The following is a 53,194-nucleotide window of genomic DNA, read 5'->3' on the forward strand; positions in this document are numbered from 1 at the left end:
CCCCGCACCGCCGCCCGTGCCCTCGCCCTTGGCAGTGACGGTCGTCGAAGTCCCGCCGCCCCCGGCGCAGCCGCCGCAATTCGCAAAACTCGACATCGGCGGCGACTTCGGGTCCGAGGTGCGGGAGCGGGTTGCCAATTTCCGCGCCCAGCAGCAGCGCTTCCTGAGGGAGCGCGAGGAATATTGCACCACGACCATGGCCAAGGTCCGCGCCGCAATCCGCGACCACAGCGACCTGCCGCGCTCCGGCAAGTAACCGGCACGCCTTAACCTTCCGGACCGACTACTGAACTTCAGCCCCGCGCGCCGGATTTCACCGGCTCGGTCAGGAAGCGGCCACTCGGTCGCGTCAGCGCCGGCTCCTCCATGGCGTCGCCGACCGGCTGCTTGTCTTCCGCCATCGATCGCAAGCTCGCCATCGCCTGGGTCATGCGTTCGGCGAATTTCGCCGCGGCGCCGTCGAGAAACGCCTTGTCCTTCGGCTTCGGCTTGGCGATCCGCAGTTCGAAACGCGACGTCCCGTCCGGGCGTTCCAGAACGGCCCGGGTCATGATGATGCGCGGCGCGCCGGGCACCGGCAGCGTGATGCCGACCGTGAAGTAATCGACCGGGCGCCAGTCGAGTGTTTCCTCGACATTGGTATGGTTGCCGTGGGCGCAATGATTTTTGGTGCCGACACCGCGGCGCCCCTTGCCTGACTCCTCGACGATGTCGTCGGCGTCCCACCATTTCTGCCATTGCCCGGGCACGGTGATGAACTCCCACACCGTCTGCGGGGGCGCGGCGATGTCGAACTCCAGGATCGCGTAGGCGTCGTCGCGCGTCACCTCCATCCGCGTTTGCGCGTCGTCGTGCTGCCAAGCCGCTTCGAGATCGCGCGCCCACAGCGTCACATCGCCGATGATGTCGATGGTCTCGTGATGCGGGATCAGACCCTGCGCCACCGGATCGACGCCCATGGCGCGGATCGCCGCATCGCTGTAGAGCGCGTAGGCGCGGCCGCCGAGCTTCTCGCCGACGCTGTTCTTGAGCAGCCGGTGGACCAGGATGACGTCGCGCCCGGCGAGCTCTTCGCGGCCACCCATCTTCTGCTTCACCATCTCGCCGTGATGGATCACGAACTTGAAATCGAGATCGCCCATCGCGACGCAGGCCTTGCACTCGCAGGTCGAGGCCTGGCGAATGTCGCGCAGCCGACGGCGGAATTTGAAATAGGCGCCCTCGATCGCGTCCTGCAGCAGCGAGCCGTCGATCGTCCCGGTCGCGTAGACGAAGGCGGCATCGCCCTCGAACTTGGCGAGGCGAAACGGCGGGCGCAGCCCCTTCACCACCACGTCCATGAAATCGGCGATGATGTCCTGCGCATGGTCGAGCTCGACCGCCGCGAGGAAGTTGGTATAGCCGGAAATGTCGGCTATCGCGAAATATGCCGCTTCAGCCTTCGGAAGCATGGAGACCTCCCGCGTAATCGTTTCGTGCAATGACGCAGTCTGTCACAGCGCGCCATGCGAGGTCGAGGGCGGTTTAGCTGCCGCCGATCTTCTCCAGCACCGGCAGCAGGTGCTTCAAGAATTCGCCCGGGTTCTCGCTCATCGGGAAATGACCGAGGCCTTTCATGATGGTGGCCTCGGCGCCGGCAATGCTGTTCGCCACCGCCAGCGTCTCCTCCGGCGTGCAGGAATAGTCGTATTCGCCGGACAGCAGAAACAGCGGGCAACGCCCGGTGTCGATCTCGGCTATGCGGGCGCGGATATCGCCGTCGATCTTGTAGAAATAGAGGTCACCCTTGAAGACACCGGGCCCGCCTTGCATGTAGTGCCACAAGGTCTCCCACCTCTCCTTGTCGGGCGCGTCGGGACCGACCAGGCCCGAGACGATGGCGGCCGCGACCTCGCCGCCATGCACGTCCGGCCGGTGCAGGAAATTCAGGTCGTAATAGGGGTCGACATGCGCGCCGGCCTGCAGGCCGATGATGGCGCGGAAGCGCTCGGGATGCTCGAGCGCGAGATGCAGCGCGATCCGGCCGCCGATCGAGCAGCCGATCACGATCGGCTTCTCCAGCTCGAGCGCGTCGATCACGGCGAGGATCATCGCCGTGTATTGCGCCGAGGTGAGCTGGTACTCCTCGTCGTGCCAGCCCTGCGGCGGCGACGACTTGCCGTGCCAGGGCATGTCGAAGGCGATGACGCGATGGTTGCGGGTGACACGCGGATCGTTCATCAGGCCGCGATATTGCCGCCCGTCGGCGCCCGCGGTGTGCAGGCAGAGCAGCGGCGTGCCCTCGCCCGCCTCCTCGACATAGACGCGGTGCGCCCGGCCGGACAGTTCGAGATGCATGTAGCGGCCGATGATCGGCTCGAATTTGGCGCTCATGCGGCGGCTCCCTCGCGGCGCAGCTTGCCGAGCGCTTCCTTGAAGTAACGCAGGTTCGCCATGAAGACCTGCAGCTCGCCCTCGGCCGTCAGCACGCGGCGCTTGATCAGCGCCATCAGGTCATTGGAGCCGGGCGGCGGCCGGGTTTCGCAGAAAAGGTCCCATTCCTCGTCCGAGGTACGCAGCGCGAAAGACGACGACGGCATCACGAACGGGCCCCTCCTCACCGCGACGATGCGGCCCTCATGAATCGCGATCAGCCAGGCGGCCTTGCCGATCTCGAGCAGGAAGGTCGTGGTGAGATAGCGGCCGCGCCGCACCAGGCCGGCGTCGCTATTGACCCGTTCCTGCAGCGCTTCGATCATGTCGGCTCCCCCCGATCGCAGCCCGTCCGCGCTGGCCGCGGCAGGCACCTGTTCTGCCGGCAATGATGGAAGGAATGGCTGGGCCGTCAATCGCCACAGGCGTCGCGCGGCCACGGCGTTTTCGCGCGGGTCGCCACATACAGATTCGGCTGAAACCAGATTCCCTGGAGCCAAACTGCCTAGAGCCAGGACTTGCCTAGAGCCTGGACTTGCCTAAAGCCAGGACCAGACCAGCGCCACGTTGGCGGCGCAGGCCGCGAACAGCACAACCACAAGCGCGAGCTGCACGCGTTCGTAGGGGGGCTGGTGGATCGCTCTCATGGCCCGAAGCATCCGGCGATTCTACCCGGAGAGTCCCGGGGATTCTTTTTTCCGGGATTTACGCCCCGTTAAGGACTCAGGCCCTCCGGCAAAAGGGCCGAAATGACTCATATTTTCAGATGCTTGCCGCAGCTCCGTGCTCACGGTTCCGTGATTGGAACGGCAAGTTCGCCTGAAACCCGAACCGGGTGCTGGCGTTGTCGGTTGTTTGGGGAAACACGAATGCCGTACGCGCTGTTCTATCAAGACGCCAAGCTCAGCAAGGCGTACCCGACCGAGGCCGACGTCTGGAAGCTCGCGAGGAAATCCGGCCTGGTGGTGGATGCCGTATCCGAAGAGGAGAAGTCCAGCCCGCGCCCGGTGCTGGACAATGACTACGAGATCCGTCCGTGCCAGCTCGAGCCGAACGAAGACCCGGTCAAGAACAAGGCCGATGCCGACCGCGAAGCGCGGCTGGAGCCGCGGCTCCATTGAGGGATAGCAGATCGTCCAGCCCGCAAGAGCGGGGCCGGAATGTAGGTGGGGTACGGCCGTCCGGCCCTTAAGGTGTCGCCGTCGCCAGCGACGCCTGTTCGGCGGCGAGCGACACGCAAATCTTTCGCCGATGCAGACCCCGGATCGCGCCCGTCACCTTGAGCACCTTGCCGGCCGTGCAGGACGAATCCTGGACGAACACGACCTCATAAGGCGCAAGCGCCAAGGGTTCGGATTTGAGAATGGTCTGGGCGAGGCACGGCACAGAGACCGCAGAGATGATCAGCCCTAACGCAAGACTACGCATGTTTGTTTGTCCACCAGCCCGGCGATCCCACAATAGCGCATCACGATGAAAGTTCCGTGCAATGCAGGAATTATTTTTTGCATTGCACGATCAGGCGTGAATAGCGGCTGAACAAGCAAACGCCAGGCCAACAAAAATGTCGGGCCAACGAAAAAGGCCGACCCGAAGGCCGGCCTCTCGATCTCGATCGACGACAGCGCGATCAGTAGCGGGAGCCCACCGGGCCACCCCAACCGAAGCGGTAGTTGACCCCGAGCTTGACGGTATGCTCGTCGTTCCGGAAGCTCGCGCCGACAACGTCGGCCGGGCCGCTGGTGAAGGTGGTCTTGCCGAAATTGTAGTACTGATACTCGGCCTTGGCCGACCAGTTCGGGGCGAACATGTATTCGAGGCCCGCACCAACGGTATAGCCGTCCTTGTGGCCGCCGTCGGTGGTGAACGCCGCCGGCACGCCGCCGACCGACGCCGTGATGTTGTTGTTGTCGCGCCAGGCGTAACCGCCCTTGGCGTAGAGCAGCGCCGGACCCCAGGTGTAGCCGAGCCGGCCGGTCACCGAACCGAGCTGGTCGGTGTTGCCGGTCACGACGGTTCCGGCGGGGAATGTCAGGCCATTGTTCGAGGAGCTCGGCAGCCAGGAATACTGCGCTTCCAGACCCATCACCCAGTTCGGCGCGAACTGATAGTCGAAGCCGCCCTGCACGCCACCCATGAAGCGCGCATCGCTGCCCATCAGGTTGGTGCCGTCGGTGAACGCGCCGCCGACATGGCCGCCGATATAGAAACCGGTCCAGTTGTAGACGAGTGCGGGGGCGGTATAGGGCGGCGGTGCCTTGGTATAGGTGCGGGCCGGCATGTCAGCCGCAAACGCCGGGCCCCCAAGGGCGGCCAGCGCGACCGTGCCGAGCAAAAACTTCTTCATCTCTGATCCCCGTGACTAACGCTGCGCTGTTAAGACAAACAACGTGACGCCAATTAGGTTGCTTTGGGGCAATGCCGGACCTGTGATGTTTCCGAGCTGTGACAGGGTCGCAACAACGCCCGTTTGTTCCTTGCCACAGCAGGTTTTTTCACCGGTTAAGCAGCCGCATTTCGGCTGCATGTAAGTCGCAAACGGCTAAAGTGAAGTTCAGTGCTCCCCGAAAAGTGATCGGAGTTCGCTAACGATCCGGTCATGCCTGCGACAGGCCGCCGCGGCCTGACAAGGCGGCATGATCCTCGTCGGCCTAGCGCGACATCTTTTCGAGATCCGGAAACGCGGCGTAGGACGCGCCGGCGCAGACCTCGGCGGCGTTGTCGAGGATGCGGTCAAGCCGGCCGTCGACGAACATGATGCCGCGCTCGCGGGCCGGGCGATAATTGCCGTCGGTTTCCTTCGCGCTGTAGCGCACGCACACCACATAGCGCAGCCGCCCGCCGACCGTACGTTGCGCAGGCTCGGCGATTCCCGCCTCGCGGACTCCGACCGGGTTGTTCAAATAGGTCCGCATGAAGGCCAGGATCTGTTCGCGGTACCGGTCCGGCAACGGCTGGTTGGCCACGCCGCGATCGTCGGTGAATGTGGTCGTCCCGCCGCCATCATCGCTGGTGAGGCAGCCGGCGAGCGGCAGCGAGAGCAGCAGCATTGCCGCCCATTTTGATGAAGTGCGCAAACGACGCTGTTTCATGGGGTCCCCGGTCGCGTCTCATAGACTGCCGGGCGGGGAATTCGCAACTCGGTTGTTCCGGCACGGGCCGGTCTCAACCGAAGCCCAGACGCACTCCGGCCCGTCGCCATTGGGGAAGCAATGGACGGACGGGCCGGTTCTGCATCCAAAGGGAGCAGCGGGGCAATGTGGATCGAACTACGCCCCTCGGATCAGGTTCAGTCGCGCTGATCAGCCGCGCTTGGCCGGCACGACGTGCTTGGTCGCGACCTTGGCATGGACGTGCTTGGCCGCATGCTTCGGCGACTTCACCTTCAGCATGCCCATGTGCTTGTGGTGACGGTGATGGCGATAGTGCTTGTGGTGCATCTTGGCGTTGGCGTTGCGCACCTTCGAGGGCAGCTGCTCGCTCTTGATGACGGGAGCGGCCTTGGTCGTCGGAGCAGTGGTCGCCGGAGCAGTCGTGGTCGCCGGCGCGGGGGTTGCGGTCTTGCCGGTTTCGGCGGCGAGCGCGGGCGCTGCGATCACGGACATGGCGAGCAGCGCGGCGGAAATCGTCTTCAGCATGGTGGTCCTCCTCTTCGGGATCGAGAGGTCTCCGGCCGGATGGTCGGCCTCACCGATCAATGCACGTGACCCTAGGAGCCGCGCACTGAACCCGTTCTGAAGGACCCTGACGGAATTCATTCATGTGAATGACATCTTTGTCATCTTCCCCGCCCCCTCCGACGCGATCGCAGGATCACGCAATCGTGGGACCGGCCGGGAATGTTCCACAGCCTCGGGTGTTCAAGTCATCGGGCCTCGGTGTAGGATTGCCGAGCACGATCACGAACGATCAGGAGCAACCAGGAATGAGCAAGTCGCCGAAGTTTCATTGGAAGTTTTTGGGCCTCGCAGTGCTCTCGATGACGCTCGTCGCCGGGCCGGTCATCTCGGCCTATGCCGCAGGCAGCGACAATCCCTCACCGCCGGCCTCCGACAGCGGCAGCAAGGGCAAGAAGGCGAAGAAGGACAAGAGCTCCGCGATCGACGATCAGAAGTTCCTGGCCGGCTATCGCGCCGCCTACACCACCATCTACGACAAGCACGACTACACCGCCGCGATCGACCAGCTGAAGGCGCTCGGCCAGGACGACCGTGCCGACGTCGCCAACCTGATCGGCTACTCCTATCGCAAGCTCGGCGACTACAAGGTGTCGCAGATCTGGTACGAGCGCGCGCTGAAGGCCGACCCGGCCCATGTGCGCACCTGGCAGTATTACGGCCTCTGGCAGGTCGAACAGGGCAACCGCGACCAGGCACAATACCATCTGAACCGCATCGCCCAGCTCGCCGGCACCAACAGCGACGAATATCGCTCGCTCGCCGCGGCGCTGGAGAAGCCCCCGGGCACCGGCCTGGTTTACTGAGCGAACCAACGATCTTCTTGATCAAGCCGGCGTGGTCACGACGACCGCGCCGGCTTTTTGCTGGCTGCACTTTATCCCGGCTACACGTCTTCACTTCTCCTTCCCCCTGAAAGGGGGAACGTCGGGATGGGGGTCAGCCACAGGCTCCGCTGCAAACGGATAGATCAGATCCCCACCCGCTTTGCTCTGCGAGCAAAGCGACCTCCCCTTTTCAAGGGGAGGTTGGAGCTGCGTAACCCGGATGATGGTTTCGCTGCGCTCTACCCATCCTACAATCTTTTACTACGGCTGCTCGTAAGCTTACCGCGTGGCGGCGATGGCGACCTCGCGCCTGCGGCGGCCGAGAATGGCGAGCATGACAAGCGCGCCGACCGAGCAGGTGAGCGCGAGCTCCAGCACGGCATTGCTGCCGCCCCGCGTCAACAGGCCGGCCAGAATCGGCGGCGATGCCGCCGAGATCAGGTTCAGCGGCAGCGCGATGTGCCGGAGCGGCCCTGGCCCGGCCAAATCCCCAATATTACGGCCAGTTGCGGAGCGTGATTACGGGTAGTGCTCGAGGCGCCGGTCGGGCTTTTGCGGACGGCTTGCCCCGACGGTGTTGCCGGCTGTGGCTTCCCCCGGCTTCGCCGGGCGCGCGGCGCGCTCGATCGGCGGGCCGCTGTCGCCGGTCCTCTTGTTGTTGTTCAGCGCCTGGCCGGTCGTGGTGAGGTTGGCCGCCTGCCCGGCCCCTGCCGGGCCGGCCGAAGGACCCGAGCTCTGCGCCAACACCGTTCCCGACAGCACCAGTGCCGCCATCAGTATTGCCGCGTTGACTGTCATGGAGGGGGCCTTCTGCGCACAAATGATGCACAGCAACGCGCCGCTGCCACGGACGTTCCCCCGGCGCCGTCATTTAAGGTAAATGCGTGGCGAATTCCTGGGGCCCTGCCTGCAGCCGGCAGGAGCACATGCGCGGGTTGGCGGGCCTGCCGGCTGCATCCGGCCGACAGCCCGCCCAGGTGACGCCGACCGTCGCCTCACTTCGCCTTCTGGATCGCCGTGACGGTGTAGCCGCCGTCGCCCTCCTGGGCTTCGAACTTGACCTTGTCGCCGACCTTCACCTGCTTGAGCACGGCGGGATCCTTGACCCGGTAGACCATCGTCATCGGCTCATCCATGCCGAGGCTCTTGGCCGGGCCGTGCTTGAGCGTGATCTTGCCCGCCCCCTCGTCGATCTTCTTGACCTCACCGTTGATGCTCTCGCCCTGTGCGAACGCCCCGCTCCACGGCCCACTCAACGTCAGCACCAGCGTGAGCGCGGTGGCGCGTGCAATCCGGATCATCCCGTTCATCGTCGTTGTCCTTTCTCTTGTCGTTGGTTTCACTTCACGATGACGCGGCCGGTCATCCCGTAGTCGCGGTGATCCGGGATCAGGCAGGAATATTCGAAGGTCCCGGCCTTGGTGAACTTCCAGACGATCTCCGCGCTCTTCTTCGGCGCGAGGCGAACGCCGTTCGGATCGTCATGCTCCATGTGCGGATGCTTCTTCATGACCTCGGCGTGCTTCAGATTCTCCTCGGTGGTCGCCAGCAAGAATTCGTGATCCTCGGTGCCGGCATTCTTGATCACGAAGCGGATCTGCTCGCCGCGCTTGACCTCGATCCGGAACGGCGTGAACTCCATCTCCTTCATCTCGACCTCGACCGTGCGCGACGGCTTGCTCGGGTCGCCGGGCTCGCCGGCCGAATAGGATTCGTGACCGTGTTTGTCGTGACCGCGTGACGGCGCGGCGGTGACCGACAGCGCAACGAGCGCGATGCCGATCGTGGTGAAGTGCTTCATTGGATTCTCCATTCTGAGTTTGTTGCGTGCTCTTCGTTGGATGGCGCGTCGATCCGCTACATCTTCATTCCCTTCATCGATGGCTTGGCTTTTGGCTCGGGCGTGGCCTGCGGCTGCCGCGCGGGCTCGGCGGCCGGCGCGTCGACCTCATAGGCAACGGTGCCGGGCGGATATTGGTAGGGACCGGGATCCGCGTAATCGTCGCGGCCGAGCCCCTCGCGGATCTTCATCACAGTGAACATGCCGCCCATCTCGATCGGGCCGAAGTGTCCGGTGCCGGTCATCATCGGCAGCGTGTTGTCGGGCGCGGGCATCTCCATGTTGCCCATCGCCATCCCGGTCGAACCCATCACCATCGCGTCGGGCGCGAGCTTGCCGACCGCCTTCGCCAGATCCTTTCGCGACACGCCGATGAAGTTTCTGACGTCGTGGCCCATCGCATTCATGGTGTGGTGCGACTTGTGGCAGTGGAACGCCCAGTCGCCCGGATTGTCGGCGAGCATGTCGAACGCCCTGACCGCGCCGACCGGCACGTCGGTCGTGGTCTCCGGATATTGCGCACTCTCCGGCACCCAGCCGCCGTCGGTGCAGGTCACCGCGAAATTGTGCCCATGCACGTGGATCGGATGGTTGGTCATGGTCAGGTTGCCGATCCGCACCCGGATCCGGTCGCCGAGCCGGATCGGCATCGGATCGATGCCCGGATAGACCCGGCTGTTCCAGGTCCACATGTTGAAGTCGGTCATCTCGTTGACCTTCGGCAGATAGGTGCCGGGGTCGATCAGGTAGCTGCTCATGATGAAGACGAAGTCGCGGTCGACGGGGCGAAACGCCGGATCGCGCGGATGCACGATGAACATGCCCATCATGCCCATCGCCATCTGCACCATCTCGTCGGAATGCGGGTGATACATGAAGGTCCCGCTGTGCTTCATCTCGAACTCGTAGACGAAGGTCTTGCCGGGCTTGATGTGCGGCTGGTTGAGACCGCCGACGCCGTCCATGCCCGACGGCACGATCATGCCGTGCCAGTGCACCGTGGTGTGCTCGGGCAGCTTGTTGGTGACAAAGATGCGGACCTTGTCGCCCTCCACCGCCTCGATGGTCGGCCCCGGCGCCTGGCCGTTATAGCCCCAGAGATTGGCCTTCATGCCGTCGGCGAATTCGCGCACCACGGGCTCGGCGACGAGATGGAATTCCTTCCAGTCGCCGTTCATACGCCACGGCAACGACCAGCCGTTGAGCGTCACCACGGGCCGGTAGTCAGGCCCGCTGGTCGGATGCAACGGTGGCTGCATCACCGCCTTGTCCATGGTCGGCGCTTCCGGAATCGCGGCAGCCTGAACGCGGCCGCTGACCGCGCTTGCCGTCACCAGCGCGGCGGTGCCCAGAAATCCACGACGTGAGAACATGTGTTGTCTCCATTCAATGATCGCCGCCGGCCGCTGGCGCAGCCGAAGCGACGGACGATGGGGTCGATGGCGCGCCGGCTGCGCCGCCACCGTTGATCGCGGTTTGCAGATCGGACTGTGCCAGCCAGAAGTCGCGCCTGGCGTCGATCGCCGCGCGCAGCGAGGCGATCCGCTGCCGCGCTTCGGTCAGCAGCGCGAACACGTCGACCTGCATGCTGGAGAAGCGCAGCTGCATCTCCTCGGTGATGATCTGCCGCAGCGGCAGCACCTCGCGCTGGTAGTGGCTCGCGATATCGTACGTGGAGCGGTAGACGCGGTAGGCGTCGCGCGCCTCGGAGCGGACGTTGATCGCCTTCTCGGTGAGGCGGTTCATCGCCTGCCGGTAGGTTTCGGCCGCCTGCCGCACCCGCACCTCGCCGCCGTCGAAGATCGGAATCTGGAACTGGACGTCGAAGCCGCGTTCCCTGAACGCCGGCGCTTCGGGATCGTGGGTGCGCTTGTCGATGCCGGCAACGTCGAGCAGCGTGACGAAGCGCGTCGCCTCGGTGAGATCGAGCGCCTTGGCAAGCGCCACGATCTCCATTCGTGCGATCTGCAGATCGACGCGGTGACCAACCGCGGCGACCTCGATCGACGGCTGTTCCAGCGGCCGCTTCGGCAGCACCGGCAGCTTGCTCGGGATCCGGAAGCCAAGATCGCCGTCCCACAATCCGAGCAGGCGCGCCAGCCGCTCGCGCGCGCTCGCCGCGTTCTGCCGCGCGCCGGCGAGGTCGGCGGTGATCTCGGCGTAAAACACCTGCTCGCGGGCCTGGTCGAGCTTGTTCATCGCGCCGGTCTCGCCGAGTTTTTTGGCGAGTTGCGCGGTCGATTCGGCGGTCGCCTTTGCATCGGTCAGCAGCGCGACCGTCTCGTTCGCGGCGACCGCAGCGACATGGCTGCGCCGCACCTCGGCGGCGAGCCGCAGGGTGGCGAGCGCGGCCTTGAGCTGCGCCTGCCGGAAGCGCTCGCGCGCGATCTCCGAGCGGACCGGCAGGGTCGCCAGCGCAAGGATGTCGCCGACCACCTGACGCTCGACCTCGCTGGCGCCGTTGCCGGTGATGCGGGAGACCGAAAAGGTCGGGTTCGGCGGCAGGCTGTCGGCGACCAGATCGGTCTCCGCCAGCGCCAGCTCGTTATAGGCAGCCTGCAAGCCCCTGTTGTTCAAGAGCGCGACCTGCACGGCGGCATCCGCCGTCAAATTGCGCGCCAGCAGCCGCTTCAACACGGCGTCGACGGTCGCGGCCTCGCCCTCGGTACGAACGAAGGCGACGTCCTTGCCGATCGCCTTCTCCGTCACATCGGAGACGACGCCCATGCCGGTGTCGGGCGAGAACGACGCGCACCCCGCGAGCGCGGATGTCAGCAGCAGGATCGGCGCGATGGCCAGATATCGCATGGCGCCCTCCTACCGGTCCGATTTGGTTTGCGGCGTCACGCCGTCGTTGCGCTCGCGCCACGGCCGCGGTGTCGCTGGACGCAGGCTGCTATAGGGCGCGATCGTCGAGCGATAGCCGACGCCGGCCGTGTGCGCCGACGGATTTGCCGGGTCGCCGGCGGCAGCGACCGGCCGGCCGTCGGCCATGCAGCCGGCGAGCGGCGTGGCCGCGAGGATGGCGGCGGCCATCCGCGATAAAAGTAATTGCGCGCGCCGATCACGCCTGTTGGCCACGGCGGCGAGCCTCGCCCCGAGATGCGAAAACATGGATCTGTCCCGATCGTCAGATGAATAACAGGCATGCGCGCGCGAGCGCGCGGCGCAGCCACGATGTCAGCTGAGGATCAGGCGATGGGGGGACGATAGAGCCGCGCCGGCGCCTCGCTGCGCAGGCTCTGGAAGGCCTCGGTGAGACGGGTCGCGATCGGGTGCAACGGTCCGGCGAACAACGGAAGATCGGCCGGCAGCGCCGACACACACATCAAGGCGCAGCACGGCCCCGGCGAAGTCTTGCCGTCGTGGCTGTGCTTTGCAGGCGGTTCGGCGGCATCGGCAGCGTGATGCATCTGCATGCCGCCATGGTCGTGGCCAGCATGATCGTGCGCGGCGCCATCGGCATGCACCATCGCGGCATCATGCACGTGCATCGCCACGGATGGCCGGACCTCATCGGTCAGGCATGGAAACGGCGCTCCAAACGCGAGCGCGAAGGATGGCGCGAGCACGCAGAACAGATAGGCCAGGATGATGGAACATCCCGCCCGCATCCGCCCTGATCTCGTCAATCGCACCAACACCCGCTTCGCGTCTCCAACCATCGGCAAGCTAACCGCAAATCAGCCCGCCGCAAACCGCGACCCGCTATATACCCCCGCAGGGTATCATTCAATCCGGTTTCACTCCACGAAGCGAAGTCATGGAGCCGTCACAACTGCGCCTGCTTGCGCACCGCGACCGCAGCGATCTCCCGCTCCGATACCGCCGCGCGAAGCCCAAATCCCTTCACGATGGCGAAGATCGCGGGAATCACGATCAGCGTCAGCAAGGTCGACGAGATCATGCCACCGATCATCGGCACCGCGATGCGCTGCATGATCTCGGAACCGGTGCCGGTGCTCCACATGATCGGCAACAGCCCGGCCATGATGGCCACCACCGTCATCATCTTCGGCCTGACCCGCTCGACCGCGCCCTCAATGATCGCGCGATTGAGATCGTCACGATCGACCGCGCGTCCCTCGGCCGCGCGACGCGCCGTGATCTCGGCCAGCGCGTGGTTGAGATAGATCAGCATCACGACGCCGGTCTCGGCGGCGACACCGGCCAGCGCGATGAAGCCGACCGCGACTGCAACCGACAGGTTGAAGCCGAGCGCCCACATCAGCCAGAGCCCGCCGACCAGCGCGAACGGCAGCGACAGCATCACGATCATGGTCTCCGCCACCGAGCGGAAATTGAGGTAGAGCAGCAGGAAGATGATCAGAAGCGTCACCGGCACCACGATCCTGAGCCGCGCGGTGGCGCGTTCGAGATACTCGTACTGCCCGCTCCAGACCACATAGGTGCCCGGCGGAAACTGCACGCCGGCCTGCACCGCGCGCTGCGCATCCGCGACATAACCGCCGAGATCGCGATCGCGGATGTCGACATAGATGTAGGTCGCGAGTTGCCCGTTCTCGGTCCTGATCGTGGTCGGTCCGCGCGCCGGCGTGATATCGGCGACCTCGCCGAGCGGCACCGCGCCGCCGGCCGGCATCGGCACCAGGATGTCGCTCGCGATCGCGCTCGGATTGTCGCGCAGGTCGCGCGGATAGCGCATGTTGACGGTGAAGCGCTGGCGCCCCTCCACCGTCGTCGTGACGCTCTGGCCGCCGAGCGCGGTCGCGATCGTGTCCTGCACGTCCTGCACCGCGATGCCGTAGCGCGACAGCGCCTCGCGGTTCGGCGTGATCTCGAGATAGTAGCCGCCGAGGCTGCGCTCGGCATAGGCCGACGAGGTGCCGGGCACGCCCTTCACGACCTGCTCGACCTGACGCGCGAGCTTGTCGATCACGGCGAGATCGGGGCCGATCACCTTGACGCCGACCGGCGTCCGGATCCCGGTCGACAGCATGTCGATCCGTGCCTTGATCGGCATGGTCCAGGCGTTCGAGACGCCGGGAAATTGCAACGCCTTGTCCATCTCGGCGATCAGGCCGTCGAGCGTGAGGCCTTTGCGCCATTGCTCCTTCGGCTTGAGGTTGACGACGGTCTCGAACATCTCCGACGGCGCCGGATCGGTCGCGGTGGCAGCGCGGCCGGCCTTGCCGTAGACCGAGACGACTTCCGGAAAGCTCCGGATGATGCGGTCCTGCATCTGCAGCAGTTCGGCGGCCTTGGTCACCGAAATCCCCGGCAGCGTGGTCGGCATATAGAGCAGCGTGCCCTCGTTGAGGTCGGGCATGAACTCGGTGCCGAGCTGCCGCGCCGGCCAGACCGTGACGGCGATCGCTGCGAGCGCCAGCAGGATCACCAGCGTCTTGGCCCACAGCACGCCGTTGATGACCGGACGGTAGATCCAGATCAGGAAGCGGTTGATCGGATTCTTGTGCTCGGGAACGATCCGGCCGCGGACAAAGATCACCATCAGTGCCGGCACCAGCGTCACCGACAGCAGCGCCGCCGCCGCCATCGCGAACGTCTTGGTGAAGGCGAGCGGCGCGAACAGCCGGCCCTCCTGTGATTCCAGCGTGAAGATCGGCATGAACGACACGGTGATGATGAGCAGGCTGAAGAACAGCGCCGGTCCGACCTCGGCCGCGGCCTCGATCAGGATCGCGACCCGCGACCGGCCGGGCGCGGCGCGCTCCAGATGCTTGTGCGCATTCTCGATCATCACGATCGCCGCATCGATCATGGCACCGATCGCGATCGCGATGCCGCCGAGGCTCATGATGTTGGAGCCGATCCCGAGCAGCTTCATCGCGCCGAACGCCATCAGCACGCCGACCGGGAGCATCAGGATCGCCACCAGCGCGCTGCGGACATGCAGCAGGAACACGATGCAGACCAGCGCGACCACGACGCTCTCCTCGAACAGCGTGCGCTTCAACGTGTCGATCGCCGCATAGATCAGGTTGGAGCGGTCATAGACCGGCACGATCTCGACCGATTGCGGCAGGCCGGTCGCGATCTCCTTGAAGCGCTTCTTGACGTTCTCGATCACATCGAGCGCATTGACCCCGAAGCGTTGCAGCACGATGCCGCTGGCCACCTCGCCCTCGCCGTTCAGTTCAGTGATGCCGCGCCGCTCGTCGGGGCCGAGCTCGACGCGCGCGACGTCGCGCAGCAGCACCGGCGTGCCGTTGTCGGTCTTCAGCACGACGTTGCCGAGATCGTTGATGTCCTTCAAATAGCCCTTGCCGCGAATGACATATTCGAACTCGGAGAGCTCGACGGTGCGGCCACCGACATCGGCATTGCTGGCGCGGATCGCATCGCGCATCCGCTGCATGGTGATGCCGCGGTCGCGCATCCGCTGCGGATCGAGGATCACGTTGTATTGTTTGACGAAGCCGCCGACGCTCGCGACCTCCGCGACGCCTTCCGCCCGCGCCAGCGCGAACTTCAGATTCCAGTCCTGGATGGTGCGGGTGTCGGCGAGGTTCAGCTGCTTCGACATCACGGCATATTGGTAGACCCAGCCGACGCCGGTCGCGTCGGGACCGATCGTCGGCGACACGCCGGCCGGCAGCCGTGACGCCGCCCCGTTGAGGAATTCGAGCACGCGCGAGCGCGCCCAGTAGATGTCCGTGCCGTCCTCGAAGATGACGTAGACGAAGGAGACGCCGAAGAACGAGAAGCCGCGCACGACCTTCGACTTCGGCACCGTCAGCATCGCCGTGGTCAGGGGATAGGTGACCTGGTCCTCGATCACCTGCGGCGCCTGGCCGGGATACTCGGTGTAGACGATGACCTGGGTGTCGGAGAGATCGGGAATCGCATCGAGCGGCAGGTGCAGGAGCGCATAGAGGCCGGCCGCCGCCGCGAAACCGGTGCCGAACAGCACCAGCAGCAGGTTGCGCGCCGACCAGGCGATGACACGGGCGATCATGGCTTGCCTCCATCCGTCATCCCGCCCTCGCCCGCCGCCTGCTTGGTGCCGGCCTCGGCAAAGCCCTTGATCGCGGCCTTCAAATTGCTTTCGGCATCGATCAGGAAGGTCGCCGACGTGACCACCGCATCGCCCTCCGCGATCCCGTCGCGGATCTCGACATAGCCCTCGCCGCGCCGCCCGAGCTTGACCTCGCGCGGCTCGAACCGGCCGTTGCCGCGGTCAAGCAGCACGGTCTGCCGGCTCCCGGTGTCGAGGATCGCATTGTCGGCCACGGTCAGCACCGGCGCCGGACTGCCGGTGTCGATCTCGGCGTCGACATACATGTCCGGCAGCAGCGCGAGATCGGCATTCTGCAATTCAATCCGCACCCGCGCGGTGCGGGTGTCCTTGTTGACCTGCGGATAGATCACGCTGATCTGGCCCGCGAAGGTCCGCCCCGGATAGCTGCGCGCGCGCACCATGACCTGCTGCCCGACCACCATGCTGCCGAGATCGCGCTCGGCGACATCGACCAGCGCCCACACGACAGAGACATCGGCGATCCGGAACAGCACGTCGCCGGGCTGGGCGCGCATTCCCTCGATCGCGGCACGCTGCAGCACGATGCCGTCGCGCGGCGACAGCCACTGGATCGCGAGCGGAACCGTGCGGCTTTTCTCCATCTCGGCGATGACAGGCTCGGGAACGTCGAGATTGGTCAGCCGCTGCTTGGAGCCGCGTCCATAGGGCTCGATATTCGCGGTCGTCTTCGACGTGATGGTCGCGACATATTCGGCTGCGGCGGACGATATCGCCGGGCTGTAGATTTCCATCAGCGGCTGCCCCTTCGTCACCCGGCTGCCGGTCGTGACGTCGGCGATCTTCTGCACGTAGCTCTCGGCCCGCATCGCGATCACGGAGACGCGCCGCTCGTCGAGCTGGATCGTGCCGGGTGCACGCACCAGCGTGCGGATCCGGCGCAGCTGTGCCGCTTCGGACTTGACGCCGGTGCGCTGGATTTTTCCGGGCGACAGCGTGACCATCCCGTCGTCGCTGTCCTCGCCGTCGTAAACCGCGATGTAATCCATCCCCATGGAATCCTTCTTCGGCACCGGCGAGGTGTCGGGAAGGCCCATTGGGTTGCGATAGTATCTGACCTTGCGCTCGCCCTTGGCGGCAGGCGCAGCCATGTCGGCGGAGCGCTCGGGCTCGCCGGTACCGGCATCGGTGTCCGCCGCAACAGGCAGATAGTCGCGCCCATCCGCCGTCTTCTTCGGCGTCGCCGAGTAGAACGGCTTGCCGTCGGGATCGCGGTAATAGATCGGCGCAGCGCCGTCCGCCGCATGGGCGGCGGAGACGATGGCAGCGATCGGCGGTCGCGGCAGGCCGCGAGCGGTCCATGCGACGCCTGCCGCTGCGGCGATCGCAGCGGCAGCGCCGGCCCAGATCAGGCGGCTCATTTCTCGGCCGTGACGACGAGCTTGTTTTCGACCGAGCCGGTCTCGCCCTGCACCTTCGCGTCGAGCGACAGCTGCCAGCGGCCGGCCATGCCGAAGGTCGCCTTGAACCGGTAGGTGCCGGGCTCGGTGCCCGGCATCGGCGTCACCTTGGTGGCCATCTCCTGCATGCCGTCGGGCGCCATGTCGAGCCGGGTCGAGAAGATGACCGCGTCGGGCACGGCTTTTCCGGTGGTCCTGTCGACCAGCCGCACCGTGACGACCCGGTCGGCCCCGGCCTTCACCGTCGGCTGGACGAGCTGGAATTCGTAGTTCTTGATTTCGGCGCGAGCGGGTGTGCCTACAAAAGCAACGCCGATCAGCGCAGCCGCAGCGGCGCGCGCGAAGTGAAACGTCTTCATGATTTGATCCTCGATTGGGTCTGATGCACCGCGTCAGCGGCGTGCGACGACACGCGCGCCATCGGCGCACGCGTCAGCGATCAGGCGCTTGCGCGCCTGTCAGACGAGAGTTCGAGGTGGATGATCCGGAGGTTTGGCGCCGAGATCGTCGAGCAAGCGATCGTCACGCGCGGCGAACCTGCTGAGCTGCGGATCGCGCTTGACCAGCGACGCCGTGCCGGCAGGAACCGGCAGCGGAATGCTCAGCATGCAGAGCGCGAGGAACGGACAGTCTTCGCAACCCTTGCTCTTGGTCTGCTCCGGACAGCACGGCATGTCGGCCATCGCCTGCCCGGACATGGCCTGCTCGTCCGGCATTGCCTGCATCGCGGTGGCCGAGACATCCGGAATCATCCGGGCAAATGTCGGCGCCACGGGCGCGAGCAACAGCGCGGCCGCGACGAGCAACAGAATCCAGAGATTGGCGAGCCGCCTCAGATGCATGCCCGACTTGTCGCACGGATCAGCGGAACCTGCAAATCCGTGCGACTTCACGATCGCGCCAGCGCCGCCTCACGCCTGCTTCAACACCGCCGGATCGACCGGCATCCTTCGCAGCCGTTTGCCGGTCGCCGCGAAGATCGCGTTGCTGATCGCAGGCACGATGCCCGACGTTCCGGTCTCGCCCATGCCGCCGGGCGGCTCGGTGCTCGGCACGATATGGACCTCGATGGCCGGGGCCTGGTCGATGCGCAGCATCTGGTAGCTGTCGAAATTGCTCTGCTCGACACGGCCATCCTTCAGCGTGATCTCGCCGTAGAGCGCGGCGGTGACGCCGAAATTGATCCCACTCTGCAGCTGCGCCTGCACCGTGTCGGGATTCACGACAGTGCCGCAGTCCATCGCGCAGACGACGCGGTGGACGCGGACCGAGCCGTCCTTGGCCACCTCGACCTCGGCAATCTGCGCGAGGTAGCTGCCGAACACGAATTGCAGCGACACGCCGCGGCCGCGCCCGGCCGGCAGCTTGCCGCCCCAGCCGGCCTTGGCCGCCGCCAGCTCGAGTGCCGCCTTGGCGCGCGGCGACCTGCCGAGCAGCGCCTTGCGATAATCGAGCGGGTCCTGCTTCGCGGCCGCCGCCACCTCGTCGATCATGCTTTCGGTGACGAACACGTTGTGCGAGGGCCCGACGCTGCGCCAGAACGCGGTCGGAATGCCGGGCGGCTCGACCCGGACATATTCGACGTGGAAGTTCGGAATGTCGTAGACGAGATCGATCGCGCCCTCCGTGGTGTCGGGGTCGAGGCCGTTGCGGAACGCCGGCGGCGCCCATCGCGCAATCACCGACGAGCCGGCGAAGCGATTGTTCCAGGCGACCGGCTTGCCTGTAGCATCGAGACCGACCGCGATCCGGTCGCACCAGTACGGCCGGTACATGTCGTGCTGGATGTCCTCCTCGCGGGTCCACACCAGCTTGACCGGCGCATCGACCTGCTTGGCGATCTGCACCGCGCGAATGACGCCATCGACCTCGAGCCTGCGGCCGAAGCCGCCGCCGAGCAGATGATTGTGCACCACCACCTTCTCCGGCGGCAGGTCCAGCATCTTGGCGGCCACCGCCTGCACGCGCGAGAGCGCCTGGTTGCCGACCCAGATCTCGCAGCCGTCGGCGCGCACATGCACGGTGCAGTTCATCGGCTCCATCGTGGCATGGGCGAGGAACGGCAGCTGATAGCTCGCCTCGAGTTTGGTCGCGGCGCCCGCCAGCGCCTTGTCGGCGTCGCCGATATTCTGCGCGACCGCGCCCGGCTTCGTGGTGGCGGCTTCGAGCTCGCGCGCGATATCAGAGGTGGCGAGCTTGGCGTGCGGCCCGTCGTCCCATTCGATCGTGAGCGCGGCGAGACCTTTCTTGGCGGCTCCCATGTGATCGGCGATCACGGCGACGGCGTCGTCGAGCTTCACGATCTGGCGCACGCCGTTGACGGCCTTCGCCGCCGCATCGTCCACGCGCTTGACCTTGCCGCCGAACACCGGCGACTGCGCCAGCGTCGCGATCCTCACGCCGGGCGGCCGCGCATCGATGCCGTAGACCGCCGTGCCGTTGATCTTGGACGGCGTATCGAGCCGCTTGGCCGGCGTGCCGATCAGCTTGAATTCGGCCGGGCTCTTTAGCGTCACCTTCTCCGGCACCGGCATCTGCGCTGCGTCAGTCGCCAGTTCGCCGTAGCCGAGCTTGCGTCCGGAGGCCGTGTGATGCACCTCGCCGTTCTCGGCGCGGCAGGTGGCCGGATCGACGTTCCAGCGCTTCGCCGCGGCCGCGATTAGCATCGCCTTCGCGGTGGCGCCGGCTTTCCGCATCGGCTGCCAGGCACCGCGCATCGCATTCGAATTGCCGGTGGCCTGCACGCCGAGCAGCGGATTGGCATAGAGCTTGTCGCTCGGCGGCGCATGCTCGAGCTGCACCTGCTTCAGGCCGATCTCGAGCTCTTCGGCGATCAGCATCGGGATCGAGGTATAGGTGCCCTGCCCCATCTCGACATAGGGCATGGTCAGCACGACCTTGCCGTCGCCGCCAATCCGGATGAAAGCATTCGGCGCGAAGTCACCAGCCGCCGCGGCCTCGCTTTCGCGGCCCGCGAACGGCAGGCTCACGCTCAACATCAGTCCGCCGCCCGCGATCGCACTGGCGCGGAGGAAGTTGCGCCGCGACAGTTCGGCGGCGCGCTCAGTCAGATTGTCCATCAGCGTCATGGCTCAACCTCCCGACTGCGCGGCTTGCTTGATGGCTTCGCGAATGCGCACATAGGTGCCGCAGCGGCAGATGTTGCCCGACATCGCGTCGTCGATGTCAGCATCGGTCGGCTTCGGCTTGCTCGCGAGCAAGGCGGACGCGGACATGATCTGGCCAGACTGGCAGTAGCCGCATTGCGGCACCTCGTGCGCGAGCCAGGCGTCCTGGATCTTCTTGCCCGCCGTCGTCGCGCCGACCGCCTCGATGGTCGTGATCTTGGAGTCGCCGATGCTGTCGATCGTGGTGATGCAGGAGCGCACCGCGGTGTCGTCGAGATGCACCGTACAGGCGCCGCACAGCGCCATGCCGCAGCCGAACTTGGTGCCGGTCATGCCGAGCACGTCGCGCAGCACCCACAGCAGCGGCGTATCGCCGTCGGCATCGACCTGATGACTGGTCCCATTGATCGTGATCTGGAAAGGCATCCTGACACTCCTGTCCTGGTTCGAGGCCCCGCGCGGGATCGCGTCCCCCGGGCGAATTCGGCGGTATTTCAAAGCAATCGAATGCATCATCGCGCCGATTACTCACTCGTGGTAATAAATAGAAATCTTACAGGCTATAAGCGGCGCCTTGGTCCGCAGTGAAATGACTATTGGTTTATAATCATGGATCGACTGACCAGCATGTCCGTGTTCGCCCGCGTCGCCGATCTCGGCTCTTTCACCGCGGCGGCCAAGGAGCTGCGGATGTCACCGACCATGATCGGCAAGCATATCCGTTTTCTCGAGGATCGGCTCGGCTCGCAATTGATCAACCGGTCGACCCGGCGACAGGGCCTCACCGAACTCGGCCGCAGCTATCTCGACCACTGCAAGCAGCTGCTGGAACAGGCCGAGGCCGGCGACGCGCTGGTCGAGGAGGCCTTGAGCGCACCGCGCGGCAAGCTCCGCGTCGCGACCTCGGTCGCGTTCGGATCGTACAGCCTGGCGCCGGCGCTGGTGCGCTTCATGAAACGATATCCGGACGTCTCGGTCGACCTCATCCTCAGCGACCGGATGGTCGATCTGCTCGAAGAAGGACTCGACGCCGCGATCCGGGTCGGCACGCTGACCGACTCCACCATGATGTCGCGCTCGCTGTCGCCCTATACCGGCGTGGTGTGCGCCGCGCCGAGCTATCTCGCCGAACGCGGCACACCGACCCATCCAGGCGATCTCGCCGTCCACGAATGCCTGCGCTATCCCGGCTGGGCGGACCGGCAGCGCTGGACGTTCTTCGGACCGGAAGGCGAAGTGCATGTCGAGGTCGCAAGCCGCCTGTTTATCAACAGCGCATTCGGCATCCGTTATGCAGCGCTGGCCGGCGCCGGCATCGTGCTGATGCGCGACGAGCTGCTGGCCGACGATATCGCCGCGGGCCGGCTGCAGGTCCTGCTGCCGAACTACACGACGCAGGCCCGCGCGCGCCAGATCCTGTGGCCGAAGAACCGCAAGATGACGCCGAAGCTCCGCGCGCTGATCGATTTCATCGTGGAGACGTATGGGTAATCATGTCGCGGGAACGCGCATGCATGGTTCATGATGCCGCAACAAGTTCGCTGTCGTCCCGGGCAAGCGAAGCGCGACCCGGAACCCATAACCACAATTGTTCGTTGCTGCACAATGCTGGGGCCACAACTCGCCTCAACAACGGAAGCCTGTGGTTATGGGTCCCTGCTTTCGCAGGGACGACACCGTTATTGCGGCAATCGAAGCAATCCTGTTGCTGCGCCCCTCACTTCACCAGCGCCTCGACCTCCTTGCGGAAGGCCTGGCGCGAGCCGTCGCGGGAGTAGAACATGTGGCCGCCGGGATAGACCACGAGCCTGGTGCGGCTCGGGCCTGCGAAGGCCGGCAGCTGGTCGAGGATGATCTTGGAGGCGAAATACGGCGTCGCGAGATCGAACAGGCCGTGGCCGATCAAGAGCTTCAGCTTGGGGTCGAGCGCCAGCGCCTGGCGCAGCTGGCTCACCGACTCCGGCGGACTGATGCCGTGGCCGAATTCCCACGCCTTGTTCACGCTTTCGCTGAGCAGATGATAGGAGCCGTCCGGCCGCCAGTTCAGTCTGCGCGTGGTGAGATCGACGGCAGCGCTGGTCAGCGGCGCCATCAGCGGATCGCCGGACGGATCGTTGAAGCGGAAGTAGCTGGAATCCGGATAGGGATCGAAGCCTTCGATGGAGGCGTCGTAGCGGCCGGTCACCTTGCCGTTCTTGCGATCGAACTCGCGGCGGAATTCGCCGATGTCGAACCGTCCGGCGAGCCTGCGGCTGACCGCCTGATCGATACCGGTCAGGCTCGCCACCTTGTCGGCGAGCCGCGCGGTGGCCTCGGTGTCGGCCTGCCCCTTGACGAGGTCGAGCAGGAAATCGCCGCGCGCATAGTTCTCCACATCGGCAAGATCCTCGCGCGTCACCGGCCCCTTGGCCTGCCGCGCCACCGCCGTCATGGTCGGCAGGCTCGCGACATATTGCAGGATGCTGGAGCCGGTATAGTCGCGGAAATCGAGCACCGGCGAGATCAGGATCAGGCCGCGCGGGCCGACGCCCTGCTGCATTTGCAGATTGCGCACCACCTTGGGACCGCGGATGCCGCCATAGCTTTCGCCGGCGACATATTTCGGCGAGGTCAGCCGGTCGTATTTCTCCAGCCAGCGGCGGATCACCAGCGCGACCGAATTGGCGTCGCCGTCGACCGTGAAGAAGCGCTTGCGCGCATCCTCCGAGGTGGTGACGAAGCGGCTGTAGCCGGTGCCGACCGGATCGATGAAGACGAGATCGGTGAAATCGAGCCAAGTGTCGGCGTTCGGCTGTAGCTCGGGCGTTGCCGACGACACCGCGCCGTCGAACGGCAGCCGCCACGGCCCGACATTGCCGAATTGCAGCCAGGCCGACGCGGAGCCCGGTCCGCCGTTGAACAGGAACGTCACCGGACGGCTCGCCTTCTCGGCACCGTCGAGTTGATAGGAGGTGTAGGCGATGTCGGCGAGCGGCTCGCCCTTGTCGTCGAACACGCGGATCGAGCCTGCGGTCGCGCTGAAGTTCAGCGTACGATCGGGCAGCGCGACCGACTGCTTGGTCGTGGAGTCCGGCGGCAGGCGGTGCTGCTCGGCGGTCGATGCGCTGGCCGCGGCGCTGGCGCCGGAGCCCGCCTCGCCGCGCCCTGCCCGCCCCTTCTGGCCGCTTGGGTTCTGACCGCCCGGAGCCTGCGCACTCGGCGACGGCGATGGCTGCGGGGCCTCGTCCTCGGCCCGCGCCACGGTTGCGAGGCAGGCCACCAGCAACGCCGCGGCGAGCCGTGTCGCAAAACTGTTAGCCATGCCGTTCACTCCCTGCACCCTTGTTTACGCAATCCACCGGCAAACTGCGCTAGCCTGGCGGCACCGGCAAGGCACGCGGTCCGGTCCCGGACCATCTCGACAAGGCCGCCCGGGATGTATAGACGAGCGCGGCGTGTTCCGTGCCAAACGAGTTCGTGAGCGATGGCTAGCTCCAAGCGGTATGACAAGATCGCCTTCGTCGCCAGCGTCAGCGCGGAAGCGCAGACGGCGCTCGTTGAGCTGACCTCGATGTACGGCAACCATCCACCCGCCGATGCCGACGTCGTGGTCGCGCTCGGCGGCGACGGATTGATGCTGCAGACGCTGCACGCCAACATGCGCAGCAACAAGCCGATTTATGGCATGCACCGCGGCACCGTCGGCTTCCTGATGAACGAATTTTCGACGCACGATCTGCGCACGCGGCTGGCGGCTGCGCGGGAGTCGCTGATCAATCCGCTGCTGATGCGCGCGACCGACATCCACGGCGCCGTGCACCTGCATCACGCCATCAACGAGGTCGCGCTGTTCCGGCAGACCTACCAGGTCGCCAAGCTGCGCATCCTGATCGACGAGCATGAGCGGATGCCCGAGCTGATGGCCGACGGCATCCTGGTGGCGACGCCGGCCGGCTCGACCGCCTACAACCTCTCGGCCCAGGGCCCGATCCTGCCGATCAACGCGGCGCTGCTGGCGCTGACCCCGATCAGCGCGTTCCGGCCGCGGCGCTGGCGCGGCGCGCTGCTGCCGAATTCCGCCTTCGTGGTGATCGAGGTGATCGAGGGCGAGAAGCGCCCGGTCGCCGCGGTCGCCGACCATGACGAGGTCCGCGACGTCCGCCGGGTCGAGATCCTCTCCGACAAGACGATCGCGATGCGGATGCTGTTCGACCCCGGCCACTCGCTGGAAGAGCGCATCCTGCGCGAGCAGTTCGGCTACTGACGCCGGCGCGCCCCGCCCTGCTCCTCCTTGCCCGGCAACCAATCATTAACCCCGGGCGGGATATGGTTAACGTCGGGTAATACCGCGTTTGGCCCGGTATGCCCCTTCGGGACCGGACCATGTATCGGATCGATTTCAACAAGCTGCGATTCTTGATTTGCGACGACAATCCGCACATGCGCCGCATCCTGCGCACGCTGCTGCATTCGTTCGGCGCGCGCGAGGTGTATGAGGCCGAAGACGGCGCCACCGCGCTCGAGATGTACACCCACTATGTGCCCGACATCGTCATCACCGACTGGTCGATGCCGATCTTCGATGGGCTCGAGCTTGCGCAGATGATCCGGCAGCCGGAGTCCAAAGGCAATCCCTACGCGCCGATCATCATGCTGACCGGCCATTCCGAGAAGCGCCGCGTCACGGTGGCGCGCGATGCCGGCGTCACCGAATTCCTGGCCAAGCCGATCTCGGCCAAGGGCCTCTACCAGCGGATCATGAACGTGGTCGCCAATCCGCGCCCGTTCATCAAGACCAAGACCTATTTCGGTCCCGACCGGCGCCGCAACACCACCAACACCTATATCGGCCCCGAACGCCGCGGCAGCGGCGAGGTCGAGATCCTGCAGCAGCCGTCGCTGCTCGAGAAGGCGCGCTCCGCCATTTAGGAACCGTCATGGCCAAGGACAATTTCAAGGACAAACCGGGCAGCATCGAGGTCAAGAGCTTCGGCACGCATCACGTGATCACGCAGCCCAATCCGCTGCGCAAGGTGCTGCTGCGCGTGCCCGAGAGCGATCTCGACGATCCGGTCAGCCGCGCCGAGAAGGCGCTCGCGGGGTTGTCGGGCGAATTCAAGGAATGGATGACGATCGAGGCCGACCGCCTCTCCGCCGCGCACGCCACCGTGCTGCGCGAGGGCTTCAACGACAAGACCCGCGAGGAGCTGTTCCGCGCCGCGCACGACATCAAGGGCGATGCTGCAACGTTCGGCTATCCCTCGGCGGCGGCTGCGGCCGAAAGCCTGTGCCGCATCATCGAGCACGCGCCGGATCTCGCCGCCGTGCCGGCCCAGCTGATCGCCCACCACATCAACGCCGTGCAGGCGATCGTGCGCAATCGCACCAAGCTCGACACCGCGGTCGTGGCCGGCGTGTTGAGCAAGCAGCTCCGCGGCATCGCCGATGAATTCCTGACCCACGCCAACCGCGACCGGCCCGAGCATCTCGAGGCCATCCTCGCGCCGAGCATCGTGCCCGGCGAATAGCGGCGTGCCGCGGCACTGGCCGCGGCTTCCATCATCGTCCATCACACGGGAAGCGCGGCGCTCAGGCCGCGATCAGGTCGTCGTCGTAAGGCAGCACCGCAATCGCGTCTTCCGCGGCGAGCTCCTCGCAGAACATCCGCGCATCCTCGCGGGCCGATTCCGTCGCAAAGCGGCGCAGCAGGATCAACAGCGGCTCGGCGGCCGAATGGTCGGTCTCGCAATGGGTCAGCACGCGCTCGACCATGCGGCGATGCAGCCGCGCCGCGCCGTCGCCGCTGTCGACATAGCCGACTTCGTGGCTGGCCTCGAGCGCGACGCGGAACGCCGCGTAAGTGGATTCCGGCAGGCCGGCGCGCCGCAGCAGCGCCTGCAGGCCGTTGCCGCCGCGGTCGTTCAACAGCGCGGTGACGCGGCCACAGGGCAGCCCGGACAATTCGGCGAGCGCCGCCCCGAACAGATCGAGATTGCCTGACAGCAGCGCGCGCAGGATCAGCCCGGCGGTCAATTGTCCGGTGGCGCGCAGATGCGTGATCAAATTCTGCATGTCGTCGCCGAAGGCGCGCGCGGCGATGTTCACCGTGGAGCGTTCCTTCGCCTCGCCGGCAATGCGGTCGGCGCGGTCGGCGCCGAGCCAGTTTCGCGCCACGACGAACTGCGCCAGCGTGTCGGAGAGCTTGGCGACCAGCGCCAGCCGCGTCGCGGACGGCAGGTCTTCCAGCGCCAGCATCGATTCCCGGATCGCCGCGAGGTGGCCGTGGCGCTCGACGATGCGATCCCAGGAGAACGGCGCGAGCCCGGCGTAGGGATTCTCGATCAGCTCCAGCGCTGCCGCCGCCGAGCCAACCTCGGCAATCGCCGCGGCGACCGAGGCCGGCAGATTGGCGCGGCGCGCGATCGCGCACTGCATCTCGTCGGAGCCGGTCGCGACGATGTCGACCAGGTCGGCATCGATCAAGAGCGGCGAATGCTCCAGCACCGGCAGCGCGATCGCCGGCTGGTCGGCCGACAGCGCCTGCACGATCGTAGCCGGCGCCTCCGCGCTGTATGCGAACACCTCGGCCATCGCCTGCCGCACCAGCGGCGATGGGTCGTCGAGCAGCATCAGCAGCGCGCCCTCGGCTGCGATGCGGTCGTCCTCGGTGAGATCCGAAATGAGCCAGGCGCGGGCCAACGCCCGTGTCGCCTCTGCCCGCTCGCCTGCTGGAGCGGTCCTAATCCAACTAATGAACTGCCGAACGATCATGGTCCTGCCGGCTTACGCAACGAGACGGCATCGACATACGACGCCACTACAAGGAAAAATAAACCATGACGCTTAACAAAGGGTTCACCATAAACGTTTGGGATTATTGACGTTTCGTTAAGACGGCCCGAGCGCGCCAAGGCCCGCGCGAAAACAGGCAGCGCTAGCTGTTGCTGTAGGTGCCGTTGGGATCGCTGAACAGATCGAGCCGTCCGGGGGCGCGGACCTTCGGCGTCGCCGACGCGGTCAGCGATGCGGAATTGCCCCACAATTCCTGCACCGCCGGCGAGATCGGCTCCGACCGATCGCCGCCCTGGTAGAGCGAGCGGAAGGACGGTGCCGGCTGTGCCGATGCGACAGCCGGGGTCGCACCAGCCGATGAGGCCGCACCGGCATTCGGGAAGGTCGAGAGATAGGACGCGGTATCCATGCTGACCGCTTGAGTCGGCGTCGCGCTGGCGATCGCATAAGGCGACATGGTGTCGCCGCCGGCCGCGGCAAAGGCGGTGCGCGTGTCCTTCGAATTCGCGGCCGCCGCGTAACGCGTCGTCAGCACCGAATAGACCTGGCTGACGCTGCGCGCGCTGCCCGACTTGTCGTAGAAGATCGACTGGTTCGCCGCCGCGGCTTTCGGAAACATCGCAGCCGCGTTGGCGCTCGGACTGTCCTCGGCACTCGAGATCAGCTTGCCGGCGCCGCCGACACCCATGAAGTGCGCCATGTAGAGCTCGGCATCGGTCGGACGACGGCCGAGCGTGCCGGTGAGCTTGAAGCTGTTGGATTGCGTCAGCACCGCCGCCATCGACGACGCCGCATCGGGATCGTCGCGCAGCTTCATCACCGCGCTCCGCGCGGAGGGATCGCTGACCGAATAGCTGCCGTCGGAATTCTTGGTAATGGCGTCGGCATATTGGCCGTAGCCGAGTTGGCTTCCCGCCTCCTTGACCGTGCCGAGCCAGGTCTGGTCGATGAACTGATAGAGCCCATGCGCCGAGGAGGTCGTGGCGCCGGCCTTCGGATTGAAGTTCGATTCCATCTTCGCGGTCGTGAGCAGATATTCGAAGCTGGTGCCGGTGGTCGCGGCCGCCTGCTTGATCGAACCGGCGACCTTCAGGCGCGAAGCATCGACACCTGCCGAAGCCGTCGCGTTGAAGAGGTCGACCGCCATCTGTCCGGGTGCCTTGCCGGGCGCCGGCAATCGGCACCCATGTCCCGTCAACCTGCCGTAATTATGGTTAACGGCAGGTTAATATCCCGGCTCAGGGCTGGGCCTCGTAGTAATGCGCGACCTGGTCGATCTCTTCAGGCGTCATCTGGCGGGCGATGTTGCGCATCTGCTGGCTGATGTCGTTGCGCCGGGCTCCGGACGCAAAGGCCTCGAGCTGCGCCTTGATGTAGACCGCCGACTGGCCGCCGAGCCAGGGGCTTCCAGCCTTGTTGTCGATATCGCCGTGGCAGGAACCGCAGGGCGGGATGTTGCGCATCGGGGCGCCCGTCACCACGACTGCCGGCGCGGGACGCCGGGTATCCAGATTGTTGGAAGGCACCCGCGGCAGATAGGCGTAATAGGCCGCCACGTCCTTCATGTCCTGGTCGCTCATGGCAGCTGCGAACGGGCTCATCACGACATTGACCCGCGCGCTGGTCTTGAAGTCGTTGAGCTCCTTGTACGTCACCGCGGCAAACTGCCCGGCGAGGTTCGGTGAATGGGCGTCGCTGACGCCCTGCGGTCCGTGGCAGATCGCGCAACGCTGCGCCAGCGTCGCGCCACGCCCGATCGAGACCTGATTGACCTTGGTCAGCATCTCCGACGTCATGACGACGTTGGAGGTCTTGAAATCCGGTTTGACGGCGGCTTCCTGCAGGGCGGCGCGCGGCACGCCGGCCGCGCTGCAGATCGCATCCCAGACACCGGCAAGCTTGAGGTTGGGTTGCGCCAGCGGCAACCAGATCAGGCCCGCGATCGCCGACAGCACGGCGATGACAACCGTGATGCCGACGCTGGTGCGGAACCACGGATTACGCACCGAGAACAGCGGCTGATCGCTCATCGGCTTGCTCCGACATAGACCGCGGGCACGCTGGTCTCGTTCAGCGCCATCAGCTGTGCAATCGGGAAACCATAGTTCACCACGGTGAGGCCGACCATCAACGCAAGCCAGAGGCCGAACGAGTTGAGCGCGACCGGAATCCGCGCCGGCATGTGCAGCGGCACCGCGAAGCGATACGCGCCCGCCTCGCCTCGCGCGCCGAACTGGCCGCGGATCAGCACCAGCAGGAACAGCAGGCCCGACAGCAGCAGGATGAAGCCACCGATCGCCGACATCGTGACCGACACGGCCTGCGGCGAGACCGCCGGGTTGGCATAGTCGTAGTATGCCATGCGGCGCGGCATGCCGAGAATACCGACATAGTGCCATGGGAAGGTGGTCACGATCATGCCGACGAACCACAGCCAGAGCTGCGTGCGCATCAGGCCGAAACTGTCCAGCGCACGCCCGGTCAGATGCGGCCACAGATCATAGGCGATGGCAAAATACATGATGACGATGGCGCCGCCGAAGATCAGGTGGAAATGGCCGGTGATCCACTGCGTGTTGTGCACGGTGGCGTCGAGCTGATAGCTCATGTTGATCAGGCCGCCGGCGCCGCCGAAGCCGAGCATGACCAGTGAGAGCGCCGTCGCCAGCATGATCGGATTGGACCATGGCAGGGCGCCGATCCAGCCGAATGCGCCGCGGCCACCGCGCAGGCGGCTCGCGATCTCGGCGGATGCGCAGATCGTGAACACCGTGAGCAGCGTCGGCAGCGCGACGAGACCGGTGAACACCGAGTGCATGAACTTGAATCCGGCACCGACCTGCGGATCGGCAAACAGGTGATGCACGCCGATCGGCATCGCCACCACGACGAACAGGATGAACGAAATCCGCGCCATCGCGTCGCTAAACAGCCGGCCGCCGATCGCCCGCGGGAAGATCGTGTAATAGGCGATGTAGGTCGGGATCAGCCAGAAATAGACGATGGCATGAAGTGTCCACGAGAAGAAGACGCGCGCCAGCCCCGCATCGATCGTCGACTTCAGCCCCAGCGCCACGGGCAGGATCTGGAACAGGATTTCCAACGCTGCGCCGACGGCGGTCCAGCCCCAGAGCAATGAGCCCGCGACATTGGCGTACATCGCAAGCGGCACCGGCTTGCCCGGGTTCTCGCGCTTCCAGATCACGAAATTGGTCACCATCAGCGCGACCCAGATCCATGAGCCGACCACGACCATGACGACGCCGATGTAATAGAAGGGATTGCCGACCATCGGCGGATAGAAGGTGTAGAGCACCGAGGCGAGCCCGAGCGACACCGGGATCATCGCAACGACCGCACCGACCGCGACGAGCAAGAAGCCGGCCCAGGCCCAGCGCCGCCCAATCAGTTCCTTCTCGAGTGAGGCTTCGGTGATCGCATAGCCGAAGCCCATCGCGATCAGCGTCGGGAACACGTAACCCATCGCCGAGCCATGCGCGGTGACCGAGCGATAGTAGAACTCCGGATTGAAATGCCAGGCATTCAACGGGCTGCGCACGAACATCTGCCAGGCACCGAGCACCAGCGCGACGCCGAACACGATGAAGGCGAGCCAGAAATGCGCCGCGATCAGCGGTCTGTTAGTCAACACAGGTCAGCCTCCGCTTTGCTGCCGCCAGGTCGCGGAACGCGGCCTTGTCGATCACCTTGACCTTGCCCCACATGCCCTGGTGACCGATGCCGCAGAATTCCTGGCATGGCATCACGTGATCGCCCGCCGCCTTGAAACGCACCGGCAGGTCGGTGACGTAGCCCGGCACCAGCATCGTGTTGACGTTGGTGCCCTCGATCAGGAAACCGTGGACGACATCGGCACTGGTGGCGCGGAAGGTGATCGGCATCTCCGCGGGCACTACGATGCATTGCGGCGTGAAGGAATATTGCTGGCCGATCGCGCGCACGGTGACCGAGCCGTCGGCCTGCATTTCGCTGCCGAGATTGCTCTCGATGAATTCGCCGGACAGATGCAACGTCTTGGGATCGGCGGTTTCGACCCGGCCCTGCGGCATCGTCGCCTGATGGATGCCGATATACGCCGCCATCCCGACCAGCAGGCCGACAATGATGATCGACAGCGTCGCCCAGCGCCGTTCGACCCGTGCGGCGACGGCCTCGCCGAGGCTATGGTCAGTCTCGCTCGCCATCAGGGAGCGCTCCGCGGCAGGAAGACCAGCAGATAGAATGCAAACCACAACCCGATCACGATGGCCGTCGCAATGCCAGCCACCGCGACCGCACCGCCTGGACCAGCGCGGACGATGGTCTCGACATCATCGTCTTCCGAGCCCGATGCCGGCGGTTGCGGCGAAGACGAGTTGATCATGACCACGCCTCTAATTCAGTGTTGCTGCCCGCAGTTCGTTGGCCTGCCGCGCCGAGACCGGCTCGCCGCGATTGCCCCAGGCCGTTCGAATGTAGGTCACGACCGCCGCGACCTCGTCGTCCGACAGCTTCTGCGCGAATGGCGGCATGCCGTAGGGCATCGGATTGCCCGACGTGCCCGGCGGATAGCCGCCATTGAGCACCATCCGGATCGGGTTCACCGCGGAGACCATCTGGATCGACTGATTGCCGGCAAGCGGCGGATAATCCGGCGGCATGCCCTGCCCGGTCGCGCCATGACAGCTGGCGCAGTCGCGGTCATAGATCGATTTGCCAAGCGACAGCAGCAGACTGCTCTCGGCCGACGGCAGCGCAGTCGACGCTTTTTCCGGGGGACCGCCCTGCGCCAGGCCCTTCAGGTAAACCGCCATCGCGCGCACATCATCATCATTGAGATATTGCAGGCTGTTGTAGACGACCTCGGCCATCGGCCCGTACACGGCGCCCTTGGCGGACACGCCCTTGCGCAGATAGTCGACGATCTCCTCGATCGTCCAGTCACCGAGCCCCGTCTCCTTGTTGGAGGTCAGCGACGGCGCGTACCAGTTCTGCATCGGGATCAAACCGCCCTCGAAGGCCTGCGACTGCCTGCTGCCGCCGAGCGCATTGATCGGGGTGTGACACATCCCGCAATGACCCAGCCCCTCGACCAGGTAGTTGCCTCTGTTCCACTCTGCCGACTTCGTTGGATCAGGCTTGAACTCGCCTTCCCTGAAGAACAGCGTTCGCCAGCCGAGGATCAGCGAGCGGTTGTTGAACGGGAATGTCAGGTCGTGCGGCCTGTTGGGCTGCCTGACCGGCGGCACGGTGCGCAAATAGGCGTAGATCGCGTCGCTGTCCTCGCGCGTCACCTGGGTATAGGAGGCGAACGGCATCGCCGGATAGACCAGGCCGCCGTCGGGGAAGCGGCCGTTGTGCATCATCTGGTAGAACTGATCCGAGGTCCACGTGCCGATCCCGGTCTGCGGGTCGGGCGTGATGTTCGACGTGTAGAGCGTGCCGAACGGCGTCTTCATCGCAAGGCCGCCGGCGAAGGTCTTGCCTTCGCGCGCAGTGTGGCAGGCGATGCAATCACCGGCGCGCGCCAGATACTCGCCCTTGGCAATGACGGCCGGGTCGGCCGCCTTCTGTTGCGCCAGCGTCGTGACGGGCGACAGTGCCAGCATCAGCCCGATAAGCAATCCCGTTGAGGTTCGCGACATCGGCACGATCCCTTCAGTGCGGTTCGCTGCCGCATTCGAGCGGCATCGGCAGGCTGCCGCGCGGCGCGAAGGACGGATCGGCCGGTGCCGGGCGCGATGACAGGTAGGCGGCAACGGCCTTGACGTCGTCCTCGGTCAGCAGGCTTGCGACGATCTGCATGCAATCGGGGGCGAACGCCGTGCGCGTGCCGTAGCGCCAGCCGCCGAGCTGGCCGCTGATATAGACGGCGCGCAGGCCAAGCAGACCGGGAATGCCGGGCTCCATGCCGCCCAATGTGGGACCATGACAGGCCGAGCACGGCGGAATGCCGTGCTGCGCGTCGCCGTTCTTCACGATCGCCTCGCCGCGCGCCAGGATCTCCTTGCTGTCGACCGGCGGGACCGGTGGCGGAAATTCCGGCCTGAGCGAGGCGAAATACTCGGCGATCTTCTTGAGGTAATCGTCGGTCTGAAACTCCAGCAGATAGTTCATCGGCGGATATTTTCGCCGGCCATCCCTGAACGCGATCAGCTGGTTGTAGAGATAGCCGGCCGGCTTGCCGGCAAGACGGGGAAAATAGGCGTCGCTGGTGCCCTCGCCTTCAGCGCCGTGACAGGGTGCGCAGGCAAGCACGCGGGCGGCCATGGTGTCGGGGGCGCGCTCGGTCGTTTGTCCCTGGGCGGTGCCGATCGGTAGCGCAACGAGCGCCAAAAGCGCGGTCAGCGGGAAAAGACAATACGTCACCGTTTTGGCCCCCAGCGCGACGATGAGACCACATCGCGAAACCAGAGGCGCAGAATTCGGCGCGTCGTCCTTGATTCAGATCAATGTTCAGGTGCGGTAGACTGCCGCCGGGTCAAACAGACGGTCGGCATCGACAAAGGACAGCCTGACCTCGCCGCCCTCGCCCTTCACCGCGCGATAGAAGCAGGAGCGCCGTCCGGTGTGGCAGGCGGCGCCGATCTGCTCGACCTTGATCCACACCGCGTCCTGATCGCAATCCATCCGGATCTCGACCACGCGCTGGGTCTGGCCCGAGCTCTCGCCCTTGCGCCACAGCGCATTGCGCGAGCGGCTGAAGTACCAGCCCTCGCCGGTCGCGATGGTCTTGCGCAGGGCTTCGTCGTTCATATGCGCGACCATCAGCACGTCACCGGTCGCGACATCGGTCGCGACGCAGGTCACAAGACCTGCCGCGTCGAACTTGGGCTGGAAGGCCAGCCCTTCTTCGCGGTTGTGGTCGTGGGTCGATGCGGACACGGAAAACCTCGCTCAGGACAATGCGAGGTTACCGGTTCGGTCCTCGCACCAAAGACAGGAAACGCTGCTGCTCCGCCGGATTGTCGCGGAACATGCCGGTGAAGCGGCTGGTGAAGGTCGATGCGCCATGCTTGGCGACGCCGCGCACCGACATGCAGGTATGCTCCGCCTCGATCAGCACTGCAACGCCGCGCGGCTTCAGCACCTCGTCGATCGCGGCGGCGACCTGCGCGGTGAGATGCTCCTGGGTCTGCAGGCGGCGGGCGAAGATGTCGGTGAGCCGCGCCAGCTTGGAGAGACCCACGACGCGCTCCACCGGCGTATAGGCGATATGCGCCTTGCCGTAGAACGGCATCATGTGATGCTCGCACTGCGAGGTGAATTCGATGTCGCGGACCAGCACGAAATCGTCGTAGCCGGCGGTCTCGCCGAAGGTGCGGTTCAGCACTTCGGCCGGGCACTGATGATAGCCCTGGTAGAGCTCGTCATAGGCCTCGACGACGCGGCGCGGCGTATCGAGCAGGCCCTCGCGGCCAGTGTTCTCGCCGATATAGGCAAGCAGCGTCTTGACGGCGTCCTCGGCCTCCGCCCGCGACGGGCGCGGCTGGTCGGCACGGACGGCCGCCGCCATGAATTCTGAGGGGTCGAGCTCGCTGGACTTGGCGTCGACTGGCTTGTTGGGGCGAATCGGCTTGATCAAGGCGTCCATGTCTTCTCCGTTCGACCGGCCCTGGCACTGCCCTTGCAATTGCCTTGGGGCCGGATGTGTCACCGGGCAGACGGGGCGGATCATCGATACCGCCGGGCGCCTGAGTCCCATACTTGTAGCACCATCGTGGCGTATGTGGGCCGCGGTGGCCGCATGGCCGGGCTATGTTTCCGGCGCTGCCGTCCATATATAGGACGGTGAAACCCAGCCGCCAAGAGCGCCCGGCTGGGCCGGAACCAGGCATCTGTCCCCATGCTGAACGACATTTACAACAAGCGGATCATCGAGTTGGCCGGCAATATTCCGCGCCTCGGACGGCTCTCCGACCCCGACGCCAGCGCGACCGCCCACTCCAAATTGTGCGGTTCGACCGTCAAGATCGACCTCAAGATGGACGGCGGCGTGGTGACGGACTTCGCCCATGACGTGAAGGCCTGCGCGCTCGGCCAGGCCTCCTCCTCGATCATGGCGAGCCATGTGGTGGGGTCGACCGCGGACGAGCTGCGCGAATTGCGCGAGACCGTCCGCAAGATGCTGAAGGAAAATGGCCAGCCGCCGCAGGGCGGCAAATGGGCCGACATCGCGCTGCTCGAGCCGGTGCGCGACTACAAGGCCCGCCATGCCTCGACGCTGCTGACCTTCGATGCCGTGGTCGATGCGATCGGCCAGATCGAGGCCAAGGCAAAGCAGCCGGCTTAAGGCTTACCGAGACGGCTGGACCGGCGCCGGCGCTGCCGTGCCGCCGGTCGGCACCACGGCCTCGGCGGTCTTGGTCGCCTTCGCGGCCTGCGGCAGCGCCTCACCCTCCATCGCGCTGCTCACGAAGCGATCGCTGTTTTTCGGCTTCGCCTCGGCCATGGGAATTGCATTGTCCTGCCGCGGCAGCACGTCGGCGACCGCATCCGTGGTGACGAGATTGGTCAGCCGCAATTCGGCGGCCGACAATTCGTGCAGGTCTTCCCACGGCGGCACGCTGAGTGCGAGCGACAGCAATTCGCCCGCGCCACCCATATCGAAAGTGTATTTGGCAAGACGGCCGATATCGCGCTCGACGATCATCAGGTCCTGCGCGGTGTAGCTCGCGGCCTTGGCGTCGTCGGCGCGGTCGCCCATCCAGATCTGATGCACGCGGACATGGGCCGCCGGCGGAACGTAGCGCGTCTTGCCCGACAGCAGCAGGAACACGCACATCGACTCGCAATAGGCATCCGGCAGCACGCTCGCGCGGTCACCCTGCGCGGCCTGATTGACGACGCTGACGCCGACGGTGGTCAGCGCGCCGAGACCGCGGAAGCGACGGCCGAGCGCGATCGCGTCGTTGACCGAGCCGCCGCTGGAGTCGAGCACGATGGTGGCGCCGTTGAGTTGGCGGCCGCGTGCGAACTCGTCGAATTCCTTGGGGCTATCGGCCGTGATGATGCCGACCGCCGACACCCAGCCGCGGCAATTCGGCTGGCAGGCGATCCAGCTGAACTTCATCGGCAGCTTGCGTTCTTCGAGGGTCGAGCCGGCCTGCGCGGAACTGCCCGCGGTCGTGACCGTGCCGGAAAACGCGAAGCAAAGGGCAACGGCGCCGGTGAGCACCCAACTGCGCAACGAGAGCGACTTGACGAGCCTCAATTTGGTTCCTTCCCCCAAGCCCTTGGTGATGCGAGCGGTGGCAATGGCCCCATGGCAATGCGCCACGATTCTGTCATCGGCGCGTTATGGGAACGGTAGCCTTGCTGACCTGGACCGTCCATAGGACCCTTGCTGCAGCGCCATCGGTGCTGTGCAATAGTTGCGAACTGTGGCGTAAATATCTGCAACTGAACAGTTCCTTTGCTTGGAACCCCCGCAAGACTACGTACATACTTGCGTATGCCGTCGACAGATTCACGCCATCCACGATGCATGGACTGTGCCACCACCGCGCGCCGATTGCCGCGCAACTTCGGCCGCGCCTTGATCTGGATCTACCGCCACACGCTGTCGCCGCTGGTCGGCTACAACTGCCGGCATCTACCGACCTGCTCGGTCTACGGCGATGAAGCGATCGAGCGCTTCGGATTATGGGCCGGCGGCTGGATGACGCTGGCGCGGCTGCTGCGCTGCCAGCCTTGGGGCACCTCCGGGATCGACAACGTGCCGGAAGCGAAGCCGCCCGGCGCGCATTGGTACCTGCCGTGGCGCTTCGGCCGCTGGCGTGGCGTCAACGCGGGTTGACGCGGCGTCAACGCGACTTGATCAATTGCCGCAGCGCTTCCAGGCGCAGCGCGCATAGCTGTTCCGGCGGAACTGTGGCGACACTTGGCGCATTGTTTCATTGCCCGCATGGCATCCCCTCGGGGGAGGAAACAACAATGCGCTGGAAAATCAGCCACAACGGTCACGATCCCCGGCAGATCGATTTGCTGGCGGTGCTTGCCCTGATCGTCGTGATCGCCGCCGCCTACGGCTACTTCACCCATAATCCGAGCAAGCCGAACACGACGGCATTCATCGTGCCGAGCCAGAGCGTGAAATGGTGAGCAGCGCGCGTCTCACCGGCTAGAGCATGATCCGGAAAAGTGTGAAGCGGTTTTCCGAAAGGATCATGCTCAAACAAGAATCTAAAGCGCGATGACGATACAACCTGATCTCATCGCGCTTTAGCGCGAGAGCCGGGACAGCCTCGGCAGCGGCACGCTCACTCGGCTGCGGCCGTGCGCGCGAGCGGGCGCGGCCGCGTGAGGACCACGACCACAAGAGCCGCCGCGACGAAGGCCGTGGCCACATAGCCCGCGCTGTAGAGCCATTCGCGGGCGAACAGCAACCCTCCGATCGCCGAGCCGATGGCCTGGCCGATATACAGCACCGAGGTGTTGAGCGAGACCGACGCCGACGCGAACGCTGGCGCGGCGCCGACCAGACGCACCTGCTGCATCGAATTGGTCGACGCAAAGCCCAGGCCCCACACCGCAACGGAGGCGGCCATCAATGCATAGACACCGGCGCTCATCGCCCAGCCGGCGACGCCGGCAAGCAGCAGCACGGTGAACAGCACCGACGTCTTCCAGGCGCCCCAGGAATCCACGATGCGCGTTGCGATCGCGATGCCGACGAACCCGAAGATGCCGTAGAGCGCGAACACGATGCCGATCGCGTCCGCGTTGGCGCCGGTCAGCTTGGCGAGCAGCGGCCCCATGAAGGTGAACACCACGAACTGGCCGGACATCTGCAATGTCGTGACCGACAGCAGCAGGATGACGGTCGGATTGCGACCGAGCTCCGCCCAGGTGCGGAAGTCGACCGGCGCGCCGTGCAATTTGCCGGGCAGCTGCCACCACAGCAGCAAGCAGCTCACAAGCCCGGTCAGCGCGATCGCGCCATAGGTCGCACGAAAGCCGTAGCGGCTGGCGATGAAAGTGATCAGGGGCAGTCCGATCGCGGCAGCGAGCGACCAGCCGAGGAAGATATAGGCGATCGTGCTGCCACGCTTCTCCACCGGCACGATCAGCGCCGCGGTACCGGCCGCCTGCGGCGTGTAGAGGACACCGACCGCAAGCATCACCATGCGGATGATCAGGAGGCTGTCGTAGTCCGGCGCGAAGGCCGATGCTGCATTGGTCAGCGTCAACACCAGCAGCGTCGCCGTCAGCAACGCGCGCCGTTCGAACCGGCTGGTCAGCCACGCCGTCACCGGCGAGCCCACGCACAGCACGATCGCGCCGAAGGTGATCAGAAGACCCGCGGCGTGGATCGTGACGCCGAGCCCGTTGGACAACTCCGCCAGCATGCCGGCCGGCGCCAGCACCGAGCAGCCGGTGACGATATTGCCGAGCATCAATGCAGTGGGAGCGAAGCGTTTCACGCCGCGTTGTTAGCAGACCCGGAGATCAATGCAACTGCATCTAAATGCATGGCACCTGATCGATGGCACGCCAATGGCGCCCCTTGCACCCATGGTAGCGCTCATTGCGACGGCGATGCCGCCGGCGCCGCGTTGACGCTCGGCGACGCACCGGCCGGCCACGGACCCGCAGGCTTCGGACCGGCGGCCGCCACCGGACACGACGCCAGCAGCTGCGTCCATCCCTGCTCCAGCCCGGTCGTATCGATATCGAATGTCGCCTGGCCGGATTTGCCGTCGGGCTTGCCGTCCGACGACAGCGCGCTCTCGTCGACCTGCAGATGCGGGACCGCCAGCATCGCCTTGACGATGTCCGACGGCACCGGATCGCTCCAGACCTCGTATTTGCCGAACCGCGCCGGCAGCCTGCCGAACGCGATCGCCCTGGTGGCGCCCGCCATCATCGCCACGGTGCTCTTGCCGGCGGCGCCTTCGTCGAACTCGCGCACATACATCAGCCGCCCGCGATCCTTGTTCTCGCAGAACAGCCGCCACTCCATCATGCGGAACGCGCTGCCGTCGCCCTTTTTCTGCTGCGCGATCTTGCGGACATAGGGCCGGATTTCCTTCTCCACCGCCCACTGGGTTTGCGGCAATGGCCGCGTATCGATGCCGAATCGATAGAGCTCCGGCCGCGTCAGCACGTGCAGGTCCTCGAACTTCACCGACTTGATGAGATCGCTGAGCTCATGGCTGATCCCCATCGTCGCGAGGAAGGCGTTGCGATCGCGATCGGCGCTCACCATCTCGCGCCGCCTGAAGTCGGCGACGACCTGCGCCGGCGGATGGCCGTGGACCACGAACATCAGCTTGGAATTGTGGACCGCGAGCACCGAGTCGGGCGCCACCTCACGGTTGGTCGCGCCCAGGAACAGATAGGCGCAGGCCGAGACGCACATCGCGTTGCGCGTGGTGAGCTCGGCCTCGACCTCGCCCTTCGCAGCCTTGATCTTCAGGCAGGCGGCGTCGACCTGCGTACCGGTGGAACAGCCCGGCACGATGGTACGCCCGACCCGGGCGATTGCCTTGTGCGCGCGCAGAAACCGCGCGATCCCATAGGACTGCTCGACGTTGCCGCCCGGCGAATGGAGGTAGATCGGAAGCTGCCTGTCCTTGACGGGGAACAGGAAGGTGCGAATCCGCTGCGCGGCTTCGCGGTCGATCTCGCCCTCGATCGCGATCCAGCGATCGCAACCGGCGCCGCAGGCATTCGCCGGTCCCTTGGCGAGATAGATGGTCAGCTTCTTCGCAAATCCGGCCTTCTCGACCGGTGTTTCTTCCGCCCGCAACACAGCCGGGATCAGAAGCAACGCCGTGAAAAACAGGAGACGGGAAAACATGAACCTTGCGGATCGCGCGGTGGCGGAAAAATGGACGCTGGACGTTAGACGATGATCGGCAACGTCGCAACGCATCAGGTGCAGGCGAACCTCGCTCGATTCGGTGCGGCCGGAGGCCGATTTTCTTGATATTGCCGGATTGCAGGCGTCAAATCCCCTGCTATACCGCTGCTTTCCGCTTACCTGCGCTCGTTCGCAGGAGTGAGCTACAGGAGACATCGATGGCCGACACGCCCAAATCCGAGTCCGGATTCCAGTACAGCCTTTCCAACCTCAAGCCCGCAGAGCCCGTGAACAAGATCGCCCTCACCTTCCCGGATGGAGCGAGGCGCGACTTCCCGATGGGAACCACCGGCCTCGATATCGCCAAAGGCATTTCGCCCTCGCTCGCCAAGCGCACCGTCGCGATGGCGCTCGACGGCACGCTTGCCGACCTCAACGACCCGATCGAAACCGACGCCAAAATCGAGCTGATCGGCCGCGACGACCCGCGCGCGCTGGAACTGATCCGGCACGATGCCGCGCACGTACTGGCGGAAGCCGTGCAGTCGCTGTGGCCGGGCACCCAGGTCACGATCGGCCCGGTGATCGAGAACGGCTTCTATTACGACTTCTTCCGCAACGAGCCGTTCACCCCGGAAGATTTTGCCGCGATCGAGAAGCGGATGCGCGAGATCATCGCGCGCGACAAGCCCTTCACGAAAGAGGTTTGGGATCGCGAAAAGACCAAACAGGTGTTCCGCGACAAGGGCGAGGCCTTCAAGGTCGAACTGGTCGACGCGATTCCCGGCAACGAGCCGATCAAGATCTACTTCCAGGGCGACTGGTTCGATCTCTGCCGCGGCCCGCACATGACCTCGACGGGGAAGATCGGCAACGCCTTCAAGCTGATGAAGGTAGCCGGCGCCTATTGGCGCGGCGATTCCAACAACCCGATGCTGACCCGAATCTACGGCACGGCCTTCGCCAAGCAAGAGGATCTCGACGCTTACCTGAAGCAGATCGAGGAAGCCGAGAAGCGCGACCACCGCAAGCTCGGCCGCGAGCTCGACCTGTTCCACTTCCAGGAAGAAGGCCCCGGCGTGGTGTTCTGGCACCCGAAGGGCTGGACCATCTTCCAGCAGCTGATCGCCTATATGCGGCGCCGACTGCTCGGCGACTACAACGAGGTCAATGCCCCGCAGATCCTCGACAAGGTACTGTGGGAGACCTCGGGCCACTGGGACTGGTACCGCGAGAACATGTTCGCGGCGCAATCCGCCGGCGACGAGGCCGAGGACAAGCGCTGGTTCGCGCTGAAGCCGATGAACTGCCCGGGCCATGTGCAGATCTTCAAGCACGGGCTGAAGAGCTACCGCGACCTGCCCCTGCGGCTCGCCGAGTTCGGCGTCGTGCACCGCTACGAGCCGTCGGGCGCGATGCACGGCCTGATGCGGGTACGCGGCTTCACCCAGGACGACGCCCACGTGTTCTGCACCGAGCAGCAGCTCGCCGAGGAATGCCTCAAGATCAACGACCTGATCCTGTCGACCTATGCCGATTTCGGCTTCGACGGCGAGCTTACGGTGAAACTCTCGACGCGGCCCGAGAAGCGGGTCGGCACCGACGAGATGTGGGATCACGCCGAGCGCGTGATGGCGACCGTGCTGTCGGAGATCAAGGCCAAGGGCAGCAACCGGATCCGGACCGAGATCAATCCCGGCGAAGGCGCGTTCTACGGGCCGAAGTTCGAGTACGTGCTGCGCGACGCCATCGGCCGCGACTGGCAGTGCGGCACGACCCAGGTCGACTTCAACCTGCCGGAGCGGTTCGGCGCGTTCTACATCGATCACGACGGCTCGAAGAAGGCACCGGTCATGGTGCATCGCGCGATCTGCGGCTCGATGGAGCGCTTCATCGGCATCCTGATCGAGCACTATGCCGGCAACTTCCCGCTCTGGCTGGCGCCGACCCAGCTCGTGGTCACGACCATCACCTCCGAGGGCGACGAGTACGCCAAGGTGGTGGCAGCGGCGGCGCGCCGCGCCGGGCTTCGCGTCGAGATCGACCTGCGCAACGAGAAGATCAACTACAAGGTCCGTGAGCACTCGCTGGCCAAGATCCCGGCCCTGCTGGTCGTCGGCAAGAAGGAGGCCGAGACGCATTCGGTCTCGGTCCGCCGCCTCGGCAGCGAGCGCCAGACCGTGATGCCGACCGACGAGGCGATCGCCGCGCTGGTCGATGAAGCGACGCCGCCGGACGTGAAGCGGGCGCAATCCGTCGCCTGATCCTCACAATAGGTCTAAACTGGCTTTCGTCTGACAGGTCGTGCCCCCATCTTGGGGGCACGACTCCACTTGAAGGACATGTCCGTGCCCGATGCCATTGAACTCCTGAAGACACGCCGCTCGATGAAACCGCGCGAGATGAGCGGCCCGGGGCCGTCCGCGGCCGAGCTCGAGACCATTTTGACGATCGGCGCGCGCGTGCCCGACCACGGCAAGCTCGCACCCTGGCGCTTCATCGTGTTCGAGGGCGATGCCCGCGCGCGCGCCGGCGACGTGATCGCGAAGGTGTTCGCCCGCAAGAACCCCGGCGCGCCGGCCACCGACATCGAGGTCGAGAAGAAGCGTCTGACCGATGCGCCACTGGTGATCGGCGTGGTCTCGTTCACCAAACCGCACCCGAAGGTGCCGCCGTGGGAGCAGGAACTGTCGGCCGGCGCGAGCGCGATGAACATCGTGACCGCGGCGACCGCGCTCGGCTACGGCGCCTGCTGGCTGACCGGCTGGTTCGCCTTCGACCGCGACGTGCTCGACGGCCTCGGCCTCAAGCCGGACGAGAAGCTCGCCGGGCTGATTCATATCGGCACCCCGACCAAGCCGAGCGAGGATCGCCCGCGCCCGGCGCTGTCGGATATCGTGACCCGGTTCTAGGATCCCGCTCTTGTAGCCCGCATGAGCGCAGCGATATGCGGGGACTGTCCTCCCGGGTACCGCTTCGCTCACCCGGGCGACAAGCAAAGAGCTAAGCCGCCTTTGACGCTCGCTCCGCAAAGGAGCTCAGCAAAGCCGCGATTTCACCCGCCGGCCGCGCGGCGCTGAACAGGAAGCCCTGCACCTCGTTGCAGCCCTCGGCACGCAACCAGTCGAGCTGATCGGTCGTCTCAACGCCTTCCGCGGTCGTGGTGATCTTGAGGCTGCGGCCGAGGCCCGAGATCGCGCGCACGATCGCGAGGCAGTCGGAGCGTCGCGCCAGGTCCTTCACGAACGAGCGGTCGATCTTGATCTTGTCGAACGGGAAGCTGCGCAGATAGCTCAGCGAGGAATAGCCGGTGCCGAAATCATCCATCGAGATGCTGACACCGAGCTCGCGCAGCTGATGCAGGATGGCGAGATTGGCCTCGGTCTCCGCCAGGAATACCGACTCGGTGATCTCGAGCTCGAGCCGCCGCGCCGGCAGGCCGGAATGCGCCAGCGCCGAGATCACGGCCTGGACCAGATTGCGGCTGCGGAATTGGACCGGCGACAGGTTGACGGCGACCTTCACGTCGGACGGCCACTTGATCGCCTCCGAGCAGGCCTCGCGCAGCACCCATTCGCCGAGCGCGACGATCAGGCCGATGTCCTCGGCAACCGGGATGAACTCCGCGGGCGAGATCATGCCCTTGTGCGGATGCCGCCAGCGCAGCAGCGACTCGAAGCCCGAAATGCGGTCGGCCGCGATGTCGACCAGCGGCTGGTAGTGCAGCTCGAATTCGCCGTTATTGAAGGCCGCGCGCAGATCGCGCTCCATGTCGCGGCGCTTCTGCGCCTGCTGGTCCATCTCCGGTTCGAAGAAATGATGCACGCCGCCGCCCTCGGACTTGGCGCGGTACAGCGCCATGTCGGCGTTGCGCATCAATTCTTCCGACGTCGTGCCGTCGCCCGGCGACAGCGCGATCCCGACACTGGCGCCGACCACGACTTCGAGCCCGTCGATCTTGTAGGGCGCGCTCAGGGCATCGATCAGCCGCTCGGCGAACGCGCTCGCCTCGTTCGGCGAAACATCGGCGGCCAGCACGATCGCGAACTCGTCGCCGCCTAGGCGGGCCGCGACATTGTCGTCGCGGACCACTTCGCGCAGCCGCTCCGCCACCAGCTTGAGCAGCCGGTCGCCCATCGGATGCCCGAAGGAGTCGTTGACGTTCTTGAACAGATCGAGGTCGATGCACATGACAGCGACCCGCTTGTTGCCGGCGCGCCCGCGCTCCAGCGCCTCGCCCAGACGCTGCTGGTAGAAATCCCGGTTCGGCAGGTTGGTGAGGCCGTCATGGTGCGCCATGTGCGCGATCCGCGCTTCGGCGGCGCGGCGTTCGGTGATATCGACCACCGCGACCAGATAGCCGTCGCGCCCCTCGAACGCCACTTTGCGTCCGAAAGTCAGCACATGGATTTCGGTGCCGTCCGCCCTGATGTGCCGCCAGTCGCGGCTCGATTGGTAGACGTCACCGATCTCGCGCAAGGCGGCGCTGTGCACGTTCCACTCGTCCACCGGCCAGATCTCGCGCAGCGTCATGCCGAGGAATCTTTCCCGGCTATAGCCATAGTGCTGGATTGCGGCGTCGTTGACGCTGAGAAACTCCATCGTGCCGGCGTCGAACACCCACATCGGCATCGGGTTGTTCTCGAACAGCAGGCGGAACGACTGCTCGCGCTGCTTCAGCGCGGTGACGTCGGAGACGGTCAGCGACAGCATGTCGCCGAACGCCGTGACGCCGAGCCGCAGGCAGCGATCGCCGCTGTCGATCTCGAACTGACCGCCGGGGCCACTTCCGACGAGGCCGCGCAGACGCTTCATCACGGCAGGCGCTGCCAGCGGATTGCCGCCGGCGCTGAGCCGGCGCCACAGCAATTCGGTCGCTGGCCGCATCAGCAGCTTGGCCGCACCCTGGTTGAGATGCACGACCTGGAAGTCGGCCGCCTCGCCCCGGGCGTCGCGGATCGCGGCGAGCGACAGCACGCCCTCGTCGGTGGCCGAGAAAATCGTGTCGAGAAGATTGTACTGCGCGTTGCGCTCGTTGACATAGACGCCGACCAGGATACCGCCCCAGCGCGACCGCGTCGGCAGCGCCAGCACGTCGAAGGTCCGCACCAGACCGTCGCGCACGCAATGCGCCGACGCGAGATAAGGCCGGCAGTTCTCGCGCGCATTGGCGGCGGCTTCGGTCAACGCGGTGGCGCAGTCCGGCGGCAGCGCGCTGAGCGGAATGTCCCAGCGCTCGTCGTTCAGCCAGGCCTGGACGTAGCGGCCGGTGTGCGAGACGCTGAGCGCGCCGTCGATGTCGCGCAGCAGCACGATGTGATCGGCAAGCCGCCCGAGGCTGCCGAGCATCACGTCTTCATAATGCGGCAGCTTCTCACCGGGACGAACCGCGGCCTGCCACTTGCGTTGCAGGACCGGAACGTCGGCGAACATCTCGGAATTGAGCTTGGCCGATGTCTTTGCTGATTTCTTGTTGGCCATCACCATGGCACGCCCCACGCAAACGCCAGGCATGATCCGGAAAAGTGCGAAGCGGCTTTCCGAACAGATCATGCCCGAACAAAAAGCTTAAGCGCGATGACGTTTCGCCGCGCTTTAATCCCCGTGGCATCCAAGTCATGCCGCGGCTTAACGTCATGTAAAAATAGCGATGCCGCGCAGTGCCGCGAGCGATTGTGACCGCACAAATTCGCGCGATGGTTAGTTGGCGTTAGAAACTATGACAGCTGCATGAAATGCAATTCGGTCCGGCGTCAGCGCGCCACGACCTCGACTTCGCCATCGACGCCGTTGACGACGTTGAACGGGCGCTCGAACACCTTGCCCTCGTTCTTGGCAATCGCACGATATTCGCCTTCGGAGAGCACGACGCGCGGGAACGCGCCGATCGATTCCTTGATCACGTCGCCGCCCGGCGTGATCACCGACCATGCGGTGTTGGCGAGCGCCTCGCCGCCCTTTTCGCTGACCAGCTTGAGGGTGATAACGGCGGCGCGATGGGTGACGGTGACGTCGGTCAGCTTGCCGGCCGCGACGCGGATGTCGGAGCGCACTACGGAGTTCGCATCACCATAGTTGGACACGATGTAGTAGGTGCCCTCGGGCAGCAGCGCGACGTCGCCGGCGGAGACGTTGGGCACCAATGGGCCGCGGTCAGAGCCGTCGAACTGGCTGCCCTTGTAGATCGCGAACGAGATCTGGTTGGCCGGGATCTTGCTGGTGCCGACCCGGCCTTCGATCCGCAGGCCACCGGCCGGCAGCACGAAGGACTCCCGATCAGTCTCCGACTTCAGGCTGACGGCGCGCACCGCGCTGACGAGGCCAAGCGCGACATGGACGACGTAATTGCCGGGCGGCAGCACGAGGTTGGGCGTCGCCCCGCGCTCCTCGCGGATCAGCTTGTAGGTGCCGTTGTCATCCGGCTTGTCGGCGAACACCCGCCACACCAGCCCGCCATTGATGACCGGCAGGTCCTTGCCGTACCGCGCCGTGAGCGACAGCACCGCCTGCCCGGCGGTCGGCGGGCCGGCCTGCGGCGCCACCGGAGGCAGCGCGGCAGTCGATGGCTGGACAATGGTCGGCTGGGTCAGCGGACCGGGCAGCACGGGCCCCGAACCGGCCCCGGACGGTGGCGCGAGATTGAGCGCCGGGCCGGACGGCACCTCCGGCACCGAAGCGGGCGGGATCGGCGGCGGCCGATCGCTGAAGAACTGCGCCGATGCGGAAGCAGGGATCAGGGCAAGCAAAAAGGCCGCAAGCATCAACAGCGGAAGGAGCCGCATGCCCCGCCCGCATCCGCCGATGCCGTTGCCCCTCGAAGTCATCCCCATGCTTTTCAACGAAAACGCGGCAAATTCAAGCCTTCGTGCAAGGGGCGTCCAAGGCTTTCAAGGGCTTCGAAGGCTTTATCGCAAGTCCCGGCGGCGGCGCCCCCGCGTGGAACCGGTCGATCAAGCCGATGTTAGCCCTATCGTCGCGGTCCAGTCACATTCCCTGCCTACCGCGAGCTACCCCGGGGCATGAATCATGCCTGTCGGGACTAACCATGAAGACGGACGACGCTGGCGCAGCCGTACCGCGCAGCCTAGTCTCGTGCTGGCAGGAGATTTGTCGTGTTGGATAGCTGGATGGGCCGAGGCCACAAGAGCTCCGACGGCCCCGACAAGGTAGGACTGGGACCGGTTCGCCGGCCGGTGATCGGGCTTGCGCTCGGCGGCGGCGCCGCGCGCGGTTTCGCCCATATCGGCATCATCAAGACCCTGCTCGCCCATGGCATCGTGCCCAACGTCGTGGTCGGCACCTCGATCGGCTCCGTGGTCGGCGGCGCCTACGCGGCCGGCCATATCGAAACGCTGGAGAAATGGGCCCGCGGCCTGCAGCCGCGCAGCGTGCTCGGCTACCTCGACATCCGCCTCAACGGCTCCGGCCTGATCGGCGGCGCCAAGCTGGCCGCCGAGATCGAGGCGGCGCTGGGAAAATCCATGATCGAGGAACTCCCGGTCAAGTTCGCAAGCGTCGCGACCGAGGTGCGTACGGGCCATGAGATCTGGCTGACCCAGGGCCCCCTGGTCGATGCCATGCGCGCGTCCTACGCCCTGCCGGGCATCTTCGCGCCGGTGCTGATCGGCGACCGCTGGCTGGTCGACGGTGCGCTGGTCAACCCGGTGCCGGTCTCAGCCGCGCGCGCGCTCGGCGCCGAGATTGTCATTGCGGCGAACCTTTCCAGTGACGTGTTCGCGCACTCGACCACGATCTACAATCACGGCGCGGTGCCGGCGCCCGAGGTCACGGTCGCGGTGACCGCCGAGGCCGAGGTGGAGGCGGAACCGCCGAAGCGCCGCTTTAGCCGGTTCTTCTCGGCCGAACGCACCGTGAAGCGGGAGTTTTTCGGCAGCGCCACCCGGCCGGGCATCTCCAGCGTCATGGTCGACGCCTTCAACATCATGCAGGACCGCATCACCCGTGCGCGCCTCGCCGGCGACCCGCCCGACATGCTGATCTCGCCGCGGGTCGGCCAGATCGGCTGGTTCGACTTCCACCGTGCCGACGATCTGATCGCACACGGCATCCGCGCGGCCGAACGCTCCATCGGCGCGATCGAGGAAGCGATCGATATCCTGGCGCCGCCGTCGAACGGCGCCGGCACGACGGGGAAATAGCCTCAGGCGGTCTTGATGTAGTCGCGCAGCGCCTCCTGCTCGCGCTCATATTCCTGCACGCGGCTCTTGACGATGTCGCCGATCGAGATCAGCCCGACCACCTTGCCGTCCTCGACGACAGGCAGATGGCGGAACTTGCCGGTCGTCATCATCTCCATGATGCCGCTGACCGTATCGGACTGGCGGCAGCTCACGACCTTCTTGGTCATCACGGCGCTCACCGGCTCGTCCAGCGCGCCGGCGCCGCGCTCCGAGAGCACGCGCACGATGTCGCGCTCCGACAGGATGCCTTCCATGCGGCCCTGCTCCATCACCAGCACCGCGCCGATCTTCCGCTCGCCGAGCAGCTTGACCGCGGCCGACAGCTTCGCGCCGGGCGCGACGCTCATGACCTGATGGCCTTTTGCATCGAGAATGGAACGTACCGTCATTGTCGCCTCCCTGAATCCGTCGTGCCCCGCTTGAGCGGGGTCGAGCCTGTTCGCCAGAGTCTTCAATCAACAGTTCCGCGCCGATTTCGGTTCCGGGGCGCGATCAGTAGCAGGGCTCGATTGGTTGGCCCGCTTTGTTTCTGCTTCGCAAAGATGATGGAGGAATTCGAACCGAGCCGCAAGCGGCGATCAGACGCGCCCCGACTGGTCCACCGATGACGCATCTGCAGCATCGTCGCGCCTGCGCGGGATCGGATCGAACAGCGAGAACAGCAGCAGCCCGGCAAGGAAGCCGCCGATATGCGCCTGCCAGGCGACGCTCGTGCCTTCGCCGCCGAGCGACAGCGAGGTGGCTCCGAACAGGATATTGACGCCGAACCAGATCGCCAGGAAGGCGAGCACCCGTCCGTTGCGCAGCGCCTGCCACAGCGACAGCGCAGGCACCTTGGCAGCCGCCTCGGCGTCGCCGCGGTTGAACGACAGGAAGCTGCCCTTCACGAAGGCAAAGCGGATCGCCGCCGCCATCGTCCCCGACACCGAGGCCGACGCGCCGATCATCCGCTCGATCGCATGCTCGTGGGTCAACAGATGCGCGAGTGCGCCGGCGGCCGCCGTCACCGCCATGAAGACAAAGAACCGCGTCGCACCGAAGCGGCGCGCCAGCGCACTGCCGAACGGCAAGAGCCACAGCACGTTGAAGCCGATATGGGTGAGGTTGGCGTGCAGCAGCGAATAGGTGACGAAGGTCCAGACCTTGGCGCCTTCCCCGCCCGGAAAGCTGATGTCGAGCAGCGTCGAATCGTAGCGCATCGGGATGAAACCGAAGGCGTCGACGGTCCATCTCTCCCACTCCGGCGGCAGCAGCACCCGCAGATGGATCACCGCGATCAGCAGGATGTAGGCGGTGAGCGCCGGCGGCAGGGTCAGGATCGGCTCGCGCGGCGCCTCCGGCGGCGGCGCGAGCGGGGATTCGGGATGGGAGTCCAAGGGGTCGGCGACCTCGATGCGGCGGTGAAGCAGAGATAGGCGGCTTTCGCGCCGCTGTGCAAGTGCACAGTCCCGAAATCGGACATCGGGTGTCGCGCGGCGCCACAATCGAGGCAAAAGAAAAGGGAGGGTGCTGAGAACACCCTCCCTGATCGGCTGGTCTTCGCGTGCCCCAGAGGGATCGGGAGACCATCCCCACCCCTCCCCGCACGTGACCAAACTGTTTGACGCCGCCTGTGTACCAACCACGCCGGCGCTTGGGGCAGCCGGCGAACGGGAACGCGCTGACCCTATCCGCAGGTTCCACCGGCGCCAAGTTCATAGTTAAATTTACGTTAACAACACAAAGCTGCCGATAAGCCGCCCAAAGCGCGGCCACGGCATGGACGCTGCACAGCCTTCCCTGCACAACAGAGAAGGGAAGGCGCCTGAGCAAAACCGGGACAGATGTGTCCCGCCGAGACAGGTGCCGGGCAAGGTTCTTTAGATGAAACACAGCTCCAGCCGCGAGTTCTTCGCCTATTGGAATGCGAAGCGCGGCAACGCACGTGCACCTGACCGGAGCGAGTTTGAGCCGTCCGCGGTGCGCGAGTTGCTGTCCGACATCTTCGTGCTGTCCTATGACGGCGAGACCCGCTTTCCGTTCCGGGTCGCCGGCACCCGGACCTCCGCCCTGCTCGGCTGCGACCTCAAGAACCAGAGCTTTTCCGCCCTGTTCACCGACGCCAGCCGCGGCGAGATCGAGGACATCATCACCTGCGTCGTCGAAGAGACCCTGCCGGCCATCGCCGGCATCACCGCGACGACCGAGGCCGGCGCGAAGGCGCACCTTGAACTGCTGCTGCTGCCGTTCACCGCCCGCGTCCATATGCCGGCGAGCCTGACCGGCCTGCTCGCCCCGTTCGAGGACGATGTCGCCCGGCTGCACGACCTGGTCCTGACCTCGTGGCGTTACCTGCATCCGCAGGAGCGGTTTGTGCCCCGCACCCTGCGCAAGCTCGCGATCGCCCGCGGGTTGATGGTCTACGAGGGGCTGCGCTAGCCACGGTCCCCGCCCCGGCCTGCCGTGGACAGCAGGCGCCGGTCGCTTGCACCGGGGGCCGCGGAACTCTATTAGCTGTTTCGCCGCCACGGCGGGGTAATCCGCTTATTGCAGCTGCGGCGGGGCTCGGCATGTTTCGAAACTCGATCAGGCAGAAGATCGTCGGCATTGCCGCGGGACTTATCGTCCTCGCGGTCATCACCTCGCTGCTGTCCATGGTGATGGCAGGCCAGGTCGGCCACCTCCTTGACGAGCTCACCAACCGCTACATCCCCGCCTACGGCCATCTCGCCCGCGTCAACATCCGCGCGCTCGAGCGGTCGCTGGCGATGCGCCGGATGATGATGGCGAAGATGCAGGCGCCCGGCGAGGACGGCGGCTACGCGGCGGCTCGCAAGAGCTTCGACGAGATCGAACCGACGATCAAGCGCGAGGCCGATGCCGCGCGGGTGCTGATCGATTCGATCATCGCCGATCCATCGACGCCGTCAGACAATGCCGCGCTCGGTCGCCTCGATGACCGCATCGACAATGCCGTCAACGATCTCCTGATGCGCCTGAACGCCGAGAACAAGACGCTGCTCGAGCAGCTCGACGCCCAGGAGTTCGCGGCCGCGAAAGCGACCACGCTGCGCGCCGATGCCCTGCGCGACGACTTCAACAACAGGATCGAAGCCATCCGAGCCGACATGCTGGCGCAGGTCGGCTCGGCCGCGGCCAAGGTGATGGGGGCCCAGCAGCGGGCGATCATCATCTCCGGCGTCGTGACCGCGATTGCCGCGATCCTCGGCTTCGTGTTCGCGATGCTGGTCGGCAGCGGCATCACCCGTCCGGTGATGCGCCTGCTCGAGAGCACCCGCGAGGTCGAGGCGGGCCGCCTCGACGGCGCCATCACCATCACGACCCAGGACGAGATCGGCCAGCTCTCGGCAGCCTTCAACCGCATGATCGAGACGCTGCGCCACAACCAGCGCATCCGCGAGACGTTCGGCCGCTACATCAATCCGCGGATCGCCGAGGGCCTGCTCGAGCAGCCGGCGATCGCCGCCACCGAAGGACAGCGCCGCGTCATGACGGTGATGTTCTGCGACATGAAGGGCTTCACCAGCCTGAGCGAAGGCGTGACGCCGAGCGGGCTCGTCAAGATCATGAACCTCTATCTGTCGACGATGTCGGCGCCGGTCCATGCGCATCGCGGCATCATCGACAAATATATCGGCGACGCCATCATGGCCTATTGGGGCGCCCCGTTCGTCGAGGAATCCGAACAGACCCATCTGGCCGCGCTTGCCGCCATCGACATGATCGGCCAGGTCAACCAGCTGCGCAAGGACCTGCCCGAGCTGCTCGGCGTGCGTACCATCCCGGCCGATTGCGACATCCGGATCGGGATCGCCACCGGCGAGGCGCTGGTCGGCAGCATCGGCTCCGAGTTCATGATGAGCTACACCGTGCTCGGCGACACCGTGAACCTCGCCTCGCGGCTGGAAGGCGCCAACAAGTTCTACGGCAGCCGCAGCCTGATCTCGGAAGCCACCGCGGCGGCCTGCGCCGCAACCATCGAGCTGCGCGAGATCGACCGCCTCGTCGTGGTCGGCCAGACCCAGCCGGTCGCCGTGTTCGAGATCGTCGGCAAGAAGGACGAGCTGACGCCGGCGCAATCCGAGCTGCGGCAGCGCTATGCGGATGGTCTCGCCGCCTATCGCGAGCGGCGCTGGGACGATGCCGAGCAAGCCTTCGCGGCGGCGCTGGCTGCGGCGCCGGGCGACGGACCGTCGCTCGCCATGACGGCGCGCGTCGCGACGTTCAGGCAACATCCACCGGCGGCGGAGTGGGACGGCGCCTGGCATCTGGAGCAGAAGTAGCCAGAGTTGTAGCCCGCATGAGCGCAGCGATATGCGGGAAGACGGCCCTCGGATAGCGCTGCGCTCATCCGAGCGATGCTCAGGCCAGCTGCGCCTCGATCGCGGCCTTGTCGATCACCGACCAGACCTCGACGATTTTCCCGTCACGGAATTCGTAGAACACGTTTTCCGTGAACGAGACGCGCCTGCCGTTGACGTCGAGACCGAGGAACGTTCCCTTCGGCGAACAGTCGAATGCCAGTCGGCTCGCAACACGGGACGCATCCGCGACCAGCAGCGCGATGTCGAAGCGAAGGTCCGGGATGTCGCGAAAATCCTTCTCCAGCATTGCGCGATAGCCGGATAACCCAAGCCGCCGGCCGTTGTGAGCCACGTCGTCACCGACGAACTGACCGAGTTGCTGCCAGTCTTGCCGATTGAGACACGCAATGTAGTCCCGGTAGATATCGGAGAGATTTGCTTTCATCATCGATCCCTCTTGGTCGTCGCAATCCTGACACCGGTGTTAGTTTCGGGCCCGCTGCGCGATCAAGCCAAGACGTGCGGCCCGGCACAAAGGCACCAGCGCAGCGTCGCGAAGATACAGAGCGATTGTCGCATCGGTCGCCACATACAAATTTCCTGGAACGAGCGGAATGTCTCCCGCGATCGGGAGTTAGTGCTTCAGGCCAATCACTGTCCTTGTCAAATCGGGAGGTGCACATGATCAAGTCACCGATGATGCTTGCGGCATTTCTGACAGCGCCGATCATATTGTTCCCGCCGCCGGCCGCGATCGCGGCCGGCGGCGGGAACAATATGATCGGCGCTGTCAGAAATGCCGCAA

54 protein-coding genes and 1 pseudogene are annotated in these 53,194 nt (G+C 65.6%); 15 read left to right on the forward strand and 40 right to left on the reverse strand.

Annotation, left to right across the window (positions count from 1 at the left end):
* Positions 1 to 256: pseudogene (locus BRSPCE3_RS35025) on the forward strand (hypothetical protein); the annotation flags it as partial.
* 37 nt (positions 257 to 293) lie between these two features.
* On the opposite strand, the gene BRSPCE3_RS35030 reads toward BRSPCE3_RS35025, so the two are convergent.
* The 3 genes from BRSPCE3_RS35030 to BRSPCE3_RS35040 all read right to left on the reverse strand — a co-directional run bounded on the left by BRSPCE3_RS35030 (position 294) and on the right by BRSPCE3_RS35040 (position 2,738).
* Positions 294 to 1,451: a DUF2652 domain-containing protein gene (locus BRSPCE3_RS35030; RefSeq protein ID WP_244071566.1), complete on the reverse strand. Its 1,158-nt coding sequence runs from the start codon at positions 1,449 to 1,451 to the stop codon at positions 294 to 296.
* A gap of 73 nt (positions 1,452 to 1,524) precedes the next feature.
* Positions 1,525 to 2,373: an alpha/beta fold hydrolase gene (locus BRSPCE3_RS35035; protein WP_244071568.1), complete on the reverse strand. Its 849-nt coding sequence runs from the start codon at positions 2,371 to 2,373 to the stop codon at positions 1,525 to 1,527.
* The gene (locus BRSPCE3_RS35040; protein WP_244071570.1) at positions 2,370 to 2,738 is read right to left on the reverse strand and encodes a hypothetical protein; all 369 of its coding nucleotides are present in this window, start codon (positions 2,736 to 2,738) and stop codon (positions 2,370 to 2,372) included. The genes BRSPCE3_RS35035 and BRSPCE3_RS35040 overlap by 4 nt, the downstream gene beginning before the upstream one ends.
* A gap of 543 nt (positions 2,739 to 3,281) precedes the next feature.
* Here BRSPCE3_RS35040 and BRSPCE3_RS35045 point away from each other — a divergent pair.
* Positions 3,282 to 3,533 (forward strand): hypothetical protein, encoded by a 252-nt coding sequence (locus BRSPCE3_RS35045; RefSeq protein ID WP_244071572.1) that lies wholly within the window; start codon positions 3,282 to 3,284, stop codon positions 3,531 to 3,533.
* Positions 3,534 to 3,600: 67 nt separating this feature from the next.
* On the opposite strand, the gene BRSPCE3_RS35050 is transcribed toward BRSPCE3_RS35045, so the two are convergent.
* From BRSPCE3_RS35050 to BRSPCE3_RS35065, 4 genes are all read right to left on the reverse strand, one after another.
* A complete protein-coding gene (locus BRSPCE3_RS35050; RefSeq protein WP_244071574.1) occupies positions 3,601 to 3,840 on the reverse strand; it encodes a hypothetical protein in 240 nt (79 codons plus the stop codon).
* Between the two features lie 202 nt (positions 3,841 to 4,042).
* A complete protein-coding gene (locus tag BRSPCE3_RS35055; protein ID WP_244071576.1) occupies positions 4,043 to 4,759 on the reverse strand; it encodes an outer membrane protein in 717 nt (238 codons plus the stop codon).
* A 304-nt stretch (positions 4,760 to 5,063) separates the two neighbouring features.
* Positions 5,064 to 5,462, reverse strand: a complete 399-nt coding sequence (locus BRSPCE3_RS35060) for a hypothetical protein (RefSeq protein ID WP_244071578.1) — start codon at positions 5,460 to 5,462, stop codon at positions 5,064 to 5,066.
* Positions 5,463 to 5,714: 252 nt separating this feature from the next.
* Positions 5,715 to 6,050 (reverse strand): His-rich protein BRANT, encoded by a 336-nt coding sequence (locus BRSPCE3_RS35065; protein WP_244071580.1) that lies wholly within the window; start codon positions 6,048 to 6,050, stop codon positions 5,715 to 5,717.
* Between the two features lie 287 nt (positions 6,051 to 6,337).
* On the opposite strand from BRSPCE3_RS35065, the gene BRSPCE3_RS35070 reads away from it, so the two are divergent.
* Positions 6,338 to 6,895, forward strand: coding sequence for a lipopolysaccharide assembly protein LapB (locus tag BRSPCE3_RS35070; protein WP_244071582.1), 558 nt, complete (start codon positions 6,338 to 6,340; stop codon positions 6,893 to 6,895).
* A 300-nt stretch (positions 6,896 to 7,195) separates the two neighbouring features.
* Here the strand turns inward: BRSPCE3_RS35070 and BRSPCE3_RS35075 are convergent, their stop codons facing one another.
* The 14 genes from BRSPCE3_RS35075 to BRSPCE3_RS35140 all read right to left on the reverse strand — a co-directional run bounded on the left by BRSPCE3_RS35075 (position 7,196) and on the right by BRSPCE3_RS35140 (position 20,731).
* On the reverse strand, positions 7,196 to 7,402 hold the full coding sequence (locus BRSPCE3_RS35075; RefSeq protein WP_244071584.1) for a hypothetical protein: 207 nt from the start codon (positions 7,400 to 7,402) through the stop codon (positions 7,196 to 7,198).
* A gap of 33 nt (positions 7,403 to 7,435) precedes the next feature.
* The gene (locus tag BRSPCE3_RS35080; RefSeq protein WP_244071586.1) at positions 7,436 to 7,714 is read right to left on the reverse strand and encodes a hypothetical protein; all 279 of its coding nucleotides are present in this window, start codon (positions 7,712 to 7,714) and stop codon (positions 7,436 to 7,438) included.
* A gap of 197 nt (positions 7,715 to 7,911) precedes the next feature.
* Positions 7,912 to 8,226 carry a copper-binding protein gene (locus tag BRSPCE3_RS35085; RefSeq protein WP_244071588.1) on the reverse strand — a complete coding sequence of 105 codons (315 nt, stop codon included), beginning with the start codon at positions 8,224 to 8,226 and terminating at the stop codon, positions 7,912 to 7,914.
* 29 nt (positions 8,227 to 8,255) lie between these two features.
* On the reverse strand, positions 8,256 to 8,717 hold the full coding sequence (locus BRSPCE3_RS35090) for a cupredoxin domain-containing protein (protein ID WP_244071590.1): 462 nt from the start codon (positions 8,715 to 8,717) through the stop codon (positions 8,256 to 8,258).
* A 56-nt stretch (positions 8,718 to 8,773) separates the two neighbouring features.
* Positions 8,774 to 10,129, reverse strand: coding sequence for a multicopper oxidase family protein (locus tag BRSPCE3_RS35095; protein WP_244071593.1), 1,356 nt, complete (start codon positions 10,127 to 10,129; stop codon positions 8,774 to 8,776).
* A gap of 13 nt (positions 10,130 to 10,142) precedes the next feature.
* The gene (locus tag BRSPCE3_RS35100) at positions 10,143 to 11,564 is read right to left on the reverse strand and encodes a TolC family protein (RefSeq protein WP_244071594.1); all 1,422 of its coding nucleotides are present in this window, start codon (positions 11,562 to 11,564) and stop codon (positions 10,143 to 10,145) included.
* Positions 11,565 to 11,573: 9 nt separating this feature from the next.
* Complete coding sequence (locus BRSPCE3_RS35105) at positions 11,574 to 11,870, reverse strand: hypothetical protein (RefSeq protein WP_244071596.1); 297 nt, start codon at positions 11,868 to 11,870, stop codon at positions 11,574 to 11,576.
* Between the two features lie 77 nt (positions 11,871 to 11,947).
* Positions 11,948 to 12,370 (reverse strand): hypothetical protein, encoded by a 423-nt coding sequence (locus tag BRSPCE3_RS35110; protein WP_244071598.1) that lies wholly within the window; start codon positions 12,368 to 12,370, stop codon positions 11,948 to 11,950.
* A gap of 158 nt (positions 12,371 to 12,528) precedes the next feature.
* Entirely contained in the window at positions 12,529 to 15,696 is a 3,168-nt protein-coding gene (locus tag BRSPCE3_RS35115) for an efflux RND transporter permease subunit (RefSeq protein ID WP_244071600.1), read from the reverse strand.
* Entirely contained in the window at positions 15,693 to 17,138 is a 1,446-nt protein-coding gene (locus tag BRSPCE3_RS35120; RefSeq protein WP_244071602.1) for an efflux RND transporter periplasmic adaptor subunit, read from the reverse strand. Before BRSPCE3_RS35120 ends, BRSPCE3_RS35115 begins: the two co-directional genes overlap by 4 nt.
* Positions 17,135 to 17,536 carry a FixH family protein gene (locus BRSPCE3_RS35125; RefSeq protein WP_244071604.1) on the reverse strand — a complete coding sequence of 134 codons (402 nt, stop codon included), beginning with the start codon at positions 17,534 to 17,536 and terminating at the stop codon, positions 17,135 to 17,137. The genes BRSPCE3_RS35120 and BRSPCE3_RS35125 overlap by 4 nt, the downstream gene beginning before the upstream one ends.
* Before the next feature lie 99 nt (positions 17,537 to 17,635).
* Positions 17,636 to 18,019 (reverse strand): hypothetical protein, encoded by a 384-nt coding sequence (locus tag BRSPCE3_RS35130; protein ID WP_244071606.1) that lies wholly within the window; start codon positions 18,017 to 18,019, stop codon positions 17,636 to 17,638.
* A gap of 69 nt (positions 18,020 to 18,088) precedes the next feature.
* Positions 18,089 to 20,266: a xanthine dehydrogenase family protein molybdopterin-binding subunit gene (locus BRSPCE3_RS35135; protein WP_244071608.1), complete on the reverse strand. Its 2,178-nt coding sequence runs from the start codon at positions 20,264 to 20,266 to the stop codon at positions 18,089 to 18,091.
* A 3-nt stretch (positions 20,267 to 20,269) separates the two neighbouring features.
* Positions 20,270 to 20,731 carry a (2Fe-2S)-binding protein gene (locus BRSPCE3_RS35140; RefSeq protein WP_244071610.1) on the reverse strand — a complete coding sequence of 154 codons (462 nt, stop codon included), beginning with the start codon at positions 20,729 to 20,731 and terminating at the stop codon, positions 20,270 to 20,272.
* A 183-nt stretch (positions 20,732 to 20,914) separates the two neighbouring features.
* On the opposite strand from BRSPCE3_RS35140, the gene BRSPCE3_RS35145 reads away from it, so the two are divergent.
* A complete protein-coding gene (locus tag BRSPCE3_RS35145; RefSeq protein ID WP_244071613.1) occupies positions 20,915 to 21,796 on the forward strand; it encodes a LysR substrate-binding domain-containing protein in 882 nt (293 codons plus the stop codon).
* Positions 21,797 to 22,022: 226 nt separating this feature from the next.
* On the opposite strand, the gene BRSPCE3_RS35150 is transcribed toward BRSPCE3_RS35145, so the two are convergent.
* A complete protein-coding gene (locus BRSPCE3_RS35150) occupies positions 22,023 to 23,606 on the reverse strand; it encodes a S10 family peptidase (protein WP_244071614.1) in 1,584 nt (527 codons plus the stop codon).
* A gap of 162 nt (positions 23,607 to 23,768) precedes the next feature.
* Here BRSPCE3_RS35150 and BRSPCE3_RS35155 point away from each other — a divergent pair, with 162 nt between their 5' ends.
* The 3 genes from BRSPCE3_RS35155 (at position 23,769) to BRSPCE3_RS35165 (ending at position 25,812) form a co-directional block, all read left to right on the forward strand.
* Positions 23,769 to 24,548 carry an NAD kinase gene (locus BRSPCE3_RS35155; protein ID WP_244071616.1) on the forward strand — a complete coding sequence of 260 codons (780 nt, stop codon included), beginning with the start codon at positions 23,769 to 23,771 and terminating at the stop codon, positions 24,546 to 24,548.
* 119 nt (positions 24,549 to 24,667) lie between these two features.
* Positions 24,668 to 25,213, forward strand: a complete 546-nt coding sequence (locus BRSPCE3_RS35160) for a response regulator (RefSeq protein WP_050402868.1) — start codon at positions 24,668 to 24,670, stop codon at positions 25,211 to 25,213.
* A gap of 8 nt (positions 25,214 to 25,221) precedes the next feature.
* Positions 25,222 to 25,812 (forward strand): Hpt domain-containing protein, encoded by a 591-nt coding sequence (locus tag BRSPCE3_RS35165; protein ID WP_244071618.1) that lies wholly within the window; start codon positions 25,222 to 25,224, stop codon positions 25,810 to 25,812.
* Between the two features lie 61 nt (positions 25,813 to 25,873).
* Here the strand turns inward: BRSPCE3_RS35165 and BRSPCE3_RS35170 are convergent, their stop codons facing one another.
* From BRSPCE3_RS35170 to folE, 10 genes are all read right to left on the reverse strand, one after another.
* A complete protein-coding gene (locus tag BRSPCE3_RS35170) occupies positions 25,874 to 27,055 on the reverse strand; it encodes a DUF2336 domain-containing protein (RefSeq protein ID WP_244071620.1) in 1,182 nt (393 codons plus the stop codon).
* 163 nt (positions 27,056 to 27,218) lie between these two features.
* On the reverse strand, positions 27,219 to 28,223 hold the full coding sequence (locus tag BRSPCE3_RS35175) for a transglycosylase SLT domain-containing protein (protein WP_244071622.1): 1,005 nt from the start codon (positions 28,221 to 28,223) through the stop codon (positions 27,219 to 27,221).
* Between the two features lie 91 nt (positions 28,224 to 28,314).
* Entirely contained in the window at positions 28,315 to 29,106 is a 792-nt protein-coding gene (locus BRSPCE3_RS35180; protein WP_244071625.1) for a c-type cytochrome, read from the reverse strand.
* A complete protein-coding gene (locus BRSPCE3_RS35185; RefSeq protein ID WP_244071627.1) occupies positions 29,103 to 30,728 on the reverse strand; it encodes a b(o/a)3-type cytochrome-c oxidase subunit 1 in 1,626 nt (541 codons plus the stop codon). The genes BRSPCE3_RS35180 and BRSPCE3_RS35185 overlap by 4 nt, the downstream gene beginning before the upstream one ends.
* Positions 30,718 to 31,281 carry a cytochrome C oxidase subunit II gene (locus tag BRSPCE3_RS35190; protein WP_244071628.1) on the reverse strand — a complete coding sequence of 188 codons (564 nt, stop codon included), beginning with the start codon at positions 31,279 to 31,281 and terminating at the stop codon, positions 30,718 to 30,720. Before BRSPCE3_RS35190 ends, BRSPCE3_RS35185 begins: the two co-directional genes overlap by 11 nt.
* A complete protein-coding gene (locus BRSPCE3_RS35195) occupies positions 31,281 to 31,460 on the reverse strand; it encodes a hypothetical protein (RefSeq protein ID WP_244071630.1) in 180 nt (59 codons plus the stop codon). Before BRSPCE3_RS35195 ends, BRSPCE3_RS35190 begins: the two co-directional genes overlap by 1 nt.
* Positions 31,461 to 31,470: 10 nt before the next feature.
* Entirely contained in the window at positions 31,471 to 32,685 is a 1,215-nt protein-coding gene (locus BRSPCE3_RS35200) for a cytochrome c (protein ID WP_244071663.1), read from the reverse strand.
* A gap of 49 nt (positions 32,686 to 32,734) precedes the next feature.
* On the reverse strand, positions 32,735 to 33,346 hold the full coding sequence (locus tag BRSPCE3_RS35205) for a c-type cytochrome (RefSeq protein ID WP_375710005.1): 612 nt from the start codon (positions 33,344 to 33,346) through the stop codon (positions 32,735 to 32,737).
* Between the two features lie 186 nt (positions 33,347 to 33,532).
* A complete protein-coding gene (gene hisI / locus BRSPCE3_RS35210) occupies positions 33,533 to 33,961 on the reverse strand; it encodes a phosphoribosyl-AMP cyclohydrolase (RefSeq protein ID WP_244071632.1) in 429 nt (142 codons plus the stop codon).
* 28 nt (positions 33,962 to 33,989) lie between these two features.
* Complete coding sequence (gene folE / locus BRSPCE3_RS35215; RefSeq protein ID WP_244071634.1) at positions 33,990 to 34,670, reverse strand: GTP cyclohydrolase I FolE; 681 nt, start codon at positions 34,668 to 34,670, stop codon at positions 33,990 to 33,992.
* A gap of 252 nt (positions 34,671 to 34,922) precedes the next feature.
* Here folE and BRSPCE3_RS35220 point away from each other — a divergent pair, with 252 nt between their 5' ends.
* The gene (locus BRSPCE3_RS35220) at positions 34,923 to 35,369 is read left to right on the forward strand and encodes an iron-sulfur cluster assembly scaffold protein (protein WP_244071636.1); all 447 of its coding nucleotides are present in this window, start codon (positions 34,923 to 34,925) and stop codon (positions 35,367 to 35,369) included.
* 3 nt (positions 35,370 to 35,372) lie between these two features.
* Here the strand turns inward: BRSPCE3_RS35220 and BRSPCE3_RS35225 are convergent, their stop codons facing one another.
* Entirely contained in the window at positions 35,373 to 36,290 is a 918-nt protein-coding gene (locus BRSPCE3_RS35225; protein ID WP_244071637.1) for a hypothetical protein, read from the reverse strand.
* 240 nt (positions 36,291 to 36,530) lie between these two features.
* Here BRSPCE3_RS35225 and yidD point away from each other — a divergent pair, with 240 nt between their 5' ends.
* Positions 36,531 to 36,875 (forward strand): membrane protein insertion efficiency factor YidD, encoded by a 345-nt coding sequence (gene yidD / locus BRSPCE3_RS35230; protein WP_244071639.1) that lies wholly within the window; start codon positions 36,531 to 36,533, stop codon positions 36,873 to 36,875.
* A 137-nt stretch (positions 36,876 to 37,012) separates the two neighbouring features.
* The gene (locus BRSPCE3_RS35235) at positions 37,013 to 37,180 is read left to right on the forward strand and encodes a hypothetical protein (RefSeq protein ID WP_244071641.1); all 168 of its coding nucleotides are present in this window, start codon (positions 37,013 to 37,015) and stop codon (positions 37,178 to 37,180) included.
* A 158-nt stretch (positions 37,181 to 37,338) separates the two neighbouring features.
* Here the strand turns inward: BRSPCE3_RS35235 and BRSPCE3_RS35240 are convergent, their stop codons facing one another.
* Both BRSPCE3_RS35240 and BRSPCE3_RS35245 read right to left on the reverse strand, forming a co-directional pair.
* Positions 37,339 to 38,475, reverse strand: a complete 1,137-nt coding sequence (locus BRSPCE3_RS35240; protein WP_244071667.1) for an MFS transporter — start codon at positions 38,473 to 38,475, stop codon at positions 37,339 to 37,341.
* A gap of 128 nt (positions 38,476 to 38,603) precedes the next feature.
* Entirely contained in the window at positions 38,604 to 39,881 is a 1,278-nt protein-coding gene (locus BRSPCE3_RS35245) for a hypothetical protein (protein ID WP_244071643.1), read from the reverse strand.
* Positions 39,882 to 40,102: 221 nt separating this feature from the next.
* Here BRSPCE3_RS35245 and thrS point away from each other — a divergent pair, with 221 nt between their 5' ends.
* Both thrS and BRSPCE3_RS35255 read left to right on the forward strand, forming a co-directional pair.
* On the forward strand, positions 40,103 to 42,148 hold the full coding sequence (gene thrS, locus BRSPCE3_RS35250; RefSeq protein WP_244071645.1) for a threonine--tRNA ligase: 2,046 nt from the start codon (positions 40,103 to 40,105) through the stop codon (positions 42,146 to 42,148).
* A gap of 84 nt (positions 42,149 to 42,232) precedes the next feature.
* Positions 42,233 to 42,796, forward strand: coding sequence for a nitroreductase (locus tag BRSPCE3_RS35255; protein WP_244071647.1), 564 nt, complete (start codon positions 42,233 to 42,235; stop codon positions 42,794 to 42,796).
* Between the two features lie 91 nt (positions 42,797 to 42,887).
* Here BRSPCE3_RS35255 and BRSPCE3_RS35260 read toward each other — a convergent pair whose 3' ends face one another.
* Together BRSPCE3_RS35260 and BRSPCE3_RS35265 are read right to left on the reverse strand one after the other, a co-directional pair.
* The gene (locus tag BRSPCE3_RS35260) at positions 42,888 to 45,371 is read right to left on the reverse strand and encodes a bifunctional diguanylate cyclase/phosphodiesterase (protein ID WP_244071649.1); all 2,484 of its coding nucleotides are present in this window, start codon (positions 45,369 to 45,371) and stop codon (positions 42,888 to 42,890) included.
* Between the two features lie 266 nt (positions 45,372 to 45,637).
* Complete coding sequence (locus tag BRSPCE3_RS35265) at positions 45,638 to 46,708, reverse strand: hypothetical protein (protein WP_244071650.1); 1,071 nt, start codon at positions 46,706 to 46,708, stop codon at positions 45,638 to 45,640.
* 288 nt (positions 46,709 to 46,996) lie between these two features.
* On the opposite strand from BRSPCE3_RS35265, the gene BRSPCE3_RS35270 reads away from it, so the two are divergent.
* Positions 46,997 to 48,043, forward strand: a complete 1,047-nt coding sequence (locus tag BRSPCE3_RS35270; protein WP_244071652.1) for a patatin-like phospholipase family protein — start codon at positions 46,997 to 46,999, stop codon at positions 48,041 to 48,043.
* Between the two features lie 2 nt (positions 48,044 to 48,045).
* Here BRSPCE3_RS35270 and BRSPCE3_RS35275 read toward each other — a convergent pair whose 3' ends face one another.
* A complete protein-coding gene (locus BRSPCE3_RS35275; RefSeq protein WP_244071653.1) occupies positions 48,046 to 48,474 on the reverse strand; it encodes a CBS domain-containing protein in 429 nt (142 codons plus the stop codon).
* Positions 48,475 to 48,663: 189 nt separating this feature from the next.
* Entirely contained in the window at positions 48,664 to 49,461 is a 798-nt protein-coding gene (locus BRSPCE3_RS35280) for a rhomboid family intramembrane serine protease (RefSeq protein ID WP_244071655.1), read from the reverse strand.
* 487 nt (positions 49,462 to 49,948) lie between these two features.
* On the opposite strand from BRSPCE3_RS35280, the gene BRSPCE3_RS35285 reads away from it, so the two are divergent.
* Together BRSPCE3_RS35285 and BRSPCE3_RS35290 are read left to right on the forward strand one after the other, a co-directional pair.
* Positions 49,949 to 50,503, forward strand: a complete 555-nt coding sequence (locus BRSPCE3_RS35285; protein ID WP_244071657.1) for a PAS domain-containing protein — start codon at positions 49,949 to 49,951, stop codon at positions 50,501 to 50,503.
* 131 nt (positions 50,504 to 50,634) lie between these two features.
* On the forward strand, positions 50,635 to 52,368 hold the full coding sequence (locus BRSPCE3_RS35290; protein WP_244071659.1) for an adenylate/guanylate cyclase domain-containing protein: 1,734 nt from the start codon (positions 50,635 to 50,637) through the stop codon (positions 52,366 to 52,368).
* Positions 52,369 to 52,447: 79 nt separating this feature from the next.
* Here the strand turns inward: BRSPCE3_RS35290 and BRSPCE3_RS35295 are convergent, their stop codons facing one another.
* Positions 52,448 to 52,837, reverse strand: a complete 390-nt coding sequence (locus BRSPCE3_RS35295; RefSeq protein WP_244071661.1) for an ester cyclase — start codon at positions 52,835 to 52,837, stop codon at positions 52,448 to 52,450.
* Positions 52,838 to 53,194 lie beyond the last annotated feature (357 nt).

Source organism: Bradyrhizobium sp. Ce-3 (assembly GCF_022835695.1).
In the GTDB taxonomy this organism is placed as follows: Bacteria; Pseudomonadota; Alphaproteobacteria; order Rhizobiales; family Xanthobacteraceae; genus Bradyrhizobium.

What these genes read in the sequence shown, in the direction of transcription:
- BRSPCE3_RS35030 (WP_244071566.1), bottom strand. Translation starts at nt 1,451, where the DNA reads ATGCTTCCGAAGGCTGAAGCGGCATATTTCGCGATAGCCGACATTTCC.
- BRSPCE3_RS35035 (WP_244071568.1), bottom strand. Translation starts at nt 2,373, where the DNA reads ATGAGCGCCAAATTCGAGCCGATCATCGGCCGCTACATGCATCTCGAA.
- BRSPCE3_RS35040 (WP_244071570.1), bottom strand. Translation starts at nt 2,738, where the DNA reads ATGATCGAAGCGCTGCAGGAACGGGTCAATAGCGACGCCGGCCTGGTG.
- BRSPCE3_RS35045 (WP_244071572.1), top strand. Translation starts at nt 3,282, where the DNA reads ATGCCGTACGCGCTGTTCTATCAAGACGCCAAGCTCAGCAAGGCGTAC.
- BRSPCE3_RS35050 (WP_244071574.1), bottom strand. Translation starts at nt 3,840, where the DNA reads ATGCGTAGTCTTGCGTTAGGGCTGATCATCTCTGCGGTCTCTGTGCCG.
- BRSPCE3_RS35055 (WP_244071576.1), bottom strand. Translation starts at nt 4,759, where the DNA reads ATGAAGAAGTTTTTGCTCGGCACGGTCGCGCTGGCCGCCCTTGGGGGC.
- BRSPCE3_RS35060 (WP_244071578.1), bottom strand. Translation starts at nt 5,462, where the DNA reads ATGCTGCTGCTCTCGCTGCCGCTCGCCGGCTGCCTCACCAGCGATGAT.
- BRSPCE3_RS35065 (WP_244071580.1), bottom strand. Translation starts at nt 6,050, where the DNA reads ATGCTGAAGACGATTTCCGCCGCGCTGCTCGCCATGTCCGTGATCGCA.
- BRSPCE3_RS35070 (WP_244071582.1), top strand. Translation starts at nt 6,338, where the DNA reads ATGAGCAAGTCGCCGAAGTTTCATTGGAAGTTTTTGGGCCTCGCAGTG.
- BRSPCE3_RS35080 (WP_244071586.1), bottom strand. Translation starts at nt 7,714, where the DNA reads ATGACAGTCAACGCGGCAATACTGATGGCGGCACTGGTGCTGTCGGGA.
- BRSPCE3_RS35085 (WP_244071588.1), bottom strand. Translation starts at nt 8,226, where the DNA reads ATGAACGGGATGATCCGGATTGCACGCGCCACCGCGCTCACGCTGGTG.
- BRSPCE3_RS35090 (WP_244071590.1), bottom strand. Translation starts at nt 8,717, where the DNA reads ATGAAGCACTTCACCACGATCGGCATCGCGCTCGTTGCGCTGTCGGTC.
- BRSPCE3_RS35095 (WP_244071593.1), bottom strand. Translation starts at nt 10,129, where the DNA reads ATGTTCTCACGTCGTGGATTTCTGGGCACCGCCGCGCTGGTGACGGCA.
- BRSPCE3_RS35100 (WP_244071594.1), bottom strand. Translation starts at nt 11,564, where the DNA reads ATGCGATATCTGGCCATCGCGCCGATCCTGCTGCTGACATCCGCGCTC.
- BRSPCE3_RS35105 (WP_244071596.1), bottom strand. Translation starts at nt 11,870, where the DNA reads ATGTTTTCGCATCTCGGGGCGAGGCTCGCCGCCGTGGCCAACAGGCGT.
- BRSPCE3_RS35110 (WP_244071598.1), bottom strand. Translation starts at nt 12,370, where the DNA reads ATGCGGGCGGGATGTTCCATCATCCTGGCCTATCTGTTCTGCGTGCTC.
- BRSPCE3_RS35115 (WP_244071600.1), bottom strand. Translation starts at nt 15,696, where the DNA reads ATGATCGCCCGTGTCATCGCCTGGTCGGCGCGCAACCTGCTGCTGGTG.
- BRSPCE3_RS35120 (WP_244071602.1), bottom strand. Translation starts at nt 17,138, where the DNA reads ATGAGCCGCCTGATCTGGGCCGGCGCTGCCGCTGCGATCGCCGCAGCG.
- BRSPCE3_RS35125 (WP_244071604.1), bottom strand. Translation starts at nt 17,536, where the DNA reads ATGAAGACGTTTCACTTCGCGCGCGCCGCTGCGGCTGCGCTGATCGGC.
- BRSPCE3_RS35130 (WP_244071606.1), bottom strand. Translation starts at nt 18,019, where the DNA reads ATGCATCTGAGGCGGCTCGCCAATCTCTGGATTCTGTTGCTCGTCGCG.
- BRSPCE3_RS35135 (WP_244071608.1), bottom strand. Translation starts at nt 20,266, where the DNA reads ATGACGCTGATGGACAATCTGACTGAGCGCGCCGCCGAACTGTCGCGG.
- BRSPCE3_RS35140 (WP_244071610.1), bottom strand. Translation starts at nt 20,731, where the DNA reads ATGCCTTTCCAGATCACGATCAATGGGACCAGTCATCAGGTCGATGCC.
- BRSPCE3_RS35145 (WP_244071613.1), top strand. Translation starts at nt 20,915, where the DNA reads ATGGATCGACTGACCAGCATGTCCGTGTTCGCCCGCGTCGCCGATCTC.
- BRSPCE3_RS35150 (WP_244071614.1), bottom strand. Translation starts at nt 23,606, where the DNA reads ATGGCTAACAGTTTTGCGACACGGCTCGCCGCGGCGTTGCTGGTGGCC.
- BRSPCE3_RS35155 (WP_244071616.1), top strand. Translation starts at nt 23,769, where the DNA reads ATGGCTAGCTCCAAGCGGTATGACAAGATCGCCTTCGTCGCCAGCGTC.
- BRSPCE3_RS35160 (WP_050402868.1), top strand. Translation starts at nt 24,668, where the DNA reads ATGTATCGGATCGATTTCAACAAGCTGCGATTCTTGATTTGCGACGAC.
- BRSPCE3_RS35165 (WP_244071618.1), top strand. Translation starts at nt 25,222, where the DNA reads ATGGCCAAGGACAATTTCAAGGACAAACCGGGCAGCATCGAGGTCAAG.
- BRSPCE3_RS35170 (WP_244071620.1), bottom strand. Translation starts at nt 27,055, where the DNA reads ATGATCGTTCGGCAGTTCATTAGTTGGATTAGGACCGCTCCAGCAGGC.
- BRSPCE3_RS35175 (WP_244071622.1), bottom strand. Translation starts at nt 28,223, where the DNA reads ATGGCGGTCGACCTCTTCAACGCGACGGCTTCGGCAGGTGTCGATGCT.
- BRSPCE3_RS35180 (WP_244071625.1), bottom strand. Translation starts at nt 29,106, where the DNA reads ATGAGCGATCAGCCGCTGTTCTCGGTGCGTAATCCGTGGTTCCGCACC.
- BRSPCE3_RS35190 (WP_244071628.1), bottom strand. Translation starts at nt 31,281, where the DNA reads ATGGCGAGCGAGACTGACCATAGCCTCGGCGAGGCCGTCGCCGCACGG.
- BRSPCE3_RS35195 (WP_244071630.1), bottom strand. Translation starts at nt 31,460, where the DNA reads ATGATCAACTCGTCTTCGCCGCAACCGCCGGCATCGGGCTCGGAAGAC.
- BRSPCE3_RS35200 (WP_244071663.1), bottom strand. Translation starts at nt 32,685, where the DNA reads ATGCTGGCACTGTCGCCCGTCACGACGCTGGCGCAACAGAAGGCGGCC.
- BRSPCE3_RS35205 (WP_375710005.1), bottom strand. Translation starts at nt 33,346, where the DNA reads ATGGCCGCCCGCGTGCTTGCCTGCGCACCCTGTCACGGCGCTGAAGGC.
- folE (WP_244071634.1), bottom strand. Translation starts at nt 34,670, where the DNA reads ATGGACGCCTTGATCAAGCCGATTCGCCCCAACAAGCCAGTCGACGCC.
- BRSPCE3_RS35220 (WP_244071636.1), top strand. Translation starts at nt 34,923, where the DNA reads ATGCTGAACGACATTTACAACAAGCGGATCATCGAGTTGGCCGGCAAT.
- yidD (WP_244071639.1), top strand. Translation starts at nt 36,531, where the DNA reads ATGCCGTCGACAGATTCACGCCATCCACGATGCATGGACTGTGCCACC.
- BRSPCE3_RS35235 (WP_244071641.1), top strand. Translation starts at nt 37,013, where the DNA reads ATGCGCTGGAAAATCAGCCACAACGGTCACGATCCCCGGCAGATCGAT.
- BRSPCE3_RS35240 (WP_244071667.1), bottom strand. Translation starts at nt 38,475, where the DNA reads ATGCTCGGCAATATCGTCACCGGCTGCTCGGTGCTGGCGCCGGCCGGC.
- BRSPCE3_RS35245 (WP_244071643.1), bottom strand. Translation starts at nt 39,881, where the DNA reads ATGTTTTCCCGTCTCCTGTTTTTCACGGCGTTGCTTCTGATCCCGGCT.
- thrS (WP_244071645.1), top strand. Translation starts at nt 40,103, where the DNA reads ATGGCCGACACGCCCAAATCCGAGTCCGGATTCCAGTACAGCCTTTCC.
- BRSPCE3_RS35260 (WP_244071649.1), bottom strand. Translation starts at nt 45,371, where the DNA reads ATGGTGATGGCCAACAAGAAATCAGCAAAGACATCGGCCAAGCTCAAT.
- BRSPCE3_RS35265 (WP_244071650.1), bottom strand. Translation starts at nt 46,708, where the DNA reads ATGACTTCGAGGGGCAACGGCATCGGCGGATGCGGGCGGGGCATGCGG.
- BRSPCE3_RS35275 (WP_244071653.1), bottom strand. Translation starts at nt 48,474, where the DNA reads ATGACGGTACGTTCCATTCTCGATGCAAAAGGCCATCAGGTCATGAGC.
- BRSPCE3_RS35285 (WP_244071657.1), top strand. Translation starts at nt 49,949, where the DNA reads ATGAAACACAGCTCCAGCCGCGAGTTCTTCGCCTATTGGAATGCGAAG.
- BRSPCE3_RS35290 (WP_244071659.1), top strand. Translation starts at nt 50,635, where the DNA reads ATGTTTCGAAACTCGATCAGGCAGAAGATCGTCGGCATTGCCGCGGGA.
- BRSPCE3_RS35295 (WP_244071661.1), bottom strand. Translation starts at nt 52,837, where the DNA reads ATGATGAAAGCAAATCTCTCCGATATCTACCGGGACTACATTGCGTGT.